This is a genomic window from Desulforamulus aeronauticus DSM 10349, from assembly GCF_900142375.1.
GTDB lineage: Bacteria > Bacillota > Desulfotomaculia > Desulfotomaculales > Desulfotomaculaceae > Desulfotomaculum > Desulfotomaculum aeronauticum.
Genome location: NZ_FRAR01000008.1, coordinates 57672 through 115342, shown reverse-complemented (window position 1 = coordinate 115342; position 57671 = coordinate 57672). Strand labels below are relative to the sequence as shown.

General features: G+C 36.8%; 41 protein-coding genes and 3 pseudogenes (1 of these 44 only partly in view). 35 read left to right on the top strand and 9 right to left on the bottom strand.

What is annotated here, in order from left to right:
- The 13 genes from glmM to BUA78_RS04860 form a co-directional block, all read left to right on the top strand.
- Positions 1-893, top strand: partial view of a phosphoglucosamine mutase gene (gene glmM / locus BUA78_RS04915; protein WP_072911453.1) — the 3' portion only. 442 nt of this gene lie to the left of the window's left edge; only the last 893 of its 1335 coding nucleotides appear in the window; the start codon falls outside the window, past its left edge; it ends in the stop codon at positions 891-893.
- Between the two features lie 361 nt (positions 894-1254).
- Positions 1255-3084, top strand: a complete 1830-nt coding sequence (gene glmS / locus BUA78_RS04910) for a glutamine--fructose-6-phosphate transaminase (isomerizing) (protein WP_072911451.1) — start codon at positions 1255-1257, stop codon at positions 3082-3084.
- Positions 3085-3404: 320 nt separating this feature from the next.
- Complete coding sequence (gene drt5, locus BUA78_RS04905; RefSeq protein WP_238456730.1) at positions 3405-4865, top strand: antiviral reverse transcriptase Drt5; 1461 nt, start codon at positions 3405-3407, stop codon at positions 4863-4865.
- Positions 4866-5021: 156 nt separating this feature from the next.
- The gene (locus BUA78_RS04900) at positions 5022-5873 is read left to right on the top strand and encodes a hypothetical protein (protein ID WP_072911446.1); all 852 of its coding nucleotides are present in this window, start codon (positions 5022-5024) and stop codon (positions 5871-5873) included.
- Between the two features lie 161 nt (positions 5874-6034).
- Positions 6035-6865 (top strand): heteromeric transposase endonuclease subunit TnsA, encoded by an 831-nt coding sequence (locus BUA78_RS04895; protein WP_072911443.1) that lies wholly within the window; start codon positions 6035-6037, stop codon positions 6863-6865.
- The gene (locus BUA78_RS20595) at positions 6862-7926 is read left to right on the top strand and encodes a hypothetical protein (RefSeq protein ID WP_238456726.1); all 1065 of its coding nucleotides are present in this window, start codon (positions 6862-6864) and stop codon (positions 7924-7926) included. Before BUA78_RS04895 ends, BUA78_RS20595 begins: the two co-directional genes overlap by 4 nt.
- The gene (locus BUA78_RS20590; protein ID WP_238456725.1) at positions 7865-9049 is read left to right on the top strand and encodes a Mu transposase C-terminal domain-containing protein; all 1185 of its coding nucleotides are present in this window, start codon (positions 7865-7867) and stop codon (positions 9047-9049) included. Before BUA78_RS20595 ends, BUA78_RS20590 begins: the two co-directional genes overlap by 62 nt.
- Positions 9018-10655, top strand: a complete 1638-nt coding sequence (locus BUA78_RS04885; RefSeq protein WP_072911440.1) for an ATP-binding protein — start codon at positions 9018-9020, stop codon at positions 10653-10655. The genes BUA78_RS20590 and BUA78_RS04885 overlap by 32 nt, the downstream gene beginning before the upstream one ends.
- Positions 10622-12622, top strand: coding sequence for a TnsD family transposase (locus tag BUA78_RS04880; RefSeq protein WP_338011604.1), 2001 nt, complete (start codon positions 10622-10624; stop codon positions 12620-12622). The genes BUA78_RS04885 and BUA78_RS04880 overlap by 34 nt, the downstream gene beginning before the upstream one ends.
- A gap of 115 nt (positions 12623-12737) precedes the next feature.
- A complete protein-coding gene (locus tag BUA78_RS04875) occupies positions 12738-13649 on the top strand; it encodes a hypothetical protein (protein WP_139257249.1) in 912 nt (303 codons plus the stop codon).
- Positions 13650-13681: 32 nt separating this feature from the next.
- Positions 13682-14248 (top strand): Tn7-like element transposition protein TnsE, encoded by a 567-nt coding sequence (locus BUA78_RS04870; RefSeq protein ID WP_072911433.1) that lies wholly within the window; start codon positions 13682-13684, stop codon positions 14246-14248.
- Positions 14249-14688: 440 nt separating this feature from the next.
- Entirely contained in the window at positions 14689-15852 is a 1164-nt protein-coding gene (locus BUA78_RS04865) for an AAA family ATPase (protein ID WP_072911430.1), read from the top strand.
- The gene (locus tag BUA78_RS04860; RefSeq protein ID WP_072911426.1) at positions 15853-18243 is read left to right on the top strand and encodes a S8 family peptidase; all 2391 of its coding nucleotides are present in this window, start codon (positions 15853-15855) and stop codon (positions 18241-18243) included. It abuts the gene before it with no gap.
- A gap of 331 nt (positions 18244-18574) precedes the next feature.
- On the opposite strand, the pseudogene BUA78_RS04855 reads toward BUA78_RS04860, so the two are convergent.
- Together BUA78_RS04855 and BUA78_RS04850 are read right to left on the bottom strand one after the other, a co-directional pair.
- Positions 18575-19791, bottom strand: a pseudogene (locus BUA78_RS04855) (IS256 family transposase).
- A gap of 186 nt (positions 19792-19977) precedes the next feature.
- Entirely contained in the window at positions 19978-20415 is a 438-nt protein-coding gene (locus BUA78_RS04850; protein ID WP_139257247.1) for an IS3 family transposase, read from the bottom strand.
- A 246-nt stretch (positions 20416-20661) separates the two neighbouring features.
- Here BUA78_RS04850 and BUA78_RS04845 point away from each other — a divergent pair, with 246 nt between their 5' ends.
- The 9 genes and pseudogenes from BUA78_RS04845 to BUA78_RS20585 all read left to right on the top strand — a co-directional run.
- Entirely contained in the window at positions 20662-21699 is a 1038-nt protein-coding gene (locus BUA78_RS04845; RefSeq protein WP_072911424.1) for a ComEC/Rec2 family competence protein, read from the top strand.
- A gap of 6 nt (positions 21700-21705) precedes the next feature.
- Complete coding sequence (locus tag BUA78_RS04840; RefSeq protein ID WP_238456728.1) at positions 21706-23019, top strand: ABC-three component system protein; 1314 nt, start codon at positions 21706-21708, stop codon at positions 23017-23019.
- A complete protein-coding gene (locus BUA78_RS04835; RefSeq protein ID WP_072911419.1) occupies positions 23009-23557 on the top strand; it encodes an ABC-three component system middle component 1 in 549 nt (182 codons plus the stop codon). Before BUA78_RS04840 ends, BUA78_RS04835 begins: the two co-directional genes overlap by 11 nt.
- Positions 23558-26677 (top strand): AAA family ATPase, encoded by a 3120-nt coding sequence (locus tag BUA78_RS04830; RefSeq protein WP_072911416.1) that lies wholly within the window; start codon positions 23558-23560, stop codon positions 26675-26677.
- A 1017-nt stretch (positions 26678-27694) separates the two neighbouring features.
- Positions 27695-28228: a helix-turn-helix domain-containing protein gene (locus BUA78_RS04825; protein WP_072911414.1), complete on the top strand. Its 534-nt coding sequence runs from the start codon at positions 27695-27697 to the stop codon at positions 28226-28228.
- A gap of 510 nt (positions 28229-28738) precedes the next feature.
- Positions 28739-30064 (top strand): adenylate/guanylate cyclase domain-containing protein, encoded by a 1326-nt coding sequence (locus tag BUA78_RS04820; protein ID WP_072911411.1) that lies wholly within the window; start codon positions 28739-28741, stop codon positions 30062-30064.
- The gene (locus BUA78_RS04815; RefSeq protein WP_072911409.1) at positions 30052-30570 is read left to right on the top strand and encodes a hypothetical protein; all 519 of its coding nucleotides are present in this window, start codon (positions 30052-30054) and stop codon (positions 30568-30570) included. Before BUA78_RS04820 ends, BUA78_RS04815 begins: the two co-directional genes overlap by 13 nt.
- The gene (locus BUA78_RS04810) at positions 30567-31172 is read left to right on the top strand and encodes a Pycsar system effector family protein (RefSeq protein ID WP_072911407.1); all 606 of its coding nucleotides are present in this window, start codon (positions 30567-30569) and stop codon (positions 31170-31172) included. Before BUA78_RS04815 ends, BUA78_RS04810 begins: the two co-directional genes overlap by 4 nt.
- Positions 31173-31272: 100 nt before the next feature.
- Positions 31273-31531 (top strand): annotated as a pseudogene (locus BUA78_RS20585) (transposase); the annotation flags it as partial.
- Positions 31532-31823: 292 nt separating this feature from the next.
- On the opposite strand, the gene BUA78_RS21020 reads toward BUA78_RS20585, so the two are convergent.
- A complete protein-coding gene (locus BUA78_RS21020; protein WP_072911606.1) occupies positions 31824-31910 on the bottom strand; it encodes a helix-turn-helix domain-containing protein in 87 nt (28 codons plus the stop codon).
- A gap of 292 nt (positions 31911-32202) precedes the next feature.
- On the opposite strand from BUA78_RS21020, the gene BUA78_RS04795 reads away from it, so the two are divergent.
- The 3 genes from BUA78_RS04795 to BUA78_RS20130 all read left to right on the top strand — a co-directional run bounded on the left by BUA78_RS04795 (position 32203) and on the right by BUA78_RS20130 (position 33233).
- Complete coding sequence (locus BUA78_RS04795) at positions 32203-32553, top strand: hypothetical protein (protein ID WP_072911402.1); 351 nt, start codon at positions 32203-32205, stop codon at positions 32551-32553.
- Positions 32554-32728: 175 nt separating this feature from the next.
- Positions 32729-32896 carry a hypothetical protein gene (locus tag BUA78_RS20465; RefSeq protein ID WP_207650482.1) on the top strand — a complete coding sequence of 56 codons (168 nt, stop codon included), beginning with the start codon at positions 32729-32731 and terminating at the stop codon, positions 32894-32896.
- A 193-nt stretch (positions 32897-33089) separates the two neighbouring features.
- On the top strand, positions 33090-33233 hold the full coding sequence (locus BUA78_RS20130; protein WP_175548969.1) for a hypothetical protein: 144 nt from the start codon (positions 33090-33092) through the stop codon (positions 33231-33233).
- Positions 33234-33624: 391 nt separating this feature from the next.
- Here the strand turns inward: BUA78_RS20130 and BUA78_RS04790 are convergent, their stop codons facing one another.
- Positions 33625-34050 carry a hypothetical protein gene (locus BUA78_RS04790; protein WP_072911400.1) on the bottom strand — a complete coding sequence of 142 codons (426 nt, stop codon included), beginning with the start codon at positions 34048-34050 and terminating at the stop codon, positions 33625-33627.
- 2146 nt (positions 34051-36196) lie between these two features.
- The gene (locus BUA78_RS04780; RefSeq protein ID WP_072911395.1) at positions 36197-37150 is read right to left on the bottom strand and encodes a hypothetical protein; all 954 of its coding nucleotides are present in this window, start codon (positions 37148-37150) and stop codon (positions 36197-36199) included.
- Positions 37151-37650: 500 nt separating this feature from the next.
- Between BUA78_RS04780 and BUA78_RS04775 the strand changes: the two genes are divergently transcribed.
- The 3 genes from BUA78_RS04775 (at position 37651) to BUA78_RS04765 (ending at position 43640) form a co-directional block, all read left to right on the top strand.
- Positions 37651-38955, top strand: coding sequence for a DUF512 domain-containing protein (locus BUA78_RS04775; protein ID WP_072911392.1), 1305 nt, complete (start codon positions 37651-37653; stop codon positions 38953-38955).
- Between the two features lie 534 nt (positions 38956-39489).
- The gene (metE, locus tag BUA78_RS04770; RefSeq protein WP_072911389.1) at positions 39490-41766 is read left to right on the top strand and encodes a 5-methyltetrahydropteroyltriglutamate--homocysteine S-methyltransferase; all 2277 of its coding nucleotides are present in this window, start codon (positions 39490-39492) and stop codon (positions 41764-41766) included.
- A gap of 83 nt (positions 41767-41849) precedes the next feature.
- Complete coding sequence (locus tag BUA78_RS04765) at positions 41850-43640, top strand: bifunctional homocysteine S-methyltransferase/methylenetetrahydrofolate reductase (RefSeq protein ID WP_072911387.1); 1791 nt, start codon at positions 41850-41852, stop codon at positions 43638-43640.
- Between the two features lie 322 nt (positions 43641-43962).
- On the opposite strand, the gene BUA78_RS04760 is transcribed toward BUA78_RS04765, so the two are convergent.
- Entirely contained in the window at positions 43963-44841 is an 879-nt protein-coding gene (locus tag BUA78_RS04760) for a putative RNA methyltransferase (RefSeq protein WP_072911384.1), read from the bottom strand.
- A gap of 485 nt (positions 44842-45326) precedes the next feature.
- A pseudogene (locus tag BUA78_RS04755) lies at positions 45327-45473 on the bottom strand (winged helix-turn-helix transcriptional regulator); the annotation flags it as partial.
- A gap of 281 nt (positions 45474-45754) precedes the next feature.
- Between BUA78_RS04755 and BUA78_RS04750 the strand changes: the two are divergent.
- From BUA78_RS04750 to BUA78_RS04725, 6 genes are all read left to right on the top strand, one after another.
- The gene (locus BUA78_RS04750; protein WP_238456724.1) at positions 45755-46702 is read left to right on the top strand and encodes an SLAC1 anion channel family protein; all 948 of its coding nucleotides are present in this window, start codon (positions 45755-45757) and stop codon (positions 46700-46702) included.
- Positions 46703-47027: 325 nt separating this feature from the next.
- Positions 47028-48254 (top strand): beta-ketoacyl-ACP synthase II, encoded by a 1227-nt coding sequence (fabF, locus tag BUA78_RS04745; protein WP_072911379.1) that lies wholly within the window; start codon positions 47028-47030, stop codon positions 48252-48254.
- Between the two features lie 115 nt (positions 48255-48369).
- Positions 48370-49290 carry an AraC family transcriptional regulator gene (locus tag BUA78_RS04740; protein WP_072911377.1) on the top strand — a complete coding sequence of 307 codons (921 nt, stop codon included), beginning with the start codon at positions 48370-48372 and terminating at the stop codon, positions 49288-49290.
- Positions 49291-49634: 344 nt separating this feature from the next.
- On the top strand, positions 49635-50231 hold the full coding sequence (locus BUA78_RS04735; RefSeq protein WP_072911374.1) for a TetR/AcrR family transcriptional regulator: 597 nt from the start codon (positions 49635-49637) through the stop codon (positions 50229-50231).
- 48 nt (positions 50232-50279) lie between these two features.
- Positions 50280-52949: a phosphoenolpyruvate synthase gene (gene ppsA, locus BUA78_RS04730; RefSeq protein WP_072911373.1), complete on the top strand. Its 2670-nt coding sequence runs from the start codon at positions 50280-50282 to the stop codon at positions 52947-52949.
- A gap of 107 nt (positions 52950-53056) precedes the next feature.
- Positions 53057-54322, top strand: a complete 1266-nt coding sequence (locus BUA78_RS04725) for an MFS transporter (protein ID WP_072911371.1) — start codon at positions 53057-53059, stop codon at positions 54320-54322.
- A 44-nt stretch (positions 54323-54366) separates the two neighbouring features.
- On the opposite strand, the gene BUA78_RS04720 is transcribed toward BUA78_RS04725, so the two are convergent.
- Together BUA78_RS04720 and BUA78_RS04715 are read right to left on the bottom strand one after the other, a co-directional pair.
- Positions 54367-55065 (bottom strand): LrgB family protein, encoded by a 699-nt coding sequence (locus BUA78_RS04720; protein WP_072911369.1) that lies wholly within the window; start codon positions 55063-55065, stop codon positions 54367-54369.
- Entirely contained in the window at positions 55062-55439 is a 378-nt protein-coding gene (locus BUA78_RS04715) for a CidA/LrgA family protein (RefSeq protein ID WP_072911368.1), read from the bottom strand. The genes BUA78_RS04720 and BUA78_RS04715 overlap by 4 nt, the downstream gene beginning before the upstream one ends.
- Positions 55440-55978: 539 nt before the next feature.
- Between BUA78_RS04715 and BUA78_RS04710 the strand changes: the two genes are divergently transcribed.
- The gene (locus BUA78_RS04710; RefSeq protein ID WP_072911366.1) at positions 55979-57457 is read left to right on the top strand and encodes an Lsa family ABC-F type ribosomal protection protein; all 1479 of its coding nucleotides are present in this window, start codon (positions 55979-55981) and stop codon (positions 57455-57457) included.
- The last annotated feature ends 214 nt before the right edge of the window (positions 57458-57671 follow it).

Sequence of the window (57671 nt, the reverse complement as noted above, 5' to 3'; positions counted from 1 at the left end):
GAGTTTACTATGTGGAAGATGCCCTAGACCAGTATGTGGAGTTTGCTAAAAGCACCATCACGACCGATCTTAAGGGACTTAAAATTGTGGTGGACTGTGCCAATGGGGCAGCCTATCAAGTGTCACCCCGGGTACTGACTGAGCTGGGTGCGGAGGTAATTCCCCTTTTCCACCGGCCAGACGGTGTGAACATTAACGCCGGCTGTGGCTCAACTCATCCGGAAGTCCTGATGGAAGAAGTAGTAAAACAGGGTGCAGATTTAGGCTTGGCCCATGATGGAGATGCCGATCGGGTGTTGGCAGTGGATGAGCAGGGTAATTTGGTAGATGGCGATCAAATTATGGTCCTTTGTGCCAAACACCTCAAAAGCAAAGGTCTACTAAGAAAAAATACTACCGTTGTTACCGTTATGAGTAACTTAGGTCTCTATAAGGCACTGGAAAGCAGTGATATCAATGTAGTGGAAACCAAAGTAGGCGACCGCTATGTGTTGGAAAAATTACTGGAAACCGGCGCCCGTTTTGGCGGCGAACAATCTGGCCATATTATTTTTCTTGCCCACAATACCACCGGTGATGGTATAATTACAGCATTGCAAGTGCTGGCAGTGATCAAGGAAACCGGCAAATCCCTAGCCAAACTAGCCGGCCAAATGGAAAGATACCCGCAAATTCTTAAAAACGTGCAAGTAAAAGATAAAACTGCGGTGATGAACAGTCCTATTATGTCCGAAGCCATTCGTCGCTTCGAAAGGGACTTAGCCGGCAAAGGACGCATTTTAGTACGCCCCTCTGGCACCGAACCCTTGGTGCGCATCATGGTAGAGGGCAAAGATATGGCAGAATTACAAACCATTGTGGAAAAAATGTCAGACATCGTGGGCAACATTTAACCGTTGCCCACGTCATAGAATAATATAGTCTGAAAGCTGGCAAGGGAGGTGATGCCTACCAAAGAGCGGTTCGTACAACTAAATATACTAGAAGCGCCAGAACCCCGATGGGGTTGACGAGGAGAGGGAGTATCGAAGATTCGGCGGATGCCCTCCGGCCCAGTTACGGCCGATAACGCAGCATAAAACCCAAGAGGTAACCCTGGGTACAAAAACTGCAGGTAACTAACCAGGCGACATTTGGTTAATGTTAACGCTAAGGTATACTATTGCCTTTTTCGGGTAACTTAAACACTAAAAGAAGCCGTGGCCGGTAAAGGTCACGGCATGACTATTTTTATGAATAAGGAGGTCGACCTATATGTGCGGCGTCGTCGGCTACGTGGGCAGCAAGCCCGCAACACCCATTATTGTTGATGGTTTAAAGAAACTTGAATATAGAGGATACGATTCATCCGGTGTGGCAGTTTTGGATAGGGATGGCTTAAAGGTTGAGAAAAAGAGAGGTAGGCTGGCCGAGTTGGAAAAGGCCCTCACAGGCCGGGAATTGGATGCCACCATCGGCATCGGCCATACCCGCTGGGCTACCCATGGTCGCCCCAGTGATGTCAACGCTCACCCGCATACATCCAACGACGGCAAAATTGCCGTGGTTCATAACGGTATTATCGAGAACTACCTGCAGCTGAGAGAATGGCTGAGCTCCATGGGCCATATCTTTAAATCCGAAACCGATACCGAAGTAATTCCCCATTTGGTTGAGCACTTCTACAAAGGGGATCTTATTGAAGCAGTGCAAAAAACCGTTTCCCACCTGGAAGGCTCCTATGCCATTATGACCATTTCCGTAGATCAGCCCGGACGTATCGTAGCAGTTCGCCAGGATATGCCGATGGTGGTGGGTCTGGGCCAAGGCGAAAACCTGCTGGCTTCGGATATTCCGGCTCTTCTTAAGCATACCCGCCAGTGCTATCTCCTGAATGATGGGGATGTGGTGGAGCTAAAGGCAGACGAAGTGATTATCCGGGATGTTACCGGCAAAGTGGTACAAAAAGAAATCTTCGAAGTTACCTGGGATGCCGAAGAAGCCGAAAAGGGCGGCTATGACCATTTCATGCTCAAGGAAATCCACGAACAGCCCAGAGCCATTCGGGATACTCTAAAAGGTCGTATCTCCCATGCCGGAGATAAAGTCATTTTAGATGAAATTAAAATGACTACCAAAGAAATTCAAAACATTAAGCGTATCGTTATTACCGCTTGCGGCACGGCTTATCATGCCGGTTTGGTAGGTAAATACATTATCGAACAACTGGTTCGCATTCCGGTGGAAGTGGATATCGCCTCCGAGTTCCGCTACCGGGACCCTCTCATTGATGAAGAAACCCTGGTGGTGGTAGTTAGCCAGTCCGGTGAAACCGCCGATACCCTGGCCGCTCTTCGGGAGGCCCGCCGCCGCGGGGCCAGAGTGGTGGCCATTACCAACGTAATTGCCAGCTCAGTAGCCCGGGAAGCAGATGATATCATCTATACCTGGGCCGGCCCGGAAATTTCCGTGGCCTCTACCAAGGCTTACACCACCCAACTGGTGGCCATTTACCTGCTGGCCCTCTACCTGGCCCAGGAACGCAACACCCTGGCTGCCGGTAATATCAAAGAGATTTTAAATGAACTCAAAGCCATCTATAGCAAAGCTCAGGAAGTGCTGGACGGCGAACAGCCGATTAAGGACTTTGCTGAAAAATATTGCAAACACGAAGATGCCTTCTTCATCGGCCGCGGTCTAGACTACGCCGTAGCCCTGGAAGGTTCCTTAAAACTAAAAGAAATTTCCTACATCCACGCCGAAGCCTACGCTGCCGGTGAGTTGAAACACGGCACCTTGGCACTAATCGTGGAAAACATCCCAGTGATCGCGCTAGCCACCCAGCAAAGTCTGTTTGAAAAAATGGTTAGCAACATCAAAGAAGTAAAGGCCAGAGACGCCTCCGTCATCGCCCTGGCTATGGAGGGCCATACCGAAGTAGAAAAAGTAGCAGACCAAGTCATCTACATTCCCAAGACCCACCAAGTCCTGGCACCCATTATCACCGTAATCCCGCTGCAACTACTGGCGTACTATATCTCTGTATACCGTGGTTGTGATGTAGATAAGCCGAGGAATTTGGCGAAAAGTGTGACGGTGGAGTAGGGGAAGGGGTAAGTTTTGTCTGTTTTGTTGAGAAATAAAAATGATGTACAATATATAAAAAAGATATACAAAAAATATTAAAAATATATATTAATTAAAAATGATATTCACCTTATTAACAAAAACTCAAACACACCAACCTGAAAATTAAAGGTGGTGTGTTTTTATTTTGAAATTATTTAATAAGTTAAAGGAAGTTGATTAAGTAAGAAGAATAAGATTTATTTAATATAATGTAAGTGATATTCTGGATATATGTCCAATATTGTCTTTAATGTTAGTTATAATTGCTTTAGCGGAGGATAATTATTTTGGATTTAATGGGTTTTGTAAAAGAAGATAATATGAAGGGATTATTTCCATTACGTACGAACCTTTTTTATATTGAGCATGGAGAAAAGGAACTGAGAAATTTTATTTACAACAAGGTATTTAATCAAAATAACGCTGAAGCCTCATTTCTACCGTTCCCTTCAGTTTATGCTTTAAAAGACAGTTTGCATGTAAGAAAGTCATTACAACTTGATCCTTTAGGTACATTTTATTTCTACGATTTTGTACTTAGAAATTCATCTTTTTTTCAACTGTCTACTGATTCTAAGGCACTGCGTTTTAACTTTGGTTATGGCTTCAAGGGATCAACTACGATAAGTTCCTATAAACAATATCATTCATTTAGAGGAAGAAAATATGAGTTAAAAAAGCAATATAAATATTTTGCAAAAGTAGATATAGCAAATTGTTTTAATAGTTTTTATCACCATGATGTTGTAAGTTTTGTGTCTAATAGCGTTTCACAGCAAGAATCAATACAGTTTGGACAGTTTTTAAGAGAGGGTAATGGGGGTAGGAGTATAAACTGTTTTCCTCAAGGAGTATATCCGGCAAAAGTAGTTGGAAATTTCTTCTTAAAATTTATTGAGGAATCGCGAGAATTATGGAGTCCTGCAATTATTAGATTCCTTGATGATATATTTCTTTTTTCAAATAGCAAAAAAACGTTAGAACAAGACATTATAAGAATTCAAATCATAATAGGTAAGTATGCCCTGAGCCTAAATACAGATAAAACTAAATTTGGTTCCCGTGCCTCAGACTTCGAAGAAAGAAAACTAGATAATATAAAAAAATCTCTTCTTAAGAAAAGAGAAAAAATTAAGAACTATGATGAAGAAGCTCAAGAAGATCAAGTAACAATAGAGCTTAATCCTGATGAAGTTGAATATCTAGTATGGTTAATTCAAGAAAAAAATGTTACTGAGGAGGATGTAGAGCTTGCGCTCTCGTTGCTAAAAGAAGATGAATATCAGGCAAATCGTTTATCAGACTTAGTTTTAACAAAATACCCCGGATTGATAAAAAACTTATATCAACTTGTGAATGAAATTAGGGACGAAGGGCAAATTTGGGAATCAATTACCAATAAACTTAAAACAAAGTTTATCCAGGAATATGAGTTGTTTTGGATTACACGGATGATTATAGATTTATATAAGTTTGATGGACAAAGTGCGGAAATATTACTAAGAATCTTTAACCACCCCTCAGCTACAACTATTGTGAAATCAGCAATTCTTGAGATTACTGAAAACGAATATGGTTTGTTTGAACTAAAGGATACCTACCTAAAGAATTTCCCAAGTGGGATTCAAGCTACCTCTGCCATTGTCGGATTAAGTAAATTAGAAAAGGCAAAGCGAAATCAGATTTATAAGTATGCCGGTAAAGCAAGCCCAACTATGAACGTGTTATGTAATATCGCTTCAAAATATAGCATTTGAGATTGAGGTAAAGGAAACGTAATCTTAAAAATTAAGTTGAATATATAAATTGGATAAGCTATATAGTTAATCACCTAATGTATAATTTGGTAATATGTATGAGAAACAATACTAGGAAAAATTAGCATAGTTTTAAAGAAGTTGAGGTGATTCTAATTGAACTGGATTATCAAAATCTACGACAACAAAATTACCAAATTTATAATTTTAGTGCTTATTGTATTAAATTTATTATTTCTAGTTCATTATGTATCGATATTTACTAAAAGATTCTTAGATGATAAGGAAACATTTTATTGGTTATTTAGCTCCTCTGCTCAAACAATCGCAGCATTTGTGGCTTTTTTAGTAACTGGTTACTCCTTAGTTAACTCAATTATGGATAATCTCCAACAAAAGGACGAAAGTCTAGAAGAAATCCATTTAGACTTAAAAAATCAATATTACTTTAGGATTAAAACTCTATCTACTATAACCGGCTTAGCCATTATATTTAGTTTAGCAATGGTATTATTAAGTGGTATAAATTTTAATCTCAAACATGATTTGATAGTTATCACAAGTTTATTAAATCTTATCGCTATTGTAACTGGAATATGGTTTGTAATTTCAATAATTGACCCGAACAAATACAGCAAAACTGCTAAGAAATTAATTGAAGAGAAAGGTTTTGAAACTACAGGTGAAGTTGTTGCACCCGAAATCTTTTTTACAAAGTTTGTAGACCTAGAGAACTCTATTAGAAGTCTACTTGAATCAAGAAAAATTTTGGTTAAGTCCAAAGTAAGGTTTCCAGGATATAGAGATATGATTAATGAGTTACTTTATAACCAAGTGATTACTGCCGATCTACATAACATGTTACTTAAAATAGGTCAGATGAGGAATTTAGTTTTTCATGGTCATTTGAAAAGTGTTGATAAAGGTACTCTTCGTCAACTCGAAATTGTTTTGGGAAAAATCAACCAATTACTGGATAAGATAGTATTAACTTCAGATAATTTTTAGACTGGATAATTTGATGTAATAGACTGTAAAATCCAAGTAAAAATCTACAAATTCTAATACCTCAGTTTATATATAAAAACCGTACAATAAAAACAATAAATCGTTAAAAATGTCACGTTTTGGGTTATTATATTGTAAATAACCAAAAGGTGGCATTTTTTATGGCAAAATATACCTGGGATGAGCAACGATACAAAAGGTATCTAAGAGAGGGGCGTGGACAAGGTGAGGGTAAAAATTATAAGCCTTGGATAAAAGTACAAGACTTTCCTTCCAAAGGTTGGTCTACTAAGGCACCTGGATGGAAGAGTAATCGACTACATCACTTTATGTCACAGCTTGAATTGCAGTATTTCTATTTGTTAGAGTGGTCCGATGTTGTTATAGATATAAGGGAACAGTACCCATTGCTGGATTTTTCGGAGACAGAAAAAATTTCTGAAGAACTGGGAATTAAGTATCCAACAGATCGGGAAACAGGGTTTCCAATTGTGTCAACAACTGATTTTTTAATAACGGTATTGTCAAATGGTAATAAAGTAAATATCGCAAGGACAGTAAAACCATCAACTGAGTTAGATAAGAGAAGAGTAATCGAAAAATTTGAGATTGAACGGCGGTACTGGGCAGCAAGGAATATTAACTGGGGTATTGTTACTGAAAAAGAAATTCCTTTGACTATGGTCAAAAATGTGGAATGGCTACATGATGCTCACCAATTAGTATCGACTTGCAGGTCAGATATACAAGAGTTAACATATGTCACGGCAGTTCTTAAGGAACGTTTGAGTGAGCGAATAAAACCGACCCATGAGATTTTAAGAGAACTTGACCATCAAATGAAATTAGAAAAGGGAACTTCGCTTTATGTACTTAAACATCTTATTGCTCAAAAGCAAATTATTGTTGATATGAGTAAGGAGCTTAAGATAGGTCAAATTGTAGTGGAAGAGGTAATTGTTAATCCTCAATATGGGGTGATGACATCTTGAATTCCATTCTTGCAGTAAATGAGCTAATCAAATGGGGAGATGACGATGACGGTAGCAATATCGTGGAAAGAATACTCTGGATTGACGAAGGTAATGTAATTGCGTACTTAATTGATATTCAAAGTGAAACTGGGTTTCCTAGAATAAAAACAATATCGGAAATATTAGATTCTCTTGAGAATGGTATAGCAACAAAGCTTACTGCTGATCCTACGATAAAACTAGCCAGTGAGGATGACCTAAACGAAAAAGATAGGGAAATCCGTAATAAGGCATGGTCTGTTATAGGTTCGTTAGTAGAAAATGAACCCAAAATCTATCGAAGAGAACTCCGGGGGCCGTTAGTAAAGAAAGTAGCTAGGGAATTCAGTGTAACAGAAAAAACTATTTATAAATATCTAAGAAGGTATTGGCAGAGGGGAAAAAATAAGAATGCATTGCTGCCCGATTACGACAAGTCGGGAGGACGTGGTAAACCTAAAAAAGCTGGTGAAAAGAAGAGAGGTAGGCCTAGGAAAAACGCTCCATTTATTGGTGAGGGAGTAAATGTAGATGAGGAGACTAAAAAGATCTTCCGTATAGCCATAAATAGATATTACCACACAGGAAAAGAAAATACCCTAGTAGAGACATATAAACAGATGATCAGGGAATTTTATGTCGATGATGTAAGGTATGTGAACGGTGTTGAAAAACCACTGTTAAAGCCAGCTAGCCAGTTACCAACACTTACTCAATTCAAATATTGGCACGAAAAGGAACAAGATATCAAGAAAGAAACTATAGCTAGAAAGAGCTCAAAGAAATATGAACTTGAGCATAGACCGGTTCTAGGAAGTTCCATGGGAGGTTTAATCGGCCCAGGCTCAGTTTTCCAGATAGATGCAACAGTTTGCGATGTATATCTAGTTTCAAGGTATAATCGGGACTGGATTATTGGCCGACCGGTAGTTTACGTACTTATAGATGTCTCTAGTCGATTAATAACGGGGTTGTATGTTGGCTTGGAAGGAACCTTCGTGGTTAGGTGCCATGATGGCGTTGATAAATGCTTCTTCTGACAAAGTTAAATTTTGTAAAGAATATGAGATTGACATCAGAGAAAGTGACTGGCCCTGCTGTCATGTTCCACAAATGATAGTAGCAGATAGAGGTGAGATGATAGGAAAGAACGCGGAATCCTTTGCTAATACTCTAAATATACAGATTAAATATGCACCACCATATCGCGCTGATTGGAAAGGAATAGTAGAGCAACATTTTCGGGTCATTCAACAGAGAGTAAAGCCCTTCCTGCCAGGGTATGTGGATAAGGACTTCCGGGAAAGAGGGGTAAGAGACTATCGGCTGGATGCAAAGTTAGACATATATCAATTTACCCAAATAATAATTAAGTGCATTATTTACCATAATACTAAACATTTTTTAACAACATATTCGAGGGATGAAATGATGGTTGCTGACGAAGTTAAGCCAGTACCAGTGGAACTATGGAAATGGGGTATTGCCAATCGTTCAGGTTCCTTAAGATATTACCCGGAGGACATTGTTAAACTAAGCCTAATGCCAAAGGATACTGCCCGGGTTACTCATAAAGGAATTATTTATAAAAAATTACACTATAGTTGTGATAAAGCCATTAGAGAGATGTGGTTTGACAGAGCAAGAAGGAAGACATGGAAAGTAGATATTTCCTACGACCCAAGAAATTTAAATTCAATATACATCCGAGATACAGAGGATCAAACATTTTATGAAAAATGCTACCTACTTGATTCTCAAAGTCGCTACTTTGAAAAGACTCTTGATGAGATAAAATATCTTATGGAATACGAGAAACTTGAGGAACAGAAATCAGCCTACATTAACCTCCAATCCGAGTCCGATTTAAAATCTGACATAGAGAGTATTGTTAGACAGGCAGAAGATATGACAAAAATGGTAAGTAGCAATACTGTAAGTAATTCCAGCAAGGTGAAAGGTATTCAAAAGAATCGTCAGGTTGAAAAGGAAATTAATCGAGAAAAAGAGGCATTTGAATTAGGCAAGAACGAACCTTCAAAAAATAAGTCGATTTCAAATAAGGATAAAATGAAAACTGATAATGATGCTCGCTTTGAACTATTAAAGAGGAAGCAGAGGGAAAGGATGCATGGAAAAGGAGAGCAAACAACAACAGATTGAAGATGGAAATATTAGAAAAGCGATATATAGTGAACAAATTCTGGATGATTACAAAGGCAATCCTTTAATTGAGGCTCTACCCCCTATATTTTCAGAGGAGCAAGTTGTTGATTGCCTAACCCGCCTACCAAGTTATAATTCTGGAGAACGGGAACTGGATGCCCATTATCGGTATCATTGCGTTAATAGACTGTTTAGCTATTTTGAACCATTGGAACGTCATATAGATTTAGAACAAAGATTTTCCAGATTAATAAGGCAGGGGTACTTAGGACGAAATCCTTTGAATCCCCAATATGCTACCCGACTTCAGCATGGTTACCGAATAATTAAAAGTGGCGGATATGATATTTTTGATGACGTTGGACTGGGAACTACATCCTCAGGTTTTACAATCATTGGAATTTCCGGTATGGGCAAAACAACTGCCGTAAATAGGGTGTTACAACTTTATCCTCGGGTTATTGTTCATTCAAATTATAAGGGAATAAACCTAAGTCTCTATCAATTAACATGGTTAAAATTAGACTGCCCATTTGACGGATCTTTAAAAGGGCTATGTTTTAACTTTTTCGAGACTATTGATAAGATTATAGGAACAAATTACTTTAGAAAATTTGGCTCTCCCCGAAATTCTGTTGAATTTTTATTATCTAGGATGGCCCAAATTGCAAGTGCTCACTGTCTTGGTATGTTAATAATTGATGAAATTCAACACTTGAGTCTAGCCAAGAGTGGTGGCTCTGATAAAATGCTTAACTTCTTTGTTACATTGGTAAACACAATCGGTGTCCCAGTAGTGTTAATCGGAACCACTAAAGCACTGTCTGTGGTTCAAGGAGAGTTCCGGCAGGCCAGGAGGGGCAGTGGTCAAGGGGATAATGATTGGTCTAGATTTAAAAGGCATGGGGAATGGGACCTTTTAGTTGAGGGAATGTGGGGCTACCAATGGACAAAAGAGATATCTCCTCTAACAGATGAAATTATAGAGGTTTTTTACTACGAGAGTCAGGGTATTATTGATATTGCTATTAAACTATTTATTTTATCCCAATGGAGAGCGATTACCCACGGTGAAGAAGTGATCACAGCAGAGACAATACGAACCGTAGCTGAAGATAGTTTAAAGCTTGTTAAACCCATGATAGATGCTTTAAAATCGGGCGACCCTAAGAAGATTGCCAAATATGATGACATTCGACCAATAGATATGGAATCTTTCTATGAAGACTATTCAACAAAGCTTGAAAGTAGAAAACATACCCGGTCTAACAATCCTAAGGAGCAGTTTATTAGGGAAATTAGCTTAAGGCTTACTAGCGTTGGAATTGGTTCTCAAGTGGCAAGGGAATCAGCACGTAAAGTTGTAGAACGAGGTGAATGTGATGGTGACATCATATTAGCCACTAATGCAGCTCTTGCTTTGGCATTACCAACAGGAACCGTGAAATCTAAGCCAGATAGAAAGAAGAATGAACCAAATGACTTAGAAGATCTCAGATTGATTGTAAAAAATGGCAGGGAACTAAAAAAATCCGCATATGAGTCCTTGCGAGAGATGGGGTATATAAAATCACCATTAGGGGAATTTATCGAAGCAATCTAAAAAGTAGCCTAGGCTTTTTTCCTACCCCTTATCCGGATGAAATATTATATAGTGTTTTTGCACGTTATCACATCAGAAGTGGTAATACAAGTCCTAAGGCGACTCTTCGAGATCTTTTTGGCAATACAAATGCAACTGCAATACTTGACTTGCCTTGCAATATAGAAAATCTTATTAGCAATATGCCAGCATGTTGGAATTATGGTGCCGATGAATTAATTTACAAACATTCCTTGTACCCCTTTTACTCACCATTCTTGCCAGAAGAACGAGCTACTCGTTTACTATTGCTCATGATGGGTTCCTATGGTGGATCTGCCCATGCTATGACTGGCATCTTAGCTAGTACGGTTGTTACACCAAGGTATTTGCGCTTTTGTCCTAGTTGTTTGACAGAAGATAAATCAAGTTATGGTGAACTATATTGGCATCGCTTGCACCAAGTACCAGGGGTGATAGTATGTCCACATCATGGCCATTTTTTATTAGATAGTTCTGTTTCGGTTCACGGGCAAAACAAACATGAATTTATTTCTTCTAGCAAAGAGAACTGTCAAAATTACAATGTAAGAACCTGTTTCGATAAAAATGTGTTCCCAAAATTTATTGATTTGGCTTTAGATATTCGGCAGCTGTTAAATATGAAGGGCGTAAATATAGAAACAGCTAATCTTAAGGAACTTTATCTCTCAAAATTAAAGGACAGGGGTTTGGCTACTTCGACCGGCAGAGTCTACCAGGAGGATTTAGCAAAAGAATTTGTCTCTTTTTATGGGATAGAATTTTTAAGGACTGTATATTCACCTGTTAAATATCATGACCCAAATTGTTGGCTAGCTGCCATTGTTCGTAAGCATAGAAAATCTTTTCATCCTATAAGACATCTATTGATGATCAAATTTCTAGGCGGATCCATTAAATGGTTAAAAGGTTTTGAATTCAGGCTCAATCCCTTCGGTCTGGGGCCTTGGCCTTGTTTAAATGCTGCTGCTAGACATTATTTAGAACCTATGGTAAGCGAAATAGCTTTAAGCCATTGTGCTGATACAAAGAGGCCCGTAGGAACGTTTACTTGCTCTTGTGGTTTTGTATATTCACGTCGAGGACCGGACCAAAGGCCTGAAGATCGCCATAAGATTGGACGTATTAAAGCATTTGGTATTGTATGGGAACAACGTTTAAAAGAGTTGGTGGAGCAAGAGAAACTCAGTTTACGAGAAGTAGCCCGTAGGCTAAAGGTAGATCCAATGACAGTAAAGAAGTATGCAGGTATATTGGGGTTAACTTACCATTGGAAGACCAAAACAACGGAATCACTAAACCCTGTTCGGATTACAAAAAATGATCAAGAAGATAAAAGAGACAAGTATAGAAAAGATTGGTATGAGTTGCGGCGGCACCATAATCAAGCATCAAAGACTGAATTAAGAAAATTGGCGCCCCGTACTTATATATGGCTATACAGACACGATAAAGAATGGCTGAATCAAAATTCGCCGTACTTTAGAGCTAATAAGCAGGAGAACATGAGAGTAAATTGGCTAGAGAGAGATAAAGAAGTCCTGTTAAAAGTCAAAAAAGCAGTAAGTAGGATTAAAGTGTTAGATGATAAGCCTGTTAGAATTTCTATCAGCAGGATTGGTAAATTGAGTGGAACACTAAGTTTGTTAGAGAAACACCTTGATAAAATGCCACTTACAAAAGAGTTCTTAAAGAACAATTACGATACTACTGAAGAATATCAGATTCGTAGGATTAAATGGGCCGTTCGGAAAATCAACTTGGCAGGAGAACAACCCAAAGCATGGAAAGTATCGAGAATGTCTGGACTAAGGCCGGAATTTTCGCATAAGTTACGTTCGGATATTGAACAAAGTATAGATGTTTGTATTAAACGGGATTGGGTGGAATATGGGTGTTTAAACTTAGAGATTGGCCCTTTGGGCCTGGAGAGCTATCAACAGTAAGGTGGATAAAGTCGCCATATAGTAACGAAAAAAATGAATGGATTTTACCAGTAGTTTTTCAAGGAGAAAAAACAATATAGCCCAGGTTGATACTCAATGGGGGTCAATTCTTCTCTTGCGAAATGGACAGATATACCAGGATGGGAAGCCATTTGAAGTATCAAAAGATGGGTCAGTACTAATTCTTGATATAGAAGATGCTTCAATAGGATGCTTATGTAAGGCCTCCGAGCTAAGTAGCTTTTTGCCAGGAGGTATCCTTAATATAGAAAGTGAACACTGTTGGACGTTTGAAAGCAGAGGATTCAAGGTATTTATTCCTTGTATTGAGATAGTTAGATCCTTTTTTACGCCAAATAAAACTATGGCTAATGCTTTACTTACCCCATACGGCTTGGATGATATAGCAAGTTTCAGGATTTATACTGAACAGATATCTATTGATATAAAAAGTACAGTTCCAAAGCAGGTTGTTGATTCGTCATTTGCAAAGTATCTTGCATGGCTAAAGATTAATCAGTTAGCCTTTGAAGAGTGGAATAGTGTTTTTAGAGAGCTCCTTCCAAAAGGAGCTATAAATGAAATGATGATAACGCCTTTATTTGATGATTCAGGCGAACCATTAAATAAAGATAATAGGGTGAAAGCCGGATTTCCTGTATCTGGACCATCTAAATTACAAGTGCGTGCTATTGTAAATGAAGATAGAATTTTTGTTCTAGAGATTCTGCGTGTGGGTGATTTGAGCTTACCATTTAATAAAGTAATTTTTAATCATAGTTCATTTAAGGCGAAGAAAAATACAACGGGCGATTCTAAAAATCAAATAAAGAGAAACGTAAAAAGACGAAAAAGGATCAGAGATAAAAAAGATCTAATTAATATAAGCCCAACTTCACTATCTAAAACAGTGATTTTGGATTCTACTCCCACGGTTTTTGTTTTTAGTGGGGAACTAACGATAAGTACAACCTCAGATTATGTGCCTAGGTACGTAGAAAACTGCCGTATGAATACAGACCAATAAATGATAAAGAAAGAAAAGTTGATAGAGCATCTGTGTATGGAAATAAAACTCAAAATATCTTCTCTACTGGTGAAATTTTTTTTGACGGAGATTCAAAGGTTGTTCCCGTAGAAGTTCAAGGAGTAAGAGCTGTTCATGGAGTTTTTAGTGATAGTTTCAAAGATTTTTTTAACATGCTTAATGCATTAGAAAGAATAGAGAACCGTTTAATAGTGGGAGAGCCAAAAATAATGCAACTCCCAGGTTTAAGGGGTATTGCTAAAAAGAAAGAGGATGGTACACCTCGCCAATGTATATTGGTACCATTGAATTTTACATTGGTAGAGTTTAACCGATTATATATATTGGAAGTTGAACGTTCTCCTAAGACTAGTTTATCCACATTATTAATATGGCCACGGGAGCAAGAACTTTTTAATAAAGACACCTTAAACATACTAATTGAGAACTTACTACGAAAATTGATAAAGAACAATGGACATTGGCAGAAGTCAGACATAACAAAAAACCCAATAGTTAAAATTGTTACTGTTAAGCATATAGACGATTGGGAACCAATAGATTGGGCAGAAATAATAATGAGTAAAATATTATGTTAGAATCCCGGGTTATTGAAATGTGAATTTTTGAGCAAATTGGGATATAAAATACTTAGTCAAGGGGTATATGATATAATAATTGTTACATAACACTTAAAATTATTGCCGATTTTCCGTTGTAGGAAAATCGGCTTTTATAATTTATATCTTTACAAGAGTCTTCAAATAAAAACCACAAACAAGCAGGGACTAACGTAACAATCGACTCCACAAATGTTGCACATTTGTGGAATTAGGTAAGATGACTTCCGGGCTATCGGGATATCCTTAGAATCTTGAATATTTTGCAAACAAGTCCTTTTTTAAGTGCTAGTGGATACTAAATGCGCAAAAAGGGAGCTTTATAATTAAAAATTGGATATAAAAATGGAATATTGTGCATATACATATTGACATATGGAAAATCTTAAACGATAATCGTTACAAGGAAGGGGTCAGATATGAACTATTACTCCGAAATTCTTAAGATAATTGATGGTGGCATACGTGGAGATGTTCAAAAAGTCGTTGACTATTCATTGTTATTGGCGGATAAGTTAAATAAGTCTGGTGACGACAGAAAAGCACAAAGAATAAGAAGTACTGTAGAAAAACAAGGTTACATAACAGATAAGGATATTTTAAGTCTAGCCCAAAACAAATCGGTTAATTATCCCAGGCAAATCCCATTTGATCAAGAATCCAAGTTAGAACTTGCCAATATTTTTTTGCCAAATCAACTAAGAAATAAGAAACTAATACTAAGTTATGAAACCCTGGCACAAATAGAAGAATTTATAAAGGCATATCAAAATTATGATGATCTTGTAGCACATAACCTTGAGATACCAACAACTATGTTATTATTTGGCCCTCCTGGATGCGGAAAAACGGAAACCGCATTTAGTATTGCTAGAAGGTTAGATTTGCCTATAGTTGTGGCAAGGCTTGATACAATGATATCTTCGTATTTAGGTAGTACCGCTAAAAATATTAGATTTTTGTTTGATTATGCGAAGAAAAATCAATGTGTTCTCTTCTTAGATGAATTTGATGCTGTTGCAAAGTTAAGAGATGATATTCACGAAATGGGTGAACTTAAGAGAGTAGTAAATTCCTTGCTTCAAAATATTGACACATTAGATAACAGAAGTGTTTTGATTGCTGCTACTAATCATGAAAAATTGTTGGATCCGGCTATTTGGAGAAGGTTTAGTACAAGAATAAATATTTCCTTACCAAATTCACAATTGATTTTAGAAGTCATTAACGAATTATTATTAGAGACTGATTCTGCTTTGGACAATAAGTCAGTAGAATTTTTAATTTTATTATTTAAAGGACAAGCTATTGCAGATATTCAACAAATTATCAAAAGAGCAATTAGAAAAACAATATTAGACAAGCGAAAGTTAGAATTACCTGACGTTGTTGAAAGTTATTTTGATTATACTCAAATTATTATAGAAACTGAGCCGGAATCAATTAGAAATTCAAAATTAGAATATTTATTCAATGTAAAAAGTGACCTTAGCTATAGGCTGTTAGGGGAAATTTTAAGGTTACATCACAAAACCGCAAAAAAACTTGCAGATAAAATTAATGAGGTGAAAGGAGTGAAATAAGTGGCAGATGAAGGTTTTCCGGCAAAATATATATCTCTAAGATCTAGGGATTATCAAGGAGGAAAAGTACCGATCCCGCCGCCTAGCCCTTCCAAATGGTTATATGAGAATAATAGACAAATTAACAGCCATCTTAAAAGATTGTTAGAGCAAATTGATGATTTATTACAAAATCATGTTACTCCAAAGGTGAATTTATATGTAAATGGTAATAGACTACCTATTCCAATTGTTTTTAAAATGTCAGATAGAAAAATTGCTAAATCTCATAGACCAGATTTACTTTTACAGGAGATAGAAACAGATATTGTAGCAATTCACTCAATTGGCAGACTTATAATACCTGTAACTGAGGATATTCTGTATTCTCTAAAAGAGATAATTTATGAAATTGGTGATTCGATACCTGTGTCAAGGTCTGAGTGGATAATAACAAGGAAGGATAGAAACGGGGAATACAGAGAAATTGTCCACCCTCAATTTGTAAGGGAATACGAATTAATTCATGAGTTAACATCTATAGAAGATATTCTACCATACAAACTAAATGATGTGCTTCAATGTATGAATGCTCAGGAATATTCAAATGCCAAAGAAGATGGACAAATAAAAATAAGATTCTTTGATTATTTTAATCAGGACTTAAACGTTTTAGTTTTTGAAAGTTTTTTAAAGCAATTTAGACCATTAGGTATACGAAGAGGTCAAGTTAAGCTGCTAAACTTTTCAAATAAACTAAAAACATATTTGGTTCCGTACATTAACCCTGAAACTATTGAGGCTATGGCTAGTTTCCCGGGAGTAGAATTTGTTTCAAGTCTTGTAAGATTCACATCGAATGATCAGGAAAAATTTATTAACAGACAAGCAATGGAAAGATTGCTTCCTAATAAAGAGATTTCATATCCTAAAGTAGCTTTGGTTGATTCTGGGATTTCTGAACAAAATAAATATTTAACACCATGGATTAATCATAAGGAGTTATATGTTCCATTAAATAGGCAGAACAATTATCACGGTGAATTTATTGGTGGTCTACTTATCTATCCACACATAGTAAATCCTAACTTAAAGAACGTTGTAGATACTGGTATAAATATCTTAGATGTTACTGTTATGCCGGATGAAAAAAAGGGAACAATTAGGGAAGATGAGCTAATAGAATCACTTAGTGATGCCCTTGAATTATATTCCGATGAATATAAGGTGTGGAATTTATCTTTAGGGAGTATTTCTCTTTGTTCGGGTGCGGTTTCAGATTTTACAGCAGTTATTGATGAGTTACAAGATATTTATAATGTAAACTTTGTAATTGCTGCGGGAAATTATTCTGATATGAGAGATTCTTGGCCAGTAGATACTCCCTTTGAGAATGAAAATGACAGAATCAGTGTACCGGCAGATTCCATACGAGGAATAACCGTTGGTGCTATTGCAATAAATGGCGATGATACAACCTTAGTTCAAGAAGAAGATATAGTCCCATATTCCCGTAGAGGACCGGGTGTGGGATATTCAATTAAACCAGACGTAGTACATTATAGTGGGAATCCAATTAATCACCCGATATTTTCAATTAATACTAATGGACAAGTTATTGGCGATTTTGGGACAAGCTATTCAACACCCCTAGTCTCAGCTATATTGGCAGAATATTACCAATTGTATCCTCAAAATCTAAGTAAAACGTTATCAAAGGCATTATTAATTCATGGATCAAGACACCCAATTACTAATAAAAGAGTAAACATTGCGAAAGATCATTATTATTTCGGTTTTGGACTCCCCAAACGCTTGCCTGAGTTTTTGTATGGGAATGAACATGAGATAACGATGATTTTTGAAGATCAACTCAATTATGAATTGGGTAGGAATTGGGTGCAAATTGCTGAGTTTCCATTCCCTCCTTCGTTAGTTGAAAATGATAAAGTGCGTGGGGAAATTCTTATAACTTTAGCATACGAACCTCATCTTAACCCTAAACTTGGTAGTGAATATTGTAGAAGTAATATTGATTTAAGGCTTATAACTGAAACTGATGGAAATAAGCTAGTAACAATTACTAAAGGGAGTTCAGCAGGAGAAATAGGTGGAGAAGAGCGTTGGGAGAAAATGCAAATGACTAAAGAACTTAAATGGTCTCCCGTAAAACAAATAGAGTTTGCAGCTCCTAGAGGGACAAAGGGGAGTAGCAATGTAATATTAGAATTATTTCCTATTTGGAGGGATACTTCCGAACGGACAATTTTACCATATGTTGTTATAGTTACAATCCGGGATCCTAAAGGAATTGCGCCAGTATATTCCGATGTATCAAATATACTTAGACAGTCTTTTCAAAGTTCTGATCTGGCGTTGAAGTACACTCCTACTCGCATTATTGGACGTTAATAGAAATTAAACTAATTATAAGGAGGTGTTAAGTAGTCACCTCCTTATAATATTTTGGTCAAGCAAAACAAAGTTGGAAATGGACACTTCTAAAGTCAAATATTTTTTAGAGGAGTGTAGAAAATTTAGTGTAAATGGATTTCAGCCTGAATATTTTGGGCAAACTATAAATGGCTCTTACCCATCGGGAGGGTAGGTCAATGCTGGAGAGCAAACTGAGCGCCCGTTGGGGTTCTGCCGAGATAGCCGTGAGTGATTTCACGGTTTTTCTCTTTTTATGGCTATCTACGGGAGAACCAAAGCGTTAAACTCATTAGGAGTAACCCTTGAGTTATGCCAGCAGTGCAGGCTCTATTCGATCACCAAAGTATATCGCTAATTGAGATACACAACCTCTCCAATCTCTGACTGGCATGGTCCATTTCTTGGCTATACCTACGGTAGCAAGATATATAATCTTTCTTAGTGCATCATCTGTTGGGTAAGCAGTTTTTGTTTTGGTAACCTTACGTAACTGCCGATGGTAGCCCTCAATGATGTTGGTAGTATATATCATTTTTCTAAGCTCATACGGATATTCAAAGTATGTTGTTAATTCTAACCAATTATTCTCCCAGGACCTAATAATAATTGGATGCCGTTTACCCCATTTCTCTTTAAATTCCTCAAAGGCATATTCTGCTTTTTCCAGAGTTAAAGCCTGATAAACGGTTTTTAAATCAGCTAGGACTTGTTTTTGTTCCTTGTAAGAAACATATTTCATTGTGTTACGTATCTGATGAATTACACATAATTGAATCTTGGTCTTTGGAAAAACAGTGTTTATTGCCTCTGAGAAGCGGATAAACCGTCCTTACAGGCTATTAGAATGTCTTCAACCCCTCGGTTTCTCAGATCATTGCAGACACCAAGCCAGAAGCTGGCAGACTCATGTTCACCAATCCAGATACCTAATACTTCTTTTTGACCAGCTATATTTACTGCCAAAACACTATAGGCAGCCTTATTTACAATACGGTTTTCTTTACGAACCTTAAAGTGTATAGCATCAAGGAATACGATAGGATAAACCTTATCCAGGGGGCGGGCTTGCCATTCAGCCACCATTGGCATTATCTTATCCGTTACCTTGCTAACCATTGCTGCTGAAACTTCAATGCCGTAGATGTCTCGCATATGGTCTTCAATATCTCGGGTGGACATGCCCTTTGCATACATTGCAATAATCTGGTCCTCTAGCTCATTAGATGTGGTTTCATACTTTTTAATTATCTGGGGATCAAATTCTCCGTTACGATCCCGGGGAACTTGAATTTGGGCTTTACCCATCCTGGTTTTAACGGTCTTTTTGTTGTAACCATTACGACTGTTTCCTGAATTATTACCTGCAGGGTCATTCTTGTCATAACCTAAATGGGAATCCATTTCAGCCTCTAAAATTTCCTGAATGGTATCCTTGAAGAGATCTCTGAGCATGTTCTGGACATCATCCATGCTCTTACATTCTTTGGCCAATTCAGACACTAATTTTGATCTTGAGTTCTGCATAAATGGTCAACTCCTTTAATGTAAATTATTACCATTTACACGAACTTTCTTACGTTCTCTTTTTTAGTACTAGAGCCAGATAAAAGATCTGTGCAGACCAAATCAGGAAAGTACAAATATGAGGGACCAAGCTCTGCTTTCATGTGACTAGCCATCTTAAATCCCACTATTGTTCCATCAAAACAGTCAAGTATGGCTGCCACATAAAGTTTTCCTTCTGCAGTTGGAATTTCGGTAATATCCCCCTAACCACTTTTGATTGGGTAAGGATGCGGTAAAGTCCTGTTTTATTAGATTCTCGCTTGCTTGGGCGGCTGGGTCTGCTTTGGTTAGTCCCTTTGGACGGTGTTTTTTCTTAAGCATTAGACGATGTTTCTTGCAAAGCATAAGAATCAAATAATAGCTGCCCTTATAGTCATGATAGAGCTTTAGCTCTAAATAAATTCTGTAAGCGCCATAATCTGGGTTATCTGCACGAATCTGACGGATCTTAGCCAAAAGCTCATCGTATTTATAGGGCTTGGTCTGTTTTTTAAGCCACTTGTAATACCCGGCTTCACTGATGTTTAATACCTTGCACATGGTTTTTATACTGTGCTTTGTTTTTTCTTTGGATTTTTGCATCCAAACCCACTGAAAGATTTCTTGTGCAGCTACCTCTTTTGGCTCTCTGCGAAAAAACCTAGTGCTCTTTTGAGAATGTCATTGGCAGCTTCAAGTTCTTTAATCTTTTTTCCAAGGCTTTGACTTCCACCATTTTTGGGTCTAAAGTCAATGTCACAAAAAGTCGAACGATAAGTTAGTTTTCATAAAGGATATGTAAAAAATATAAAGAAAAATGTATAAAAACTGGTTTTGGGGTAATATCAAATGAGTATAAAAATCAATGTATTGCCAGCATATGATGGAGACTGTTTTATTATTAATTATGGGGATGGAAAGAACATAATTGTAGACGGTGGGAGAGGACCAAGGTGCATTCGGGAACTTAAAAAATCAATCAAAGAAATAAGTAAAAGAAATCAAAATGTAGATTTGTTAGTTGTCACGCATATAGACCATGACCACATTTCTGGTATTTTAGCTTTGTTTAAAGATCCAACTATAAATAAAAATATTTTTAGAAGAGTGTGGTTTAATTCTGGTGAGAATTTATCTAAATATTTTGGTACTAGTTCAATAGAGCTTAGGGAAATCCCGATGAATCCCCAAACTGATGTAGATATTAGTTTTAAAGAGGGGGATACTCTTGAGTGCTATTTAAAAACATTAACATGCTGGGATCAGAGTATTATAAAAACTAATGATTATTATGAGATAGGAGGGGCAATTTTAACTGTTCTATCACCAAATATTGAATCCATAAAATATCTAAATGAAAAATGGGAAATTGAAAATGGTTTAGTCGATACAAGAATTTCTTTTAGTGGAGAAAATGACTATGATAGGTCTATAGCCGAGCTATTAAATAATAAGTTTGTAGAGGATAATTCAATCCCCAATAGGAGTAGTATTGCGTTCTTGTTTGAATTTAATAATAAAAAAATATTAATGTTAGGGGATTCAGCTCCTTCAATTGTTTCACAATCCCTAGAGAAGATGGGGTTTAGTAAGGAAAATAAAATAGAACTAGATTTAATGAAAGTATCTCATCATGGGAGTAAAGCAAATACTAGTCCAGATTTTTTGGATCTAGTTAATTGCAATAAATATGTAATCAGTACAAATGGTGTTAATCATGGGTTACCCCATAAAGAATGTTTAGCTAGGATAATTTGTAAAACTGTCAATAAGGCAACATTTATCTTTAATTACCCTCTAGATAATATTTTTTTAGAGGACGATTATTTAGATTGGTTATTCGAATGTAAATATATCTCTGAGGATAATTTTACTCTGGAGGTTTAAGTTTTGGTGTATAGAGAGTTATTAGTAAAAATAAATATTCAAGGATCTAAAGATCAAGGCAGCGGATGTCTATATCAACCTAATTCGGAGAAATTTACCTATGTACTTACAGCAAAACACTGTTTAACAAAAGATGAAAATAAAATTGTCTTCACCCAAGAAGAAATTAAGTTAATTATTGTAACTAGGGATACTGGGGAAAGGTTAGAGGTAACCTCCTGCTATGTAAAAGATAATTTAGATCTGGCTGTTTTAAAAGTCAAGATATTAGATGACCTACCAGCGGTATTAGCCATAGAACCAATTAGAAATATGAATTTCTTATTAAAAGGTTATCCTAAATACCTAATGGGATATGATGAATCATGTGTAATTACCGGTAAAATAATAGATGTGTCGTTATATGATGAGTATTTTGAACTTGAGTGTAGTAAAAGTTTAGAATCATTTGATAATAATGCCAAAGATAACACAGTAGGATTTTCAGGGTCAGGCGTGTTTTTTGAACTCGAAGGAGACTTTAAGCTTATAGGAATTCTGACAAGATTGAAAGATCCAAATGGTACATATAGTAGACTTAAAGCTATTAAAGTAAGCTGTATAAATCAATTCTTATTAGAAATGAATTTAGAACCTTTAATTCCTTTTGAACTATATAGTTTCAAAAAGTATCTTCCCGAATCATTTTCAAACTGTGGGAAGGCAAAGGTGGTATTTGAGGAATGTTTTAGTAATGGGGTTAAGGGTATAACTCCATATAATATTTTCGAGAGTCTGGGCGAAAAAATGTTTTTACCATATGATAAAGAAAATCAGCTTTTGTTTAAGGATAATCTATGGATCGGATGGATAAAACTGTTAACCCATTTACATATCGAAGAAAATTCGACTATTAATATTAGTAATATAAATGATTATATCTACCTCAATGAAACAGATAGAAAAAAAGAGAATAAAAAGAGATTCTTCTATACATACAAGTTTAATCATTTGGGGGACTGCATACAGCATATTTTTGTATCCATTTATGATGATATTAAATATGGTGACTGTATAATTATCAATAGCGAAAAACGGTTTATGTCTTTTGATCTTGGAAGAGACTTGCTTGAAAAAATTGTAAGGGAAATAGATGAAGTCGAGTTATATAAAAATAAAATAGATATAGATAACCCTAACGCATATAAAAATATTAGTATTTACCACATTGACGTAATTGAGCAATTCCTTAGAGAGAAAAAAATTGACTTTCTTACTATAAAAGAATCAAAAGATATTATAAAGGAAGAGTTAAGAGGGGTATTTCAAAATGTTAACTAGTCAAAGAGAAATAGTTAAATTTATTAGTGAAAAAAGCAAGAGAGTTTTTCCTAATATGAATTGCTGGATTATGAGAAGTTTTGATAAAAGGTTCAGTTTCTATATCTTTACATATACATGTGAGAATAGCAATCAATTAGTAGAAAATTACAACCTAATAAATAATGATATTGCAGTTTTTTTTCAAACGGGGTTAGAGATAGATGTTGAAAAATGGAATATATATTTGTTTTGCTTTGTAAAAGAAGAAGTTAACAAAGACTTAAAATATAAAATAGAACAAAACAAATATAGCACCAGAAAAATTGTTATAGATAAACAAGCAAACATCAATGATGAGGTTATTAAGCGGGCCATAGAACAAAAACTCTTCGTTATCAATATCAAACATGAAAGATGTGACAAGAGTATTAAATCCTTACATGATATTTTAATGGAAAAGGACAGGGCCTTGTATGGTTTTTTCTTCGAATACTTTAATGCAGAAACAAAAAACAAACCAGAAATCTTAAAAAGCTATTTAAAGGGGTTAGAATAAATGGTAATCAAGTTTAAGTCCATAGAATTAAACTCATTTCGGGCCTATAAGGAAGCACAATTATTCGATTTTGAAACCTCAAAAGGTATAGCAAATCTAGTAGTTATATACGCACCAAATGGGTTTGGAAAAACATCATTCTTTGATGCCGTTGAATGGGGATTTACTGGTGAGATCAAGCGACTTACAGGGAATCCTAGTATTAAAAAAGTCTATCAGAATGAAAAAGGCTATGTATTAAAGAATATTCACAGTTCTAGAGATAATGCAGTTGTCAAATTTATAACCTCAGATAACCAGTCCATATCTTTGGAAACCAAAAAAATTGATGGAAAACGTAAGTCTGATTATGCTATGGGTAAAATTGCAGATGGAGAAGAACTTTACAACACCCTAGATAAAGAAAACTTTGTACAAAAAAATCTACTTACACATGACCAAATAGATATATTCCTAAGATTTAAAAGTTCAAAGGAGAAGTATGAGGCATTAAAAAGTTTTTGGGACTTCCATCAGGATTCTGAAACTTTCATTAACATTATAAAGGCCAAGAAAGATATTGAGAAGGCTTTAGAAGCGTTAAATAAAGATATTAAAAATATCAACAAAGACATTGATAGATATAAACCAAGTAGCAATACAATAAATCATATAAATGGTTTAATAAAAACCTTTAATGATGGAAAATCTGAACATAAATTAGAAATAATAAGTCAAGATGATTTGAGTGAAAAGATAGAAGTTTATTATGAGGTCTGTAATAAATTAAAGGCAAAAATAGAAAATGATAAAGAGAACATGGAAAAAACATTTAATTCTCTAGTTAGGTTGAAGACTTCATTCAATGATTACAACTCTATAGTAAAGATTATTTCCGAACAGGAAGTCAAAATTAAAGAATTTGAATGCAAAATAAAAACATGCCAAGAGCTGGAGTTGAAATTACGGGAAAAAGAGACCAAGGATGAAAAACTCAAGGAAGTAAAATCTGAGATAAAGGACTATGAAGTCATTCGTCAAAATTTAACAAGTTTTAGGGAAACGAACGAGAAAATTTTAAATTTTTATAAGGAAATTGAAATATTTAATAATCAGGTAATAAAAATAAACCAGGATATAATTAAATATCAAAATAAATCTCTTACAGAAGATAATCAAATTAAGCTATTTAGTTTAGAGATACAAAACATCTGCAAGGATTTAGAGAAGGTCCAAGAGGCAATAGCTAACTTGCATCACTTTTCAATCAAAAGATTTTATGAAAAGAGAATAAAATTAATTGAGAAAGTCAAATCTCTAAGAAAAGAACAGATACTGATTTTGAAAAACAAAGCCAAAAGATATTTGGAGTTAATTAATAAGAATGAATTTGACGGATTTAGTAAAATTGAAAGCACTATTGTACTTAGTGTGTGGAATAAAATAGATAGAATAACGAAAGAAAAGAATAACTTACAAATTGTATTGGAAGAAAAGAAGCAACAGCAATTAAAGTTAATAACATTAAGTAACAATATAAGTGACCTAGTAAAAAAAGGTTTAGATATTATTTATAGTGAACGATTATCTATTTGCCCGCTGTGTAATAATGAGTATAAAAGTCTGGATGACTTAATATCTAATATTAGCAAGCATATAGAGGATCACCAGAAAAGCGATGTTTTACAGTCAGAGATTATAGAGTTAGAGAAAACAATTGAAAGATTTACGAAGGATCTTATTTCTGAAAAAGACAATTTCAGAGAAGTTATAAATGCAGAAGTCAAACAAATCAATTTACATATTAAAAAATATGAATATAAGTTGGATTGCCTTGAAATTTGGCTTTCTAAAAAGAAAGATAAATCTTTTGAGTCACAAAGGATAATAAGTACAATTCAATTAAATATATCTGCTCTAGAATTAATTAATTCTGATAATGAATTTGATTTAATGAATTCATTAACTGCGCACCAACAAAAATTATTATCAAATAAACTGCCGATGGAGTTTCAATTAAAAGAAACTAATGCTCACTTTGAACAAATTAATATAATTCTAAGCAATCTAAAATCCGAATACAATACTACTAATAAAAAAATCAATCAGCTAAATGATCTTATAAACAATCTAAAAAACAATGAGATATACAAAATAACGGATGAACTTATTTATAAGCATAATCTAAAAATTGAAAGTCTTTCAGAACTTAACACTTTAATAAATAACTCCAGATATAAGCATGATCAATTAAACAATCAAAACTTAGAACTAAACAAAAATATTTTTGATCTTCAAAATGAAGTTAAAAATATGGACAAGTCGTATTACTCCCAAATGAGAGATAATAGCCTAAAGGAAATTCTTTCTCAAAATAATTTTATAAAAGATTACACAACAATGTATACTTCAATAATTAAAGATAATGAAATTAAGATAGACAAAGTATTAGAAAGAATAGAAGAATTCTCTGCTGAAATTCAGACACATAATAACCTTTTTGTATTAATCAATGAGATACTAAATAATCTTGACTCTGTTAAAAGAAACTCAATTTGGTTGCAAAAGTATAAGGATCTTAAGTCCAGGAATAATGAATTTGCAAAATTAAAATCACTTGTTGATAAAGGTGAACATTTAGCCCAAATTGGGAAAAAGCACATAGAAGATAGGATTAACCATGAATTTAATCTAGATACAATAAATTCATTATACCAACGCATTGAACCGCACCCTGAGATGAGGAGGATTTTATTCGAACTAGATGAATCACTAGAAGAAGAAGCATTAGGCTTGAACGTATATACTTATGATAACAAATTAACTCAAAAAGAGGCTCCGATACTTTACTTTAGTGCAGCGCAGGTTAATATTTTATCTTTAAGTATTTTCTTAGCTGGGGCTTTAGAATCTGAATGTAATATTAATACTATTTTTATGGATGACCCAATACAACATTTGGATAGTATAAATATGTTATCATTTATTGACTTGCTAAGGAATATAACTACGAGCCTTGATAGACAAGTAATTATTTCAACGCATGATGAAAGGTTTTTTAATTTAGTAAAGAAAAAGATTGACCCAAGTTATTTCAATTCCAAATTTATTAAATTAAATTCTTACGGGAGTGTTAATTAATAAAATACAGGGCTGATTCTAAGGTGTACAACTTTATTAATGGTATTTCTATGATGAATTTTAAGCTTAAACTTAACAGAAAACATATTTACTAACATTATTCTATATTGATTAATGAAATAATGCGGGGTGCAAGGCAAAATATTGTACATCTTTATTGTCTTTATACATGTTTGCCCCTGCAAAACAAGGTTGTACAAAAGCCACTGTGAAAACCTGCCATATAAAATAGTTGTACAAAAAATCTCTCCCTGCACCAAGTTTGCAGGGAGGTTTTTCTTTCTCCTGCACTGGAAAAGCCTAAAAAATAGCAGAGAAAAACAACGGAAATCCCAGTAGAGAATTAATGGTAGAGTAAAAAACAGAGTGAGAAATAGGCAAATACAAGAGCCCCAAATAGGGCCCCGCTACCTTTTTTAAAAAAGCCGCTTGTTTCAAACCCTTATCAAACCCCCTATCCAAAACCCCTTAGGCATTGATTTTACTGGATTGATTGAGAGAATTATTAGGAATATTATTGGGGAGAAGCTGATAATTCAGGGTCAAAGGGGGAGGACAGGATTAAGATCAAGGGTAAAAAGCCTGAGAAAACGTAGAAAGAAAATGCAGGGAAATAACCCTTTCACCCTTATTCCTATACCCTGATTTTTTCCCCTTAGCCCTAGAAAACTGGGATTTTTAGTCCAAGTTTTTTATCATCTATTGTCAGAAAATTTTTTTCACAACTTTAAATCGGGTGGGAATAGGACTATTTGCATGACTTTTTTATTGTTGGGGGAAATTAAGCGGGTTGAAAATACAGGGCTCAAGGGGAGTGGGGATGGGACTTTTTGTAAGAGTTTATTATGGGGGAACAAAAGGCTATAGTATTTGAGTTTATTGCAGCAGAATGGTTCCAAATGATAAAAAGAAAAACCCGTTACATTTGAAAGTTTAATTTATATATCTTACGAAGGTTACGTAACCTATTGCCAAACGGTAACTATGGTGGTAATATATTCAAGGGGTGACAAAATCGTGAATAACTTAAAAGAAATAAGAGATTTATTTGGTTATAGCCAAGAGGAAGTAGCTAGGGCTCTAGAAGTATCAAGAGTTGCGGTATCAAAATGGGAAAATAACGAGTCCAAAATTAGCCAATCAAACCTTGAAAGACTGTCTCTTTTGTTTAATATAAGTCCAGATTACATTATTGGAAAACCCCTTGATCTCCAAGCTATTGAAAGAATAACGAGAACTGGACAGAACATTCGAGAACAGGATAAAAAGGAAGATGACCCAAAACATTTTGAGATTATAAGGGAATTAACCAAGATAGACGTAAAGAATCTAATCAGGGATTATTTTTTGACTACCAAGTTGTTATTGGTTAAGGCCGAAGAAATAGAAAATCACCAATTGGATGATTTAGTGAAGGTAAATAAAAAACTTGGTAATAGGTTACAAAAAATCCAAGAGTTACGTAAGAAGGGTAATAGTGATGAGGATGATGCTCTCTTTCTTAATCATCTTATAAATAAATACGACATTACTAATTCTGAGAAAAAATAAAGTTTGTTGTCTAACAATCTGCTGTCGAATATATTTTAAGTAGTGGAGTTTTTTAGTTTATTTTTATCCCAGCAGACTCCTACCCGCTGGGGTTAAATAAATTTCTTGGGAGGTGATTTGGTGGTGAGTCGTATAAAATACCCGCAAAAAGAGTGAAAGAGCCCTTTAGTAGACTCTTTCATTAATCGCCTGGTGTTCGGTTTTATGAGGTAATTTCCGTTTCACCAATAGGACAGCAATATCTGCCAGGAATAGAGTACTATAATGGCTCCTACCCCATTATAGCAAGTCCCGGGAATATTTATGCCCTAAAATAATAAGTCACTATATAGAAAGGGGTAATTTCCTTGGAGAAAATTAACGGGGTACATCTTTACATTAACATTAAGAATATTGTTTTCATATTAAAAGATGAAGCAAAAAAAGATGACGACCTAAAAAGAACTATCCACCGGTTGCATACTTACTTCTATGGTTTTACTAAGTTAGTCAATAAATTGGGATGTAAAGTTGAAAAATATACCAGGCGGACGGGCTCATGTCCTAATTCCAGCAAATGAAGAAATAGACCTGGCAGAACAGATGAGAATGGCCCTCAGAATAATGGTTACTTGTTTTATTTATAACAATGACATCTTTAACTTAATCACTAAATACACCCAATACGGGTATCCTGACTTTAATGTACATGCAGGAATGGACTATGGCGAATATATTGAATACGAAATAGATGATACGGTAAATGAATCAGAATTTACCTCCATTGGTGCCGTAGCCAATAATGCTGCAAAGATCCAGTCATTTTCTCCATGTAACTATGTTTACATCTTGGACAGGTATTATAATGAACTACCCCCAGACCTAAGAGAAAGTTTTTCTGAATTAACGAATGATGAGGTGGAAGAACTTAAACCCAAATTAAAAAGCTCCAAAGTTTATAAGGCAAAATATAATCATATCTTAACTGAAAAGGAATTTGAAGAAATCTCCAAAGACTTGGAAGATATAAAAACAGCGGTTAACGAAGAAGCAAATAAACTTGATATTTCGGAAATGTCTTTTGAGGAAGTTAATACTAAACTGGATTTTAGCCGGCTTTCAAGGAAGGTTAATAAGAAGACAACAGCAGGTGTGCTTTGTGCTGACATTCGGGGATTCACGAAACTATTTAATAAAAGTGATAGTAACCTAGAAGACTTATCCTACATTATGCAGCAAATATATGACACTATGGGTGAAACCGTTAATGAACAGTTCGGGACTAAAGTGCAGTATCAAGGTGATAGAGTTGTTGCCGTTTTTAACGACTTCAAAGGTTCAGAAGACTATAGGCTTAGATTGCTAAAAACAGGTATGAAGCTAAATGAAGCAATTCAAGGACTAAACGATAATCCCGATATCAGCGAGAAACTTAGTAACCACAAGTTACGCATAGGCATAGGCTGTTCAATCGGCCAGATTATCGCTACTAGATTAGGAATGAGGAGTTATAAAGATAACATCATCTTAAGTGAAGCTGCTGATAGTGCTGATATTTGTGAAGAACGATATGCTGAAAATAATAAAATTGTGATAGGCAAACAGTTTTATGATGAAATAAAGTCAGAAGATGGCAATAAGAATCTGGAGTATCAAATTCTAAGAGATAACTTTACAGCTATCAGTACAACGGGATACTACGAGTGTTCGCTAACCTTCTCAGAATTCCTGAAAAAAGTTGAAGAAAAGCAGCTTGAGAAGGCCAGTAAGATAGCAAAAAATTCACTTTCCTTAGGCGTATTAACAAATTCAGCTGGTGAATCTGCTCGTGTGGGGGTAAGGCCGTGGAGACCGTAAAAGACTATAAATTATACAAAGAAAGGGTCTTACAAGATTTTGACCGAGTTAAAAGGTTCTTTCCTTTCTTAGAAATTACAATTTTACCCACGACTTTACCATCAGAAATCACCCTTAATGGATATATCCTACAACCTGAAATGAATAGTATCGCAAATACAGCTGTTCTTGAAAAGTATGGATTTAAAATAAACGGAGTTTATCCTTATGAATTTCCAGATATGTCAGTTAAAGTATATGATGCAGATGGCAAAATATGTTGGGATGAACTCCCCCCAGAGCGACAACACGGTATTCCTGGCCGAAGTATATGTACTCATCATCCGGCTGGCGAAATAAACGCTATCCCTGAGCAGGACCGCACTATTGCGGTACTGCTCAGCGCTTGGCAGCTATATTACCAAGCTAAGTCATATATTGAGGAAGGACAAAAATGGGTATTGAAAGATTTACCACATGGAGAAGAAGCCAATAGGATACTTAAAAAAGAAGGTTGGATAAAATGAGCTCTGATTCCCCAGGAAATGCTTTAAGTGAGCAAGTAACCGAAAAATTAGATAAGGTATTTACCAATATAAACTACTGGCTGGTTTTTGCCGAAGCAAAAAACGCATCATTGCTAGCCTTAAATGGAGCAGGGATATATGGGTTAGTTGGACTCCTCAAAAATTCAGATTATAACGGAGGACATTATCTAACACTTTACTTGTGGATGGTTGTTGTTTTCCTTAGTGTTGGCTTAGTAATACCTTTACTATCTTTTTCACCAGTAGTTAATATCTTTAACAGTAAAAAGAAATTACTTTCTCAGAACAAAGAAAATCTTAACCTGTTATTCTTCGGGGACTTAGTAAAATATGACTGCTCGAAAGAGTATGTTGTTGATTTTTATAAACATTACTTTGATGTCAAAATTCTTGAGAATGAAGTGAGTAAGATTCATCTGGATTATGCTGACGAAATACTCATTAACTCGAGAATAGCAGTTAAGAAATATGCTTTATTTAAATATGCTTTATTAATGGATTTATCAGCCTTTCTATCCCCAGTGATAGTGGGGTTAGGATGTCTTTGCTATAAGGTAATTAAAAAGATAAACCATTCCTGAATAAAGATAAAAACACTGTGAAGTTTCTATACAGGAAAGACAAGTTATATCAAATAAAACCAAGAACGTAACGAGTTTTGTGTAAATGGAAGTACCATTTATGCAAAACTCGTCTTTTATTAAGGAACTGGCAAAAGATTGCCGAACAGTTGAGGATGTTCAAGAAAAACTTAGGGTTTGTTTAAGGGCACACTGCAGAAGTATTTGAGGCTGAGATGGATGAACATCTAGGCTACGAAAAGCATGATGTTACAGGAAAGAACAGTGGGAATAACCGTAATGGCTACAGTAAAAAGAGGATAAAGACTAGGTTCAGTAAGACCGAACTAAGTATTCCTCGGGATCGTAACGGGGAATTTTCAACCGTTTATTATGGGTATTTTAGCATTGGTTTTTACAGTAGTGCCTCGCCTGGGTGAGGGGAATGAAAACTTTAGGTTCTTTGGCTTTGAGCTTGGCCACCTGAGAAACTTTTTTATTCAACTAATCTGTCATAAATTCGTTTAGCAGTGTGTTGCTGCTTTTTGATATTTTCTGTTTCGTCTGAGGCAAGACAGGATTTGATGAATTTCAGTACATCATCGGTCATAACATTCTGATGCGGCCACTGGTATTATCTCTTTCCCAGGGCACATGTGATTCGTCAAAATATCATTTAACTGTGTTTCTGGATACACCAAGAATGGTTGCTATTTTTCGATGAGAAAGGCCTTCGTGCTCGTGTAGATAACGGTAAATATCATCTCGATTGCCACTCCTTTTTTACCCCTGCATTAACAGATATAACTTTTTGATAATACAGGTTTTGGTTGAAAGAGTTTCTATAATTTTTTTGGAGGTGCTTTCATTACTAAGACATATTTATATTCTGAATTTAATCAAATAAATACTATGATTATAAAATATAGAAAGTATTATTTTAAATTTATATAAAATTAATAACCAATTATAGGTTAACTATGTATAATGTGTATATAGTTAAATAAATTTTTTCATTTATAAGAGCTTCTATTTAAGAGGAGAAAAAGCAATGAAAGATAAGATATCTCTAAGTAAATTATTGGTAATTTGTGGTTTTATCATTACTTGGATTCCAAACGTGATTTTAGGAAATTTTTATCCTTTGGATAAGTATGTTAATTTGCTTATAGTGGCAATAGGGATTTTAGTTATTTTGGTTTCTGAAATAATTGATAGAAAAATGTCTAAAAAATTGGCAGTCATTCGGTTTTTTTATTTTACAATTTTTTATTTTCTTTACTTAATTAATATTTCGCACCTTACCTATACTTCGACCTTGATTTTGTTATGTATTATGATTATTGGTAATTGGTTAATAGAAAAAGCGTTGAAAACAAAGGAAATAGATAAAAAGTTGTAGTGGTTTAAAAAGGAGCTTATTAGTTATTTTAAACTGCCTCTTTTCCATTTTTCAGGGGCAATTTTTTATCCTCGAATTGAATAGTTAATTCTCCGAAGACTTCTTAAGGAATATCCACCAGTAAGAAGGCAACATTTTCTGATAACATCCGTCCCAATAGAAAGGAGGAATGATGATGAAAATCATATTTTCTTTACTAACACTGTTTTTAATTATAAAGGGATTTTCAAGTGAGACAGCAGAGAATACAACTAAAACAAATTATAAAAGCACAGAGATTAATAATGAAATTAGTAAAATAAATGATAATGTCATAAACCTCCACAAGCAATTATTAAAATAAATAATCAAACTATACAAATTTCTAGTAGCACTTATCAGTGGGAAATACAAGATTTGTCATATAAATGGTGTGTCAATACCGATGGTCCTGGACCATTTGATATAGCTGAAAAAATGGAGGCTATCACTGTTCCTAAAGCATCCAAGGCCATAATTAATTATAGTGATAATTCACAGCCTGAGATACATGTTTTTTGTGGGAAGAAAAGGAACGTGAAGAACTTTTACTAAATAATAATCAACTGATATTACCAACAGGAACAGGAAGATATGTTATTGAGATTATTGCTAAATGGTCAAATGGAACGGCATTTTATACTTTTTTAATAGAGAAATAGTTCAAAATCAATTATGTGGCATCCCTTACCAGAAGACCCTTATTCACTTTAACTAACCTAGTAATTCCTCCGTCATAGCTTTTCTTAGCAATAAAGAATGCAGGAGCAGGTCTTATTGTAGATAAACCAAACTTTAAAAAGATTTTACTTCTAGCCACAGTAAGTAGTATTGCAATGTTATTGATAAACTATTTTGGGATTGGGGAAAACCTCTCCATTACAGATTTTTAAGGCTGCCGTAATCTTTTTTGTAGGAAACACAGGACTAATGTTTATTTTTCATCACATCTTCTGCAAAAAGAACGAGGTTAAGGATCTATATTCATAGTTTTGAGGGCTTTGAAGGGATATTGGGTCAATTAAAGTCGAAACAAAAAATTTGTTCTCCATTTTATTTTTCTCGGTTTACTAGTTTTTCTAAGTCGGAAGGGGAACTGTGCATGCTAGTTCTGTCAACCCGCAAAATAAAGGATTGTTCCAGATCTACATTTTTAGTTTTGATAAATCCGAATGTTGCCTTTGATAAATTCATATTATTATTTCTTAACTTTTCAATTATTTCATATGATTTTTGAGCGAAATCAGTATGATTTAAAAAGATATCGCTTTCAAAAGTAATACTAACACTTTTTCCGCAAGTCTTTAAATCTAGGACATTATCAGAGTTAAGAAATTCTTTATCTATTCCAACGGCTAAATGGTCGATACTTTTATCAAGTTCACTACCTATAAGTCTTCTAACTTCTTCTGTTACAGCTTTTTTGTTTTTAAATTCCTGATAATAGTCGTGGTAAATATTATTGTCTTCACCCATCAAAAATGTTACATCATCAGATTTTGAGACTGCCTTCGCATAATGCCCCCCATAAATGAAATCCCATTTAACAAACCCTACTGAAAAATCTATACCAGGATACTTTTCCGTTAAATAGTTTTCAAATTCGTTGTGAAGTTTAATCTCTCTATAAACTAGAAAGATGACAAGTAAAGACGCAATAAGTAAAAGTAGTTTCTTTAAAGGAGATATTTTCGTAGGTCATTCCCCCCAAAAAGTTTAGTTACCAAAATGTTCAAAAGGAACCCATTCCGTTATTAATAACTTTACGTTTTGCCCCTATTATGTACTAATTTAGAGATCTATTATCTGTATATTTGACAACAGGTTCAACTCTCTAAACCTCACGATTATCAAAAGTTATTTCTAGAACATAACCCTCATCGGTATCTTTTGGGGTCAGGTGAGAATCTTGCTGGTTTTAGCACACCAGTTAGCTCAATGTCTTGAGGGTTAATAGTAGGGGAGAGGGAGAACCAGTAGAAGGCAAACACTGACAAAAAATACCACAAAGAAAGATTAATTTCCTTTTCAAAAAATATCACCCCAAGCCTTATATGAAACCTATTTCTTTCCAGAAAGCTAAAACTCCTTGCCTATTTTTTAAAAATATAAGATAAAGAAGATTAATATGTATAAATATTGAATGGTATCTAAACTAGAGAAGGAATTAGAGTGATTATAGGGAATGGAAGGCGTTATAAATAAATGTTTAAGAGGTGATTTTGGGGAATATATTTGTTGGCTCATTGTTAATAATCTGGGGATTGAGTAACGTAAGAAAGTGGAGTACGGAAAAAATTTGCAGGGTTAATTCTCTATTAAGATTTATATACGGGTTAATTGTACCCTTACAAATCCTATTAGCAGTGTACAATTTTAAATTTATCTATGAAAATTTTTATGTTTTTGGTATCAATATTATTGTTTCTATACTTGTTGTTATGTTACTAGTCAATAAGAAAAGAGAGTTATTGAAAGAACTTAATAATCAAGAAGATTAGAGATGAAAAAAGAAGTTTATTTGAGGTAGGGCTGTTTTTGGTATTTCTGTTTTATCTATTGTGGAGGACAGTGCGTATGGACACTTTGCAGTATATTTTAAAGTTCTTATTTATTTTCATGATAATGATTTTGGTTATTAAGGTTTGTATGTTGGTAGCAAATTATATTGGTGAACTTATTGTCGGAACAATTGTAAAAATATTACAAAAAATAAGAAAATGTAAGTGGCTTTAAGTTTTTTGAAAAACTTTAGTCCAGTTTTTATAAGCTATTGTCAGAAAACTTTTTTGCACGACGTTAAATCGGGTGGGAATAGGACTATTTGTACGACTTTTTTATTGTTGGGGAAATTAGGAGGGTTGAAAATACAGGGCTAAGGGGGAGTAGGGGACTTTTTGAACAACTATTTTTTCGGTCAACATCTGTGTACACGGTAGATTCTTATAAATTGTGAAAGTTACTCTATAAAATCACTTGACAAAAAACTAATTTTGCATATAATTTTACTCAAGGGGAACGCCATAGTTTTAGTAAACTAAACATTTCTGTGTTAGGAAGGTTTCTAAGGTAGCTGGTTATTTGTTAAACCTGTAGTACCAAATTAAAGATTTGTATTAGTAAGACAAAGTCTAATAGTGATTCCCTGTAAGTCTGGAAAATTGCATACGTTTAAGTCTAGTGGAGTTTGGTAAAACTTAGTAAATTAAATTGGTAAGTAAAATGAGAAAGGTAATTTAACATTTGGAGTTTAATCAAGGTAGGCTGTTAGTTTACTTACAGGCGTTCCCCGATTAAATAGAAACCCAGGTAATCCTGGGTTTCTTTATGTCTTTTATCTAACCAATCCATCCGTTTTTAAAGAACGGGTGGATTTTCCATTTACATAAACCCCCAACAAAGTATCACCTAATAAACAGGGGAACTACTAGTAATATTGCAGTAGTTCCCCTAGGACGAAATTGTTTAACTTAATCCGGGGTGTGTCAACCCAATTATTGGCACATGAAGTCAAGACCGGCAGGGACTAATATAACTTGCTATACTAGAAAATCATCTACAACTATCTTCACAAATACCGAGTATTAAGACATTCATTACATAACATTTATTTCATCTCTTCATTCTAAATTCCAAATGAATTATATAATTTATCACAATAGCCACATTTATGACATTGATTTTTACATTTACTTCTAATCTCATCATATTCCGCAGGAATTGCATTGTTAGGAATTCTATCTAATTTAATTTTACCATTTAGATCTAAAATGCTATTAATAAATTCGGATTCTTTTCTTTCTCCATAGGATTTAATCATTTTAAGGATTTTATCATGTGAATGTTGTCTACCAGATATTTTATAAATATCAATATAATCGTCATATATATTTAAAGATTCAGGCCTAATAAATTGGATTTCTTTGAGTAGATTACGTTTTTTATTATAACCTTTACAAAAAAATCTTGGTAAGTCTGATTGACATAAAGCTAAATGATGTTGAAATGAAAAAGGACAATTATAAAAACAACCATGATTAACGATTACCTTAAATTTAGTATATTTAAATTCTTTTCTTATTTTTTTTAGACTCTCTAGGTCATAAAGAAAATTATAATATAGACAGATACTATTAACAGAAGGATACGCTTCTAAAAAATGTCTTATTTTCTCAATTGAATTAAGTTCTGAGATAACAGATATTTCTATTTCTATATTAAAATTTTCAAATGCTTTTAGAGAATAATCTAAAAAGTAAAAATCGCTAATAATAACTTTCTTGATCTTATCTTTAATCTCTGCAATTTTATTAATAATTTCATCATATTTATCCCGCGGTATTGCTGGGTTATTAACAACTAATACTACATCAATAGGTTTCATGCTATATTTTGATACTTCATTATCAAATATTTTAGAATAATGTGGTATATATTTAGAATTAGGTGTTCTTGCAGAGCCAATAATTTCAAATGGAAGGGGCATATAAATTTCTTTTATATATTGTAAATATTCATCAGTTAGACTCTCATATAACAATTCACTTTGCATAGCATATGGTATTGAAAGCTTTTTCAAAATTTCATCTCCTTATTTTATAATAAAAAGAATTCCCCTAAGGAATTATAATAGAAATTCAGGGGATTGACATATATTTTTTAGTGTAAATAAATGCCAGTGACTACCTCGGTTTTTTGTACCAAGGGAATGTTAGTCACGAAACTTGATTAAGCCTGCGGATTATTTCCAATTGACTGTTTGCAACGGTATTTTGAGAGATATTCAACAGAAAATTAATATGATTTCTTGACAAGCAAATCTGTGGCAGGTATTGTAATAATAAGTGTGAATGTTAGGATAGAGGCTTTATATAGCTAAAGACAATTGACTAGTTGCCATCGCCTATTGACCTGCGATGACAGGAATGGGGTTTGCGTAATAAATCTGTCCATCCCGGCTAATCGGCCGGGATTTATTATTAGGATGTAAATATATATTGTGTATTAAGCGGCAACCCACAGTGACGGTCATTAAGGTGCTGCTGTGGGTCTAAACAAATATTTAAAAGGGATTGAAGAATGAACACTAAAATATCAAAAATTATAAGATGTAGTATTGCCGAAGAATTGGAGATCGAAGTCGGAGATAGCTTACTCAGTATAAATGGAACTGAGATTAAAGATATAATAGACTATAAATTTTTAATGGCAGATGATTACATAGAGGTTGAAATAGAAAAGAAAGATGGAGAGATTTGGACTCTTGAAGTTGAAAAAGATTATGAAGAGGATTTAGGCATTGAGTTTGAAAATGGAATAATAGATCAAGCTCGACGCTGTCATAATAATTGCCTTTTTTGTTTTATTGACCAGTTGCCGCCAGGAATGCGAAAAACGCTGTATTTTAAAGATGATGATTCAAGATTATCTTTTCTTCAAGGTAATTTTGTGACCTTGACAAATATGACGGATGACGATTTCGAAAGAATTATTCGATACAGAATCAGTCCGATCAATGTTTCGGTACATACAACCAATGCTGAGCTTAGAAAAAAGATGCTTAAAAACAGGTTTGCCGGAAATATTTATGAAAGACTTGAGACATTAGCGGCTGCAGGTATCAGCATGAATTGTCAAATAGTATTGTGTCCTGGCTATAATAATGGAGAAGAATTAATAAAAACAGTAACTGATCTCTATAAACTATATCCATCGATTGAAAATATTGCGGCAGTACCGGTTGGGGTTACTAAGTTTAGGAAAAACCTAAAGGATATCACCTTATATGATGCTCATAGCGCTAAAGCAGAACTTGACAATGTAAGTCAGTTTCAGAAACAGGCATTGAGGCAAATTGGAACACCCTTTATTAGATTAGCGGATGAATTCTATGTGCTTTCAGGGACTGAAATTCCGGATACCGAATTTTACGGGGGTTTTGAGCAAATTGAAGATGGTATAGGAATGATCAGGTTTTTTAGAGATAGTATTACTAAAAATCTCAAAAGGCTTAACGGGAAAGGAAAAGGGTCATTCAGTTTGATTACAGGTGTTTCCGCCTACAAAGAAATAGTATGGGCTGCGCAGGCTATTGAGAAAAAGAATAACAGCATCAAAATAAATGTTCATCAAGTTATCAATGATTTTTTTGGTCCGACAATTACCGTAGCCGGTCTGTTGACCGGACAGGATGTTATGAAGCAGATACAGCCGGGGAGTGTTTGCGATTATATAATAATGCCAAAAAATATGTTTAAGAGTGACGAAAATATAATGCTGGATGATGTTACTGTTGTTGATTTGGAAAAATATTTTAACAAGGAAATTTTAATCTGTGATTTTACGGGGGAAGACTTGATTCAGATCATTAACGAACATATGTAAGTATGTTTTTTGCAGCCATAACTATGACTGATTTATTCAAAGATAAATTATGAATTGAAGGCGGCAATACAAGAATAGGGTCTTCCATTTCAAAAATAGGTTATAGATAAAAACTATACATTAATATAAAATTTATGTGTTACCCTATACGACCTTTCCTGTGCTATACTGACAAAAAATTATGTACAGCAAGGAGAGTCATATATGGGTTATTTTTTTACAAACTCTGCTAAGAGCACAACAGCTCCAGCTCCTTTACGATATGACATCGTCGGGAGCTTTTTGCGACCGCAGGCACTTAAAGAGGCAAGATTGAATAGGAGTACATCTTTGCTGGGCTGTTTTAAAAACAAACAGCTTCTGCGATAGATAATAGTAAATAATCTAATAAGCAATTGCCGCAAGATGGGGAAGTCCGTGAGAACCGGACACAGTCGCGCTACGGTATCGGAAGGTCGTAATGGCAATTCCGGAGTCCGATTACCATGGTAATTGCTAATTTTTTGTCGCGTCAACAAAAAAGGAGGAATAATTTTGAACACAGGGGCAAGCACTTATGTGGTGGGTTTCCCGAGAATTGGGGAACAAAGGGAACTCAAAAAAATTCTTGAAGGGTACTGGGAGCAGAAAAACAGCTTAGAGGAAGTTGTCGGTGTTGCGCGGGATTTGCGCCAAAAACACTGGCTGCTGCAAAAAGAGGCAGGCATTTCTTTTATCAGCAGCAACGATTTTAGTTTATACGATGGTATGCTGGATACGGCAGTCATGTTAAACGCGATCCCGGCAAGATTTAAAGATATTAAAGACGAATACGAACGTTATTTTTCTATGGCGCGCGGCAATAAAAATGCTGTCGCAATGGAGATGACCAAATGGTTTAACACTAATTATCACTATATTGTGCCGGAACTTTCCAGTGACATGGAGTTTGCATTAAACGCATCTAAAATAATTAATGAGTATGTAGAAGCCAAGGAATGTGGGATTAAAACAAAGATTAATGTGATTGGTCCGATAACATTTTTAGCGCTGTCAAAACGGGTGGACGGTAATCAGAATACTTTGGAGTTATTGCCCAAGATTTTGCCTTGCTATGTTTCGCTGTTAGAAAAGCTGGCAGAGCTTGACGATGAGCTTTATATCCAATTTGATGAACCGATTACCGTAAAGGATGTTGACCAGCGAACAATCGAATTACTGTGCTCTAGTTATAAAGAATTGGCGGTAGTAAATGATAAGCTTAAGCTAATCGTAATGACCTATTTTGACCATGCAACAGAAGCGGTGGCGTCATTGGCTGATGTGCCCATCTACGGTATTGGCCTTGATTTTGTTTATGGCAAGGAAAACTTAACTACATTGGATTCTTTACATGGAAAAAAACTGTTTGCAGGTGTTGTCGATGGACGGAATGTTTGGAAAAACGACTATCGCGAGACCTTGGAATTGCTCAAAGCCATCGAGATGAAGGTTAGGAAAGAAGACATCATTATTTCTACCAGTTGTTCACTGCTGCATGTTCCATATTCTTTGGAGCAGGAAGAGCAACTTGCTCAAGATATAAAATCGTGGTTGAGCTTTTCGCTGGAAAAGCTGCAGGAACTGTCGGAGTTGGCCGCACTGTTTTCAGGTGATAACGCTAAAAATATAGCAGCGATTTTAGAAAGTAATCAAAGGATTTTCGCTGAAAAACAACATTTGCCGAAAATAGTGGACAGCAAAGTCCGTGAACGTATCGGCAAGGTGGAGCCTGTAGAAAGAAACGAGGTTTTTGCTGACAGGGTCGCGGCACAAAATAAAGTTTTAGGTTTAGGCGCTTTTCCGGCTACGACGATAGGCAGCTTTCCCCAAACAGCCGAAATCAGAAAGCTAAGACGGGATTTTAAAAATAAGCTTATTTCTTCTTCACAGTATGAGGAAGGTATTCATAGCTATATTGATTCATGCATTAGGTTTCAGGAAGATATTGGGCTGGATGTACTGGTGCATGGTGAGCCGGAAAGAAACGACATGGTTGAATATTTTGGTGAGCAGCTGGCTGGCTTTGTATTTACGCAAAACGGCTGGGTGCAAAGCTACGGCAGCCGATGTGTCAAGCCTCCGGTTATCTACGGCGATGTCAGCAGGCCGAACCCGATGACGGTTGATACGATAGCCTATGCCCAAAGCAGGACCAGCAAAGTAGTCAAGGGGATGCTGACCGGACCGGTCACAATTCTTAACTGGTCGTTTGTCCGCAATGATATAAGCCGTGCCGATGTGTGTGAACAAATAGCACTGGCCATCAGGGACGAGATTGCTGATCTGCAAAACGCTGGCATCAAGATTATCCAGGTGGATGAGGCCGCCTTTAAGGAAGGCTATCCGTTACGCAAACAAAAGATTGTTGCTTACGAGGAGTGGGCTGTTAGAGGCTTTAAGTTAGCAGTCAGTTCGGCGTCAATAAAAACACAAATCCATACGCATATGTGCTACAGCGATTTCAATGATATTATTCATACCATTGAAAAAATGGATGCCGATGTTATCACGATAGAAACATCCAGAAGCGGCAATAAGCTACTGCAGGTTTTCGCCAGCAATGGCTATGCAAATGAAATAGGTCCCGGCGTGTATGATATTCATTCGCCAAGAGTTCCGTCTGTCGAGGAATTGGAGGAAAAGATCCATCAATTAATGATGGTTTTGCCGCCGGAAAAATTATGGATTAACCCCGACTGCGGTTTAAAAACTCGTAAATGGGATGAGGTAAAACCAAGTTTGACCAACATGGTTAAAGCTACGCAGAAGATAAGACGAAAAATACAGTAAAAATAATTGTTGCAGAGGCAGGGCTTTATTGCCTTGCCTCTGGCTTAATTTACTTTGCTGCTAGACATTTTGAGGGTGAAGATATGATAAGAGCGTATTTGAAGGACAATATTTTGATAACAGATGGGGCCATGGGTACTTACTATGCTGAAATTACGGGCAAGTACGATATTCTTCCCGAAATGGCTAACCTGGACGAGGCCGAGACCATTGAAAGAATTCATCATGAGTATATTGAAGCCGGGGCAAAACTGATAAAAACAAATACTTTTTCAGCCAATAGCATTGGGATGGACGTTTCAAGAGCGGAGATTGAAAAGGTTATTAGCGCCGGCATAGAGATAGCCAATCGGGTGGCATTAGGGAAAAATGTCTTTGTAGCAGCAAGTATTGGCCCGATACCTGATATGGTCGGTAAAACTGACATGGACCCAGAGGTTATTTTAGATGAATATAAGTTTGTGGTGGATGTATTTTTGAAGAAAAACGCCAAAATATTCATTTTTGAAACTTTTAGCGACACCAGATATCTTCAGGAAATAACCCAATACATCAAAGAAAAAGACAATTCCGTATTTATTGTAACGCAATTTGCAACAACCCCTGAAGGATTTACCAGAAAAGCCCTAAGTATTGATAGCATAATAACCCTGGCGAGAAGCTGTAATAGCATTGATGCCTATGGTTTTAATTGCGGTGTGGGACCAACCCATATCTTTAATAACTTGAAAGACAAGCTATTTGCAGAGGATATTGTAGCAGTGGCTCCGAATGCAGGATATCCTGAAATTGTCCGAGGCAGAACGGTCTATATTAATAATCCGGAGTATTTTGCCGAAAGAATGAGAGAAATTAGTGGGCTGGGGGCAAAAATTTTAGGCGGATGTTGTGGAACAACCCCGGCCCATATTAAAAAAATGGCGGAACTGATTCATTCAGGGAAAGTAGATTCTTTTTCCCGGCCAGCAGTTTCACCTAAGCCAAATGTGCTTGCTGGCAGAAAAAACCGAAATGATTTTGCCGAGAAATTAAAAAGAGATCAATTTGTCATCGCGGTGGAACTTGATCCGCCGTTTAACGCTGATCCGCAGACGATTATTAATAATGCCCGGATTTGCAAGGAAAGTGGAGTGGATATAGTTACCATAGCAGATTCTCCTATGGGCCGGGCAAGGGTTGACTCCATGATGCTTGCCGCGAAAATCAAAAGAGAAGCTGGCATTGATGTGATACCTCATATTTGCTGTCGTGACAAAAATAGTAATGCACTGAAATCTGCGTTGCTGGCCGGGTATATTGAGGATATCAGAAACGTGTTGGCAGTTACCGGCGACCCTATTGCCGAATCGGATAAAGGCGAAATTAAAGGCGTGTTTAACCTTAATTCACTTAAATTAATGGAACTTATGTCATCTATGAACAAAGATGTTTTTTCTGAGGAGCCGATTACTATAGGCGGGGCATTGAACCTAAATGCTATGAGGCCTGCAGGTGAAATACAAAGGATGTTAAAAAAGGCTGAGAGGGGCGCTACTTTTTTTCTTACACAGCCAATATTCGATAATAATGTCATAGATTTTTTATCACAGATCAATCCAAAGGATAATGTTAAAATACTGGGTGGCATTATGCCGTTGGTAAGCTATCGCAACGCTCAGTTTTTAAATAACGAGGTCGCAGGAATCAGAATACCAGAAAGCATTATCAACAAGTTCGATCCTACTATGGAAAAAGAAGACGCAGAAAGATTAGGAATAGAAATAGCTTTGGAAATTGCTGAAAAGATGAAAAATGTGGTAAATGGCTTTTATTTTATTACGCCGTTTAACCGTGTTAGAATGATTACCAAAATAATCAATAGACTGGGTATGTAAGTTCAATCACTTGCTTAATAGTGTGTTAGTTCCCTTGGATAGATGAACTAAGGGAACCTTTTCTACGGGGATACACCTTTACGTTAGAAAGAATGAGGATTTTGCGCATGTTTTTATGTAATTAGGGAAAGTGGCCCCATTTGTATTAATTTGTGAATAAGTTACGTCCTTGAAAATTGTTATACTTGAAGTCTCCAATTATCATTCCAGAATAAATTTTCCAACGTACTGAATATTATGATGGATTTGAGCCATCGGGCAATTTAATATTCCTTTAAAGATAAAACCCAGCTCTGAGAATTTACAGGGCTGGGTTTAGTATTTAAGCTATTTTACCTACAAGAATAGTTAAGTCTACGGTGACTTCACTTAAAGTCATTTCTAGTGCCTTTTGGAAACGTTCTTTAGTAGCTCCCCATGATAGGGGTGTCATTTGGATAAGGGATTCGATCCGTGTGTGATCTAGGTTTACAATGTAGCGTAACCGGTCAATTTCCACAAGGTTAAACTTATTCCTAAAAAGCTCTATGGTTTTGTCATTGGTATAGATCTTTTTATCTGTGTGTTCATAAAAAACATCTCTTATTTCCTGGAGATAGCCACTTTCGGGAATCACCTTGATGACCATTCCTCCAGGGGAAATCATTCGCTTAAATTCGGCATAATTTGCTGGAGTTAAAATATTTAAAATGAAGTTAAATTGGTTATCGGCTAAAGGAGCTTTTGCAAGATCCCCAACACACCAAATCGTATTCGGATATTCCTTTGAAGCTATACAGATACCTTCTTTGGAAATATCTAAACCTACCCCCAAAAGATCCTTCTCTATATTTTGGGATACTATTGCTTGTATCATTGATAGATTTGAACCCTCACCGCATCCAACATCTAGTATTTTAATCTGTTTATTTTGGCATTCAGAATTACTCATAATAATTCTACTTATCTTTTTAATCATAGGTAGAAAAAAGTCAGTTCTACAAATAGTTCTTCGGGATTCAAACATTTGACTATTGTATTTTGTTTGTGTGGCACGGGATAACATATTTATATAGCCCTGCTTTGATATGTCAAAGCAATGCTGGTTGGTACAGATTAAACTTTTTAGGTTAATCAACTTCATCTGCCCATAACATAATGGACACCTAAAAAGACATTCATTCTCTGCAAATATACCTGTATTTAGTTTGTTTTTAGACATAAAAAAGCACCCCATTCATCCGTTGTACGTGAATGAAAAAAGGCACAGTCAAATAAACCCAAGCCCATAAGTTGGGCCGAGCCTAAGTGGTCTGTACCTTACATTACCGTAAACGAATAAATTGGATGATCACAGCTAAAAACATCTCCTAAGTTAAGTAATAGATTTAGAACTTAAGCATCATAACACACTATCCCCTATTCAAACAATAGTTATTATGTCTTCACCGTAATTTACGATATATCGTAGGATTTAGAATCGGGTTCCTCAGTCCAAGTTTGTAATGAACAGTATCCATGTTATGCAGTATTAAGGGTACTAAAGGCAGTTTCAGGTGGCTCTCGCACATCGAAACGTTGGCTCTATCTCGGCATATTATTCACGCACCTGCAACCATTGGTTCATCTGGAAGGTTTATATGTTCAAACATATCTTCCATGGTATCCTGATAATTCCTACTTCCACAGTTGATGTAGGTATCACTAGGTCATTTCCTTGCGCAGAGAGCTATAACGCAGAACCTCTTTCTCTGCCAGAACACAGATAATCTGCGACTTCCATTTCCCACCGAAAAATTCCAAGCCATATTCCAGTGGGCAACGAATATCTTTTTCTAACTTGGGTTTATACATTCTATACAACCTCCTTTATGGTAATTATAAAAAGCATACTGTACAGCGCAAGCAACTATGAAATTTATGAGTTACTCATGAATCCGCTAATATATTTCTCTTTCGAAGTTCTTTGACTATAATCAAAGTAAGGGGTCAATGGAATTTCTTTTTAAAGACTTGGCGCAAGCCAAGTTTTTCTAAGAAGTCACTAAGTATAGTTAAACAAGTCAACGAGAAGTTTCGGATGTACTATAAGTAATGTTTATATAAATAAATGCTTTTATAAGGAGTGATTTATTTTGGGTCATGTTGTGCAATTTTTTCCTATTGGGTTGTTTGCCAGCGTGATGGGGCTATGCGGATTGTCTATTGCTTATCAGCGGTTTGAGCAGGTCTTTGGGCTGCATTTAGGAATTGGCTTGGTGCTGCTGGTGATAGCCTATATAGTGTTCGCGGTGGTCGGAGCTGTCTATTTAACCAAACTGGCTAAACACACTACGGAAGTAGTGAATGAGTTTAATCACCCAGTCAAAGCCAGTTTCTTCCCGGCTATATCTATCAGCCTGCTATTATTGAGTATCGGCACGCTGGAGGTATCCCATGAAGTGGCTAGGTATTTATGGATAGCCGGCGCGGGCCTGCACTTTGTCTTTACGATTATCATTATGTCCCGCTGGATTAACCGCAGCTATGAGATTGCTCACTCCAACCCAGCCTGGTTTATTCCCGTGGTCGGTAACATCCTGGTGCCGATCGCCGGCGTAGAGTTTGCCCATATAGAATTGATGTGGTTCTTTTTTAGCGTGGGTCTGTTTTTCTGGCTGGTATTGTTTACTGTAATATTTTACCGTATCATCTTCCATAATCCACTTCCACCCAAGCTAATGCCTACGCTGTTTATTTTGGTTGCCCCTCCGGCAATGGGATTTGCCTCTTATACAAAAATGACAGGGGAAATGGACGGTTTTGCCCGCGTTCTCTTATATGTGGCGATCTTCTTTGTTTTTTTGCTATTCTCAATGGCGCGTAATTTCATAGGATTGAACTTCTTTGTATCCTGGTGGGCTTACACTTTCCCCATGTGCGCTGCGACCATTGCCACTACTCTGGCCTTTAAGTTTACCGGACTAGCCCTGCTCGGGTGGCTGGCAGCTATTTTTATAGCCGTAACCACTCTAATTATCGCTATCGTAGCGGTTCAAACGATAAACGCTTTTCGTCGAAAAGCTGTCTGTGTTCCAGATTAATCGAGAGCTTAACGTCCTACATCTGCACAACTTCCTGTACCGTAACTATAAAAGGCATTAGACCCACCTTAGCATTAAATGAAGGTGGGTTTTTCTTTAAGAGTTATAAGCTCTACGGTGAGTTTTGAGGACAAACATTCCTTATTAAAGCTACTTATCCTGAAAGAGGGTACCTTGGAGCATAAATATTTACAAAAAAAGTAAAGCAAGAGCAATAGTTGTTCATTATTTAAAAAATACGTGTGTTAAAGTTATAAAATGAAATTTTGATCTTGCAGTAGAGGAAGTAAGCGGTATTTTAATAGCAATAAAGGAGACTTCTACTATGAAAAGACGTGTAGTTATCACAGGTATGGGAGCAGTAACTGCCCTGGGAGTGGGGGCGGATAATCTTTGGCACTCAATAAGAAATGGGAAATCCGGCATCACCAGAATTGAACGAATTAACATATCCGATCTTCCGACACAGGTTGGTGCAGAAATTAAGGATTTTAACCCAAGTGGTTTTATTGAAAAGAAAGAACTTAAAAGAATGGATATGTTTACGCAATATGCTTTGGTGGCAACAGGATTGGCTATTGAAGATTCAAGGCTGGATTTTGATTCAATTAATCCTAAGAGGACGGGAGTGATAATTGGTTCTGGTATCGGTGGGATTGAAACCTTAGAGAAACAACACAACGTACTATTAGAAAAAGGTGTACATAAGATTAGTCCTTTCTTTATTCCAATGATGTTACCTAATATGGCAACTGGCTTTATTTCTATTAAGCATGGAATTAAGGGATTTACTGAGTGCATTGTTACCGCTTGTGCATCTTCAACGAACGCAATTGGTGATGCTTATAAACTAATCCAGCGAAATGTAGCTGATGTTATGTTAGCGGGTGGGACGGAAGCGCCTATTACCAGGTTGGCAATGGCAGGTTTCTGCGCAATGAAGGCTATGACAACAAATTTAGATGCCCACGAAGCCAGTAGGCCATTCGATTTGCAACGAGATGGATTTGTAATGGGAGAAGGATCAGGTGTTCTGGTTCTTGAGGAACTTAACCACGCTCAAAAGCGAGGTGCCACGATAATTGCTGAAGTGGTAGGGTATGGCTGTACTAATGATGCTTATCATATCACTGCAAATTCTGAAGACGGAGCCGCTAATTGTATGAGATTGGCCATTGAGGATGCAGAAATAACTCCTTCTACGATTGGGTATATAAATGCTCACGGGACATCAACCCCAATAGGTGACCGAAGTGAAACGGCAGCAATCAAATCTGTTTTTGCAAACTATGCCTATCAGCTCCCTGTAAGCTCTACAAAATCAATGACAGGTCACTTGCTCGGAGCGGCAGGAGCCATTGAAGCTATTATTACGACATCTGCTATTAGGGATGGTTATTTACCACCAACCATCAATTATAAAAATCCAGACCCGGAATGTGACCTGGATTATATTCCTAATAAGGGTAGAAAAGCAAAAATTACTTATGCTATGACTAATTCTTTTGGCTTTGGTGGTCAGAATGCTACACTAGTTTTAAGGGCGTTCTAATTTAGATTTTCAATGTTCCTATCGTTTGGCAATAGATGTATTAGTAAAGAGTATTCAAACTTTAGAATTAAGGAAAACATTATAAAACAAAAGAACGTTTGTAAAGTGAGGCATTATGATAGATATAAAGGACACCATTAAAACGGGTATCAACTATATCGAGGCTAATCTTTCCAATAAGATTAGCCTCGATGAAATTGCTGCACACTGCAAAATTTCCAAGTACCATCTGCATAGGATGTTTAAATCATTGACCGGTGAATCGCTAATGGATTACGTCCAGTCCCGCAAACTTTCGGCAAGTATTAACGATTTAATCCATACGAATATGAGAATTATTGATATTGCCTTCAACTACGGGTTTGACTATGAGCAGTCTTATATTAGGGCGTTTCGCAAGAGATTTGGCTACACTCCCCAAAAAGTAAAATCAGAACAAATGACACTAAGATTAACAGAAAAAATAAACCTTAATGATATTTATACAGTAAATAATTCCGCTATCTATAAGCCCTTTTTTGTTTTTAGGCAAAAATTATGTTTAGTAGGTACCAGGCATAAAATAATGAGTAAATCAGGAGACAGAACGGCCAACCTTCTAGGACAAGAGTTTTTTTATGGTCACAGACAAAAAGTTGCCAATCAGATTAATCCGCAGGTTTACTATGGATATACAGATTGGAGTGCTAATAATGAAGGTTATATTTACTATATGCCATCGGTTCAGGTTAAAGATTTGACAAATGTTCCAAAGGATATGGTTGGGGTGGAAATCCCGGCACATAAATATGTTGTTTTTCGTTTTGTCGGATTCTTTCGTCCAGACGATATAAATGGAAGACAGATAGGGCGATTGCTAGTTTACATGTATTCTAAATGGATTTTAAATTCAGGTTTTAAATTAGCAGATACTTTTAGATTTGAATTGATAGATACCTCGTTATCAAGGGATGATTATTGCGAATTAGATATTTATCAGCCGATAAGTCCCTATACAGAGAGACTTAGTAGTGGGGCATTCGCTGTAAAGAGGTAATTCGAATATACTATGACTAGGAATAACTGCAGGCTGTTGCCCAGATCAAAATGAGAGGGGGAACGGGACAGTAACAAAGGCTTTGAACGGTTTATGTAGTAACCGTTAGAATCTTTACGATTGATTAACAAAATATGAAATTGGATAAGAGTAAAAACTGAACTGGTCGGGGTGAAATACACCTTGACCGGTTTTTCCTTATTTAAGGACAGAAGAATTCAAGATGGGCGCAGTACTGTATATTCTTTATAATATTTCCATAAAATAATATGAGATGTTTCTCACGTGAGATACTTCTCACATAGATAAATTTATGTTATATTGTTTTTGCAGGAGGTGGTAGTGTGCCTAAAGACACCTTTTATAATTTGAGTGACGAGAAGAAGAAGAGAATATTTGACGCTGCCGTACAGGAATTTTCAACCCGGCCTTTCAGCGAAGCATCTCTTAACAAGATTGTGAAGTCTGCAGGAATACCCTGGGGAAGCTTTTACCAGTATTTTAATGATAAAGAGGACATCTATCTTTATATGCTGGAAGAAATCGGGAAAGAAAAGAAAAAAATGACCCACTACACTAAAGACTTGAATCCGGATGCTGACTTTTTTGAAACTGTTCTGCAAAAAACCAAAGCTTCTCTTGAATTTGGCAAGTTTAAAGCGGAATATACCATGATAGGTATGATGATGGAGATAGACAACAGCGAATTCATTACGAAGATCCGTGCCAAGTCCATCGAAAAGTATGCGCAAATGATTGAGCGTGATAAGAAGCGAGGCCTAATCAGGCCTGAAATTGATTCGGAAATAGTCGTGGCTATGATTGTCACATTCGGTTTGGAGGAGTATTACAGGAACGGCTTAGACGAGGAAAGGTATTTAAAGAAACTCAACGATGTCATCAAAATAATCAAGGAAGGAATCGCAGTATACAAGGAATGATAAATGCCACTACAGGATTGGTTTGACAACCGGCAAGGAGGGACATGTATGAGTTCATATGTGCTTGGCTTTCAGGAGATTGATAAAACAAAGCTGATGATGGTTGGGGGCAAAGGTGCTAACCTGGGGGAGTTATCCAGAATTGAGGGGATACAGGTACCGGAGGGCTTTTGTGTCACCACCGAAGCCTACAAGAGAATAATTGGGCAAACGTCGGAACTTAACGAATTGCTTGATCAATTGTCCCTTTTAAAGGCGGTTGACAGAGAAAAAATCAGTGCAACCAGCGGACAGATTCGCAGGGTTATCGAAGGGATAGCCATTCCTATGGATATCCATGACGAGATCAGCCGCCGGCTGGCCGAACTTGGTGAAAAAGAGGCCTATGCCGTACGTTCCAGTGCTACGGCAGAGGATTTGCCAACGGCCTCATTTGCCGGCCAGCAAGATACGTATTTGAATATTATCGGAAGAGATGCGATTTTACATCATATTAGCAAGTGCTGGGCGTCGTTGTTTACCGACCGGGCCGTAACCTATCGTATCCAAAACGGCTTTGACCACCGCAAGGTTTATTTGTCTGTAGTCGTCCAGCGGATGGTTTTCCCGCAGGCATCGGGGATTCTGTTTACAGCCGATCCCGTCACCTCTAACCGGAAAGTGCTGTCCATTGACGCCAGCTTTGGTCTTGGCGAGGCTCTGGTCTCCGGCCTAGTGAATGCTGATATTTATAAGGTGAAGGCTGGCGAGATCGTCGATAAGAAGATATCCACCAAGAAACTGGCTATTTATTCAGTAGAAAAAGGCGGCACGGAGGCAAGAGAGATTGAATCTGAGCGGCAAAATAGTCAGGCGCTGACGGACGAGCAAATTTTACAGCTGGAACGTATGGGCAGAAAGATTGAGGCGTATTTTGGCCGCCCCCAGGACATTGAGTGGTGCATCCATTGGAGACATAGCGCCGACCCCGATAGCCAAGTTGCAAAGGGAGGTGTGGCCCCGGTCATATTCATCGTTCAGAGTCGTCCCATCACCACCTTATACCCTGCACCGGAGGTGGAAGATGGGAAAAACCATGTTTATTTTTCCTTCGCTCATCGGCAGATGATGACGGAAGCAATGAAGCCATTGGGCTACAGCTTCTTTCAGGAATTTTTTAAATTGATTTCCGGTTCGCCTATGATTGAGATCGGAGGAAGGTTATATATAGATGCATCTCGTGAACTCAGCACACCGATCATCAGCAAGGCTTTAGTCAAAGGCGTTGACTCAGTGGATGTTTTGATGCAGAAGGCTATTTATAATATTCTGAAGCGGAAGGATTTTATCAAAGGGTTGTCACGGGAAAAGTCATCGATGATGGGGGTTTCAGTGTGGTTGAGGTGGGGGATCGACACTTTAAAAACCTATCTGAAAAACGATCATGCTATTGTTACAAACCTTATAGCCCATGATGAGATGGTAATGCGTGGCTTGGAGCAAAGGATTGCTAAAGTATCGGGAAATGAACTGTTTGATTTTATCTTTACTAGTTTTGAGGAACTAAAAAATACTGTTTTTGCTGGCTACGGTGCGGTTTTTGCAGGAGCCTTCGCTACCTCTTGGATCAACAAAAACATGCAGAAATGGCTGGGTGAAAAGAATGCAGCCGATACTCTTGCCCAATCGGTACCCGATAATGTTACCTCCGAAATGGGACTGGAACTTTTGGACGTAGCGGATGTCGTAAGAAAATATCCGGCAGTGATTGAATATTTTCAACATGCCAACGACGAGACATTTTTTGAGGATTTAGCTAAATTGGAAGGCGGTAAAGTTGTCAGTGATTCAATCCGGGCCTATCTTAAAAAATACGGTATGCGTTGTTCGGCGGAAATTGATATAACCAGGACGCGGTGGAATGAGAGGCCGACAATACTCATTCCCATGATTCTCAGCAATATCAAGACTTTTGGACCTGGTGCCCACAGTATGAAATTTGAACAAGGCCTGCAGCAAGCAAGACAGAAGGAGCAGGATATTCTGAAACGTCTGGAACAGCTGCCCGGTGGTCAGAGCAAAGCCAAAAAGACCAAGAAGATGATAAGCGTTTTGCGCAATTTCGCCGGTTTCAGGGAATATAACAAGTATCTGATTGTCTGCTATCTCTGGATTCTCAAGCAAGCATTGCTGAAGGAAGCCGATAAACTGGTGCAACAGGGTGTGATAAGAGATCGGGAGGATATATACTATTTAACCTTTGCGGAATTGAGGGAAACAGTTAGAACAAACCGGGTGGATTCCAACATCATTGCCAAGAGAAAAGAAGACTATGAGATTTTTGAAAAGCTGACACCTCCCCGTGTCATTACCTCTGAAGGTGAGATTATCTCCAGTGCATATGATACCGAAAACATACCCAAAGGTGCTTTGGCAGGCGTAGCAGTTTCATCCGGCATCATTGAGGGCCGGGCACGTGTTATTTTAAAAATGGAGGATGCCAATATCGAAGAAGGCGATATTTTGGTCACTACCTTTACTGACCCCAGCTGGACACCGGTGTTTGTATCCATTAAAGGCCTGGTGACCGAGGTGGGTGGCATGATGACCCATGGCGCTGTTGTGGCAAGGGAATACGGTCTTCCGGCAGTTGTCAGCGTGGAAAATGCTACCAAGCTAATTAAGGATGGACAGCGTATCCGGGTCAACGGAACTGAAGGGTATGTAGAAATCCTGTAGCAAGGGAAATGACATTTTCCTACTGCAGGAGGGATAAATGAGCTTGAAGTGATAAAAAGCGACCCTTAACTGGGTCGCTTTTTCAGACAGAAAAGAAGGTGTTGCACTTGTGGAAAAAAGATAAGAAACCTGTAAATACAAATCTCATTTTGCTCTTGCTGGGGAGGATGGTATCCGATACGGGAACGGGCATCCAAATGGTTATTATGCCCCTATATATTATTGATGTCGGTGGCTCGGCGGCTACCGTGGGACTGTTTTCCTTCCTGGCTTTAGTGCCGGTTCTTATCGCGTACCCCTTTGCCGGAGTGCTGGGAGACAGGTTGAACCGGAAGACCATCATGGTGGCAACCGACTTAGCCAGCGCCGTGGTAATACTTGGTTTGGCTTCAAGTGCTTATTCAAACAGAATGAGCCTGGCATTGCTGCTATCTGTGCAGGTAATAGTATCTTTGCTGAACGGTTTGTTTGATCCGGCCACCAAAGGAATGCTCCCCCAATTGGTGGCTGAGGATAAACTGGCCCAGGCCAACTCCACCGTTGCATCGCTGCGGACATTGGCCGCTCTGTTGAGTCCTGTCGTCGGAGCTACCCTGTATGCAAGCCTGGGTATTGCGGTGCTGTTTTTTATCAATGGGATCTCATTTTTGCTGTCGGGAAGCTGCTTGATGTTGATTAGGTATAAGCATATCAAACAAGAGTCAGCAGCGGTCGGTGTGTCAGGATTTATTACGGATTTGTCCGAGGGGATCAGATTTATTCTGGATAATAAAGTAATCTGTAGGTTATGTATTTTTTTCCTGCTAATATATGCCCTAATCCAACCTGTGTTTACTGTAGTATTGCCTCTTTTTTTCAGAACTCGGTTGGAGTTCACAGATACACAGTATGGTTATCTGCAAATGGTAATCATAATGGGAGCGTTGGTGGGAAGCATTCTAGTGGGCGTGCTGTTTGGCAAAGAGAAAGAAGTGACCAAATCCCTGGTGATCGGCTGCAGCTTGCTTATGGGTACAATGCTGACGTTTTCGGTTTTGACGTTTCCGCACAGCTTAGCCGTACTGGGAAGAGACACGCTTTTGTACTTTGCCTTACTGGGAGGAGTTCTTTGCCTATTAAGCACCGCTATTATGTTCATCCATGTTCCGGTGCAGACCTTTATCCAGAGGGCAACGCCCAACCAATACATGTCCCGAATGTTTTCAATTGTTGGACTGATTACCAAAGGCGGCACGCCGTTCGGTGCATTATTGTATGGAATTATCCTCAACAAGATTGAAGTACATTGGACTGTAATGGCAGTTACCTTGTTGATGATGTTGGTTTCAGTTGTGTTTTTAAAAAACACAGCTAGAGTTGTGCGTACCCAGTAATCTTACACATTTTTACTAAGTTAAAGATAAGCCCTATCATAATATTAAAAGATTATTAATAAAAACGGGATTAAAAACGGTGCCAGGAATGAAGTAAATACGGCTGTTAAGGCCATGGCAATACCCGCCATTGCTCCCGGCAGTTCGCCTTCCTGGATGGCGATGGCTGTTCCTTGGCCGTGGGCTGTGGTTCCTATGGCCAAACCCCGGCAGATGGGATTTTGAATCTTTAAACGATCCAATAACCAAAAGGCAATCATCGAACCGCCAGTACCGGTGGCTACCACAAAGGCAGCCGTAAGAGCCGGGTCGCCCCCGACAATGCGGGTAATCTCCACAGCAATGGGAACAGTCACAGATTTGGGTAGCATGGACAGGGTAATTACTTGATCAAGACCCAATAATTTAGCCAGAGCTGCCACAGATATCAGAGTGGACAGGACTCCCAACAAAATACCCGATAGGATGGGCACAAGATATCTTTTTAATATCTGAACATTTTTGTGCAGGGGGACCGCCAATGCTACCGTGGCTGGTCCTAATAGGAAGGTCATAATGTTTTTACCCGGTGTATAGTCCTCAAAGGTCAACCCGCTGGCCAGCAGGATTAGAATAATGATGGTAGTACTTAAAAATACCACATTGGTTAGGGGAGAGGTTGGGTTCCGCCGGTTTAAGCGGCGGCTAAACCAATAACTGAAAATAGTAACAGCGATAACGAAAAGGGTAATCCATAGGTTCATGCCCTCTCACCCTCCTTTTTATCGTATTTTTTGGCTAAGAACAAGACTGTGTAGGCCGTTGTAAGAATGGTTACCACGGCGCCAATCATAACAACTGTTAGAAGCTGTATACCCTGGGCCAGAAAAAGGTCTCCCCAAACCATTAGACCCACAGCAATGGGGATAAAGAAGAAAGCCATATGTTTTAACAGAAGTCCGGCCCCTTCTTCCACCCACTTTAAAGGAATAATATTAAAAGTGAGCAAGCCAAACAGTAGGAGCATACCAAAAACGTTACCCGGCACAGGAATATGCAGTAGGGATACCACAAGGTCACCTACCATGAAGAGTAACCAAAGGAAAGCAATTTGTAATACAATTTTCAACCAGCGCACGGAATCTCTCCCTTTTTAATGTCCATTATTTTTAGAAACCGTACCTATTATACCAATTTTCCCGGGTGACGCACATGGATTTAAACAAAAAGGGAAGGGGCAGAGTACTTCCTTACTGTACTACGAACTAGTAAACTCCCTGGAATGGGAAGTTTAGCGGGTTGAGTTTTGAGAAGCAATATGATATATTGTTTTACAATTAAAGTGATTGGAGTTGAAAAGATGATTAATCTTTCTTGCTAATTTCCAAAGCATAATGAAAACACGGAAGCGGGGAATACCGCTTGTTTTATTGTGCTTATGCAAGAAAGTGATTAATTCTTTTCGCTCAAAACAAGGCTAATCTTTGTCATATCCGATATGGGTTTGACTTTGTTTTTCTGTATGTATGAGCTGCAAGAATTAACTTTCTTGCAGCTCATATTTTTTAGCGTATCGTAAAGTATAATCCTTTCCGATACGCATAAGGCAAACTAAGCTTCCGCTGGCGTATAAAAGACTTGGCGCAAGCAAAGTTTTACTAACAGGAGGACAAAATTATGTCTTTAATAAGTATCACAAACCTAACCTTTGGCTATGACGGTAGTTACGATAACGTTTTTGAGAACGTAAGTTTCCAAATAGATACTGATTGGAAGTTAGGATTTACCGGGAGAAATGGCAGAGGCAAGACCACCTTCCTTAATTTATTGCTTGGTAAATACGAATACAGCGGTACTATTGCGGCAAATGTCAGATTTGAATATTTTCCTTTTCAGGTAGAAAACAAGGAACAGAATACCCTTGATGTAATCAGTGCCATTGTACCGGATTATCTGCACTGGGAATTAATGCGTGAACTTTCATTTCTGCAAGTTTCTGAGGATGTTTTATATCGGCCCTTTGATTCATTATCCCATGGAGAGCAAACGAAGGTTTTGCTGGCTGCCTTGTTTCTTAAAGAAAATAGTTTTCTCTTAATCGATGAACCAACCAATCACCTTGATATGGAGGCAAGAAAACTTGTCAGTGATTATCTCAATACCAAGAGTGGCTTTATTCTGGTATCCCACGACAGATCCTTTCTTGATAACTGCGTTGACCATCTTCTTTCGATTAATAAAACAAATATAGAAATTCAAAAGGGCAATTTTTCCAGTTGGTGGGAAAATAAGAAAAGACAGGATACCTTCGAATTTGCAGAAAACGAAAAACTAAAAAAAGATATTAGCCGCTTGGCGGATTCTGCTAAAAGGACAAATGGATGGTCGAACGAAGTTGAAAAAACTAAATATGGAACTAGAAATTCCGGTTCCAAGGTGGATAAAGGCTATATTGGCCACAAGTCTGCTAAAATGATGAAACGCTCTAAATCTATTGAAAAAAGGCAGCAATCCGCGATTGATGAAAAGTCTAAGCTGCTCAAAAATATCGAGAGATCGGATAGCTTGAAGATTTCTCAACTTAATTATCATAGTACCCGTCTTGCCGAACTTGAAAATGTTTCAATCTTTTACGGTGAAAAAGTGATTTGCCAGGAGATAAACTTTACCATTGATCAAGGTGATCGAATTGCTCTTTTAGGTAAAAACGGTTCCGGAAAATCCAGTATTATCAAACTCATCTGTGGTGAGGAGATAAATTATACGGGCACTTTCAGAAAAGGAAGTCAGCTTAAAATATCGTATGTTTCACAGGATACATCGTATCTTCAGGGCAATTTAACTGACTACGCTGTCGCTAACGAGATTGATGAAAGCTTATTTAAAGCTATTTTAAGGAAACTTGATTTTTCCAGAGTTCAATTTAAAAAGGATATGGCGTCTTTTAGCGGCGGACAAAAGAAGAAAGTGCTGATTGCGAAAAGTCTTTGCCAGAAGGTTCATTTGCATATTTGGGACGAACCGCTTAACTTTATTGATGTTATTTCTCGCCTGCAGATTGAAGAGCTGCTGCTTGAATACTCGCCAACCATTCTTTTTGTGGAGCATGACAGTGAGTTTTGCAAAAATATTGCTACAAAGACCATTGAACTTTAATCGCGATTTGTTATGGTGTTGCTTGTTTAAAGATTGTTCAGCAATCCAAAGATGAAACTGAGAAGGTAGCCCGAAGTATGGGGGCTACCTTCCTTGATTTTTAACGCTGAACGGAATTGACCATGCCATCCCTTTTGGGGTAGTTGGTTAAATCAGTCATTTTTTCATCGTTGACAGTTTTTGACTTCTTTTAGTAAAATAATAAAGTACGAAA

Excerpts from the sequence above, each read along its gene's own strand:
- BUA78_RS04765 (WP_072911387.1), top strand. The coding sequence starts at position 41,850 with ATGATAAGAGCGTATTTGAAGGACAATATTTTGATAACAGATGGGGCC.
- BUA78_RS04720 (WP_072911369.1), bottom strand. The coding sequence starts at position 55,065 with ATGAACCTATGGATTACCCTTTTCGTTATCGCTGTTACTATTTTCAGT.
- BUA78_RS04775 (WP_072911392.1), top strand. The coding sequence starts at position 37,651 with ATGAACACTAAAATATCAAAAATTATAAGATGTAGTATTGCCGAAGAA.
- fabF (WP_072911379.1), top strand. The coding sequence starts at position 47,028 with ATGAAAAGACGTGTAGTTATCACAGGTATGGGAGCAGTAACTGCCCTG.
- drt5 (WP_238456730.1), top strand. The coding sequence starts at position 3,405 with ATGGGTTTTGTAAAAGAAGATAATATGAAGGGATTATTTCCATTACGT.
- BUA78_RS04845 (WP_072911424.1), top strand. The coding sequence starts at position 20,662 with ATGAGTATAAAAATCAATGTATTGCCAGCATATGATGGAGACTGTTTT.
- BUA78_RS04760 (WP_072911384.1), bottom strand. The coding sequence starts at position 44,841 with ATGTCTAAAAACAAACTAAATACAGGTATATTTGCAGAGAATGAATGT.
- BUA78_RS04795 (WP_072911402.1), top strand. The coding sequence starts at position 32,203 with ATGAAAGATAAGATATCTCTAAGTAAATTATTGGTAATTTGTGGTTTT.
- BUA78_RS20465 (WP_207650482.1), top strand. The coding sequence starts at position 32,729 with ATGAAAATCATATTTTCTTTACTAACACTGTTTTTAATTATAAAGGGA.
- BUA78_RS04885 (WP_072911440.1), top strand. The coding sequence starts at position 9,018 with ATGGAAAAGGAGAGCAAACAACAACAGATTGAAGATGGAAATATTAGA.
- glmS (WP_072911451.1), top strand. The coding sequence starts at position 1,255 with ATGTGCGGCGTCGTCGGCTACGTGGGCAGCAAGCCCGCAACACCCATT.
- BUA78_RS04850 (WP_139257247.1), bottom strand. The coding sequence starts at position 20,415 with ATGCAAAAATCCAAAGAAAAAACAAAGCACAGTATAAAAACCATGTGC.
- BUA78_RS04830 (WP_072911416.1), top strand. The coding sequence starts at position 23,558 with ATGGTAATCAAGTTTAAGTCCATAGAATTAAACTCATTTCGGGCCTAT.
- BUA78_RS04835 (WP_072911419.1), top strand. The coding sequence starts at position 23,009 with ATGTTAACTAGTCAAAGAGAAATAGTTAAATTTATTAGTGAAAAAAGC.
- ppsA (WP_072911373.1), top strand. The coding sequence starts at position 50,280 with ATGAGTTCATATGTGCTTGGCTTTCAGGAGATTGATAAAACAAAGCTG.
- BUA78_RS04865 (WP_072911430.1), top strand. The coding sequence starts at position 14,689 with ATGAACTATTACTCCGAAATTCTTAAGATAATTGATGGTGGCATACGT.
- BUA78_RS04710 (WP_072911366.1), top strand. The coding sequence starts at position 55,979 with ATGTCTTTAATAAGTATCACAAACCTAACCTTTGGCTATGACGGTAGT.
- BUA78_RS04895 (WP_072911443.1), top strand. The coding sequence starts at position 6,035 with ATGGCAAAATATACCTGGGATGAGCAACGATACAAAAGGTATCTAAGA.
- BUA78_RS04810 (WP_072911407.1), top strand. The coding sequence starts at position 30,567 with ATGAGCTCTGATTCCCCAGGAAATGCTTTAAGTGAGCAAGTAACCGAA.
- BUA78_RS04740 (WP_072911377.1), top strand. The coding sequence starts at position 48,370 with ATGATAGATATAAAGGACACCATTAAAACGGGTATCAACTATATCGAG.